Annotated in this window: 49 protein-coding genes and 1 tRNA gene (1 of these 50 only partly in view); 25 read left to right on the top strand and 25 right to left on the bottom strand. The window is 65.1% G+C overall.

Going from position 1 to position 57030, the window contains the following annotated elements:
- The first annotated feature begins 528 nt into the window (after nt 1–528).
- Entirely contained in the window at nt 529–1422 is an 894-nt protein-coding gene (locus M3I54_RS25800) for an EamA family transporter (RefSeq protein WP_375542210.1), read from the top strand.
- Nucleotides 1423–1540: 118 nt separating this feature from the next.
- Here M3I54_RS25800 and M3I54_RS25805 read toward each other — a convergent pair whose 3' ends face one another.
- Nucleotides 1541–1678, bottom strand: coding sequence for an entericidin A/B family lipoprotein (locus tag M3I54_RS25805; RefSeq protein ID WP_042264962.1), 138 nt, complete (start codon nt 1676–1678; stop codon nt 1541–1543).
- 170 nt (nt 1679–1848) lie between these two features.
- Between M3I54_RS25805 and M3I54_RS25810 the strand changes: the two genes are divergently transcribed.
- On the top strand, nt 1849–2010 hold the full coding sequence (locus M3I54_RS25810) for a DUF1328 family protein (RefSeq protein WP_158757523.1): 162 nt from the start codon (nt 1849–1851) through the stop codon (nt 2008–2010).
- Nucleotides 2011–2066: 56 nt separating this feature from the next.
- The gene (locus M3I54_RS25815) at nt 2067–2609 is read left to right on the top strand and encodes a bacterioferritin (protein ID WP_254341158.1); all 543 of its coding nucleotides are present in this window, start codon (nt 2067–2069) and stop codon (nt 2607–2609) included.
- Between the two features lie 16 nt (nt 2610–2625).
- Here M3I54_RS25815 and M3I54_RS25820 read toward each other — a convergent pair whose 3' ends face one another.
- From M3I54_RS25820 to M3I54_RS25875, 12 genes are all read right to left on the bottom strand, one after another.
- Nucleotides 2626–3840 carry an MFS transporter gene (locus tag M3I54_RS25820; protein ID WP_254341160.1) on the bottom strand — a complete coding sequence of 405 codons (1215 nt, stop codon included), beginning with the start codon at nt 3838–3840 and terminating at the stop codon, nt 2626–2628.
- A 113-nt stretch (nt 3841–3953) separates the two neighbouring features.
- Nucleotides 3954–4781: a phosphodiesterase gene (locus M3I54_RS25825; protein WP_254341162.1), complete on the bottom strand. Its 828-nt coding sequence runs from the start codon at nt 4779–4781 to the stop codon at nt 3954–3956.
- A 22-nt stretch (nt 4782–4803) separates the two neighbouring features.
- Nucleotides 4804–5844 (bottom strand): ABC transporter ATP-binding protein, encoded by a 1041-nt coding sequence (locus tag M3I54_RS25830; protein ID WP_254341164.1) that lies wholly within the window; start codon nt 5842–5844, stop codon nt 4804–4806.
- On the bottom strand, nt 5841–6743 hold the full coding sequence (locus tag M3I54_RS25835) for an ABC transporter permease (RefSeq protein ID WP_254341272.1): 903 nt from the start codon (nt 6741–6743) through the stop codon (nt 5841–5843). The genes M3I54_RS25830 and M3I54_RS25835 overlap by 4 nt, the downstream gene beginning before the upstream one ends.
- Nucleotides 6744–6813: 70 nt before the next feature.
- The gene (locus M3I54_RS25840) at nt 6814–7638 is read right to left on the bottom strand and encodes an ABC transporter permease (protein ID WP_133181524.1); all 825 of its coding nucleotides are present in this window, start codon (nt 7636–7638) and stop codon (nt 6814–6816) included.
- A gap of 20 nt (nt 7639–7658) precedes the next feature.
- Nucleotides 7659–8693, bottom strand: coding sequence for an ABC transporter substrate-binding protein (locus M3I54_RS25845; protein WP_254341274.1), 1035 nt, complete (start codon nt 8691–8693; stop codon nt 7659–7661).
- 187 nt (nt 8694–8880) lie between these two features.
- On the bottom strand, nt 8881–9948 hold the full coding sequence (locus tag M3I54_RS25850; protein WP_254341166.1) for a LacI family DNA-binding transcriptional regulator: 1068 nt from the start codon (nt 9946–9948) through the stop codon (nt 8881–8883).
- 1010 nt (nt 9949–10958) lie between these two features.
- On the bottom strand, nt 10959–11231 hold the full coding sequence (locus M3I54_RS25855; protein WP_254341168.1) for a hypothetical protein: 273 nt from the start codon (nt 11229–11231) through the stop codon (nt 10959–10961).
- Nucleotides 11232–11307: 76 nt separating this feature from the next.
- Complete coding sequence (locus tag M3I54_RS25860) at nt 11308–11499, bottom strand: class I SAM-dependent methyltransferase (protein WP_254341170.1); 192 nt, start codon at nt 11497–11499, stop codon at nt 11308–11310.
- A complete protein-coding gene (locus M3I54_RS25865) occupies nt 11474–11632 on the bottom strand; it encodes a hypothetical protein (RefSeq protein ID WP_254341172.1) in 159 nt (52 codons plus the stop codon). The genes M3I54_RS25860 and M3I54_RS25865 overlap by 26 nt, the downstream gene beginning before the upstream one ends.
- 59 nt (nt 11633–11691) lie before the next feature.
- Entirely contained in the window at nt 11692–11940 is a 249-nt protein-coding gene (locus tag M3I54_RS25870; RefSeq protein ID WP_233881256.1) for a hypothetical protein, read from the bottom strand.
- A 254-nt stretch (nt 11941–12194) separates the two neighbouring features.
- A complete protein-coding gene (locus tag M3I54_RS25875) occupies nt 12195–12452 on the bottom strand; it encodes a hypothetical protein (RefSeq protein ID WP_254341175.1) in 258 nt (85 codons plus the stop codon).
- Here M3I54_RS25875 and M3I54_RS25880 point away from each other — a divergent pair.
- From M3I54_RS25880 to M3I54_RS25900, 5 genes are all read left to right on the top strand, one after another.
- The gene (locus M3I54_RS25880; protein ID WP_254341176.1) at nt 12436–13050 is read left to right on the top strand and encodes a glutathione S-transferase family protein; all 615 of its coding nucleotides are present in this window, start codon (nt 12436–12438) and stop codon (nt 13048–13050) included. The two genes, M3I54_RS25875 and M3I54_RS25880, sit on opposite strands and share 17 nt — an antisense overlap.
- 240 nt (nt 13051–13290) lie before the next feature.
- Nucleotides 13291–13500, top strand: a complete 210-nt coding sequence (locus tag M3I54_RS25885) for a hypothetical protein (RefSeq protein WP_201700427.1) — start codon at nt 13291–13293, stop codon at nt 13498–13500.
- Between the two features lie 385 nt (nt 13501–13885).
- Nucleotides 13886–15289, top strand: coding sequence for an FAD-containing oxidoreductase (locus M3I54_RS25890; RefSeq protein ID WP_254341177.1), 1404 nt, complete (start codon nt 13886–13888; stop codon nt 15287–15289).
- 10 nt (nt 15290–15299) lie between these two features.
- Entirely contained in the window at nt 15300–15674 is a 375-nt protein-coding gene (locus M3I54_RS25895) for a cupin domain-containing protein (RefSeq protein ID WP_254341178.1), read from the top strand.
- Between the two features lie 41 nt (nt 15675–15715).
- Nucleotides 15716–16204, top strand: coding sequence for a metallophosphoesterase family protein (locus M3I54_RS25900; RefSeq protein WP_254341183.1), 489 nt, complete (start codon nt 15716–15718; stop codon nt 16202–16204).
- Between the two features lie 65 nt (nt 16205–16269).
- On the opposite strand, the gene proP is transcribed toward M3I54_RS25900, so the two are convergent.
- The 3 genes from proP to argA form a co-directional block, all read right to left on the bottom strand.
- Nucleotides 16270–17727, bottom strand: coding sequence for a glycine betaine/L-proline transporter ProP (proP, locus tag M3I54_RS25905; RefSeq protein WP_375542209.1), 1458 nt, complete (start codon nt 17725–17727; stop codon nt 16270–16272).
- Nucleotides 17728–18367: 640 nt separating this feature from the next.
- A complete protein-coding gene (locus M3I54_RS25910) occupies nt 18368–18643 on the bottom strand; it encodes an oxidative damage protection protein (RefSeq protein ID WP_028204208.1) in 276 nt (91 codons plus the stop codon).
- A gap of 42 nt (nt 18644–18685) precedes the next feature.
- Nucleotides 18686–20077, bottom strand: a complete 1392-nt coding sequence (argA, locus tag M3I54_RS25915; protein WP_254341186.1) for an amino-acid N-acetyltransferase — start codon at nt 20075–20077, stop codon at nt 18686–18688.
- Between the two features lie 23 nt (nt 20078–20100).
- Between argA and hrpA the strand changes: the two genes are divergently transcribed.
- From hrpA to M3I54_RS25940, 5 genes are all read left to right on the top strand, one after another.
- Nucleotides 20101–24726 (top strand): ATP-dependent RNA helicase HrpA, encoded by a 4626-nt coding sequence (gene hrpA / locus M3I54_RS25920; RefSeq protein WP_254341188.1) that lies wholly within the window; start codon nt 20101–20103, stop codon nt 24724–24726.
- 145 nt (nt 24727–24871) lie between these two features.
- Nucleotides 24872–25894 carry a beta-propeller fold lactonase family protein gene (locus M3I54_RS25925; RefSeq protein ID WP_254341190.1) on the top strand — a complete coding sequence of 341 codons (1023 nt, stop codon included), beginning with the start codon at nt 24872–24874 and terminating at the stop codon, nt 25892–25894.
- Nucleotides 25895–25925: 31 nt separating this feature from the next.
- On the top strand, nt 25926–26978 hold the full coding sequence (locus M3I54_RS25930; RefSeq protein ID WP_375542211.1) for a sterol desaturase family protein: 1053 nt from the start codon (nt 25926–25928) through the stop codon (nt 26976–26978).
- 138 nt (nt 26979–27116) lie between these two features.
- Nucleotides 27117–27950: an EI24 domain-containing protein gene (locus M3I54_RS25935; RefSeq protein ID WP_254341192.1), complete on the top strand. Its 834-nt coding sequence runs from the start codon at nt 27117–27119 to the stop codon at nt 27948–27950.
- 35 nt (nt 27951–27985) lie between these two features.
- Entirely contained in the window at nt 27986–28843 is an 858-nt protein-coding gene (locus M3I54_RS25940; RefSeq protein WP_254341194.1) for a molybdopterin-binding protein, read from the top strand.
- A gap of 106 nt (nt 28844–28949) precedes the next feature.
- Here M3I54_RS25940 and M3I54_RS25945 read toward each other — a convergent pair whose 3' ends face one another.
- On the bottom strand, nt 28950–29414 hold the full coding sequence (locus M3I54_RS25945; RefSeq protein WP_254341197.1) for a rhodanese-like domain-containing protein: 465 nt from the start codon (nt 29412–29414) through the stop codon (nt 28950–28952).
- Nucleotides 29415–29879: 465 nt separating this feature from the next.
- Between M3I54_RS25945 and glnA the strand changes: the two genes are divergently transcribed.
- From glnA to M3I54_RS25965, 4 genes are all read left to right on the top strand, one after another.
- The gene (gene glnA / locus M3I54_RS25950) at nt 29880–31295 is read left to right on the top strand and encodes a type I glutamate--ammonia ligase (RefSeq protein WP_254341199.1); all 1416 of its coding nucleotides are present in this window, start codon (nt 29880–29882) and stop codon (nt 31293–31295) included.
- 231 nt (nt 31296–31526) lie between these two features.
- Complete coding sequence (glnL, locus tag M3I54_RS25955) at nt 31527–32669, top strand: nitrogen regulation protein NR(II) (RefSeq protein ID WP_254341201.1); 1143 nt, start codon at nt 31527–31529, stop codon at nt 32667–32669.
- 66 nt (nt 32670–32735) lie between these two features.
- Complete coding sequence (gene ntrC, locus M3I54_RS25960; RefSeq protein ID WP_254341203.1) at nt 32736–34310, top strand: nitrogen regulation protein NR(I); 1575 nt, start codon at nt 32736–32738, stop codon at nt 34308–34310.
- Nucleotides 34311–34427: 117 nt separating this feature from the next.
- Nucleotides 34428–36521, top strand: a complete 2094-nt coding sequence (locus M3I54_RS25965) for a prolyl oligopeptidase family protein (protein WP_254341204.1) — start codon at nt 34428–34430, stop codon at nt 36519–36521.
- Nucleotides 36522–36530: 9 nt separating this feature from the next.
- Here the strand turns inward: M3I54_RS25965 and xth are convergent, their stop codons facing one another.
- Both xth and M3I54_RS25975 read right to left on the bottom strand, forming a co-directional pair.
- Nucleotides 36531–37316 carry an exodeoxyribonuclease III gene (gene xth, locus M3I54_RS25970; RefSeq protein ID WP_254341206.1) on the bottom strand — a complete coding sequence of 262 codons (786 nt, stop codon included), beginning with the start codon at nt 37314–37316 and terminating at the stop codon, nt 36531–36533.
- Between the two features lie 83 nt (nt 37317–37399).
- Nucleotides 37400–38128: an SDR family oxidoreductase gene (locus M3I54_RS25975; protein ID WP_254341209.1), complete on the bottom strand. Its 729-nt coding sequence runs from the start codon at nt 38126–38128 to the stop codon at nt 37400–37402.
- A 100-nt stretch (nt 38129–38228) separates the two neighbouring features.
- Between M3I54_RS25975 and M3I54_RS25980 the strand changes: the two genes are divergently transcribed.
- Complete coding sequence (locus M3I54_RS25980) at nt 38229–38849, top strand: 2-hydroxychromene-2-carboxylate isomerase (RefSeq protein ID WP_254341211.1); 621 nt, start codon at nt 38229–38231, stop codon at nt 38847–38849.
- Between the two features lie 64 nt (nt 38850–38913).
- Here the strand turns inward: M3I54_RS25980 and M3I54_RS25985 are convergent, their stop codons facing one another.
- On the bottom strand, nt 38914–39915 hold the full coding sequence (locus tag M3I54_RS25985) for a nitronate monooxygenase family protein (protein WP_254341213.1): 1002 nt from the start codon (nt 39913–39915) through the stop codon (nt 38914–38916).
- 188 nt (nt 39916–40103) lie between these two features.
- On the opposite strand from M3I54_RS25985, the gene M3I54_RS25990 reads away from it, so the two are divergent.
- Together M3I54_RS25990 and M3I54_RS25995 are read left to right on the top strand one after the other, a co-directional pair.
- The gene (locus M3I54_RS25990; protein ID WP_254341214.1) at nt 40104–40646 is read left to right on the top strand and encodes a PadR family transcriptional regulator; all 543 of its coding nucleotides are present in this window, start codon (nt 40104–40106) and stop codon (nt 40644–40646) included.
- A 138-nt stretch (nt 40647–40784) separates the two neighbouring features.
- A tRNA-Met gene (locus M3I54_RS25995) sits at nt 40785–40861 on the top strand.
- A gap of 117 nt (nt 40862–40978) precedes the next feature.
- Here the strand turns inward: M3I54_RS25995 and M3I54_RS26000 are convergent.
- Nucleotides 40979–41674, bottom strand: a complete 696-nt coding sequence (locus M3I54_RS26000; protein ID WP_254341215.1) for an aspartate/glutamate racemase family protein — start codon at nt 41672–41674, stop codon at nt 40979–40981.
- 164 nt (nt 41675–41838) lie between these two features.
- On the opposite strand from M3I54_RS26000, the gene dinB reads away from it, so the two are divergent.
- Nucleotides 41839–43011, top strand: a complete 1173-nt coding sequence (dinB, locus tag M3I54_RS26005) for a DNA polymerase IV (protein WP_254341220.1) — start codon at nt 41839–41841, stop codon at nt 43009–43011.
- 113 nt (nt 43012–43124) lie between these two features.
- Nucleotides 43125–44411 carry an amidohydrolase family protein gene (locus M3I54_RS26010; RefSeq protein WP_254341222.1) on the top strand — a complete coding sequence of 429 codons (1287 nt, stop codon included), beginning with the start codon at nt 43125–43127 and terminating at the stop codon, nt 44409–44411.
- Nucleotides 44412–44494: 83 nt separating this feature from the next.
- On the opposite strand, the gene M3I54_RS26015 is transcribed toward M3I54_RS26010, so the two are convergent.
- The 4 genes from M3I54_RS26015 to fixL form a co-directional block, all read right to left on the bottom strand.
- Complete coding sequence (locus M3I54_RS26015; protein WP_254341224.1) at nt 44495–46594, bottom strand: M3 family metallopeptidase; 2100 nt, start codon at nt 46592–46594, stop codon at nt 44495–44497.
- A 248-nt stretch (nt 46595–46842) separates the two neighbouring features.
- Nucleotides 46843–47697, bottom strand: coding sequence for a bifunctional methylenetetrahydrofolate dehydrogenase/methenyltetrahydrofolate cyclohydrolase FolD (folD, locus tag M3I54_RS26020; protein WP_254341225.1), 855 nt, complete (start codon nt 47695–47697; stop codon nt 46843–46845).
- Between the two features lie 224 nt (nt 47698–47921).
- Nucleotides 47922–48569, bottom strand: coding sequence for an oxygen response regulator transcription factor FixJ (gene fixJ, locus M3I54_RS26025; RefSeq protein ID WP_254341226.1), 648 nt, complete (start codon nt 48567–48569; stop codon nt 47922–47924).
- Nucleotides 48566–51079 (bottom strand): oxygen sensor histidine kinase FixL, encoded by a 2514-nt coding sequence (gene fixL, locus M3I54_RS26030; RefSeq protein WP_254341230.1) that lies wholly within the window; start codon nt 51077–51079, stop codon nt 48566–48568. The genes fixJ and fixL overlap by 4 nt, the downstream gene beginning before the upstream one ends.
- Nucleotides 51080–51374: 295 nt before the next feature.
- Here fixL and aceE point away from each other — a divergent pair, with 295 nt between their 5' ends.
- The 3 genes from aceE to lpdA form a co-directional block, all read left to right on the top strand.
- Complete coding sequence (aceE, locus tag M3I54_RS26035) at nt 51375–54071, top strand: pyruvate dehydrogenase (acetyl-transferring), homodimeric type (protein WP_254341231.1); 2697 nt, start codon at nt 51375–51377, stop codon at nt 54069–54071.
- Between the two features lie 78 nt (nt 54072–54149).
- Complete coding sequence (gene aceF / locus M3I54_RS26040; RefSeq protein WP_254341233.1) at nt 54150–55820, top strand: dihydrolipoyllysine-residue acetyltransferase; 1671 nt, start codon at nt 54150–54152, stop codon at nt 55818–55820.
- 95 nt (nt 55821–55915) lie between these two features.
- Nucleotides 55916–57030, top strand: partial view of a dihydrolipoyl dehydrogenase gene (gene lpdA / locus M3I54_RS26045; protein WP_254341235.1) — the 5' portion only. Its footprint extends 652 nt past the window's final position; only the first 1115 of its 1767 coding nucleotides appear in the window; it begins with the start codon at nt 55916–55918; its stop codon lies beyond the right edge, outside the window.

A 57030-nucleotide genomic window follows, 5' to 3' on the forward strand; every position in this document is an offset into this window, starting at 1 on the left:
GTATTCGCCTTGCCGCCGCGCAATTTGCGTGGTGCGCCGGCGCGCGCGCGCGCCGGCGCACCACGCAAATTGCGCGGCGGCAAGGCGAATACGGGGGGCGAAACGAGCGAAAGCATGGCGGGCGGCGTGTATGAAATAGAGCTTATGAAAGTTAAACGAAAGGTTGTGTCATGCTAGCACGACCTCAGAGATCTGGCGCGAAGCGGTCGCCGCACGTCGATATGGTACACAATCGGCCGTCCTGGCTTCATAAAGCATCCTGAAAGCCTCCGTAACGTCCGGCGTTGTTGCATAATGCGGTTCGCCCGTTCCGGGCGTCCTTCGTACTCCGTCCTTTTTCGCGTTCTTGCGCATCTGCACCATGCCGTCGAGCTTCACCCGTCCCGCTGCTTTCCCGCCGGGGCGCCCGCGGTCCGGCCTTTCACGTGCCGCGGCGAAATGACGATGCCTCCCCGTTTGCCTTCCCGCGTGAGTACTCAAACTTTTTTCGCAGGGGCCCAGCAGGCCGCGGCCGCGCTATGGCGTTTCGTGCGCGCCGTGCGTCTGCCGCAATCGCGCGCCGGGCGCGTCGCGCTCTCGCTCGCCGTCGTCTACTTCGTCTGGGGCTCGACGTATCTCGGCGTGAAGGTGGCGCTCGATTCGTTCCCGCCGCTCCTGCTCTCCGGCTTGCGCAATCTGCTTGCCGGGATCGGCCTGTTCGTCTTCGCGATGCGCCGGCGGCCCGTCATGCCTACGCTGCTCGAAGTGCGCAACGCCGGCGTGGTGGGCACGCTGCTCGTGGGCCTGTCGAGCGGCATGCTCGCCTACGGCATGCGTACCGTGGGCACCGGCACGGCGGCCGTGATGGTCGCCACAGTGCCGCTCTTCGCGACAGTGATCTCGGCGATCACCGGGCGGCGCGTGGCGAAGGCCGAATGGGCCGCGGTCGCGCTCGGCCTCGTCGGCATCGGCATCCTGAGCCATGGCGGCGCCGCGTCCGGCTCGGCGGGCGGCAGTCTCGCGATTCTGTGCGGCGCGCTCTTCTGGGCAATCGGCGCGCATCTGGCGGGGAAGCTCACGTTACCTACCGATCTCTTCATTGCGACGGCGCTGCAGATCGGCCTCGGCGGCGCCATTTCGACGGCGGTCGCGTGGATCAGCGGCGAACGCATGGGCGAGCTGCATTTCCTGCCGCTCGTGGCGTTCCTCTACCTGCTTTTCATCGGGACGATGGCGGCCTATGTCGCGTATGGCTATCTGATCCGCCATACCAGCCCGCTCGTCGCGAGCAGCTGCATGTACGTGAATCCCGTTGTTGCCGTCGCGCTCGGCGCGCTTCTGCTCGGCGAGCCGGTCACGAGCGGCACCATTGTCGCGACCGTGCTGATTCTCGGCAGCGTGGGTTTGTCGTTCCTGTTCGACGACCGCCACCGTACTTCCTGAGTTCATCCGGACTCAGCGCCGCGCCTCGCGTCATCGCGCGGCGTTGCGCGCGCGGCCGCTGCGCATGTGAGGTGCGCAGCGGCCGCGACTTCATCGTTCCTTTACCGTCGGCCAGATACTACTTTGCCTTTTCCGCGGAGTTCGTGAGGGCGTGGCCGCCTGCGGAAACGTCCTCGCCGGCACCCGCCATCGTGTTGCAGGCCGAGAGCGCTGCCAACGAAGCGGTAACAAGAAAGAGGGCAATCAGGCGTTTCATGAGGAAGTCCTCCACGGTGTCAAAGGAGACCACTCTCCAGCATGTCGCGTGCCCGGTCGTTTATGCCGCAATGTGCCTGCGTGGGTGCACGCTCCGGGTCCGCTGCTTGCGCTAGCACTGATGCAGGCGCGACATAGCGCAGCACATCCGCCCAAAAGGAGGACTACGGCATGCTTCACTACGCCATCGTGTTTTTCATTATCGCGATCATTGCCGCCGTGTTCGGCTTCACGGGAATCGCTGCGGGTGCGGCCGAAATCGCCAAGATACTGTTCTACATCTTCCTCGTGGTCTTCGTGGTCACGCTGCTGCTAGGCGTGATGCACGGATGACGCGCGCGTTGTAAAACCCAACCCACTCATGCATGCCATGTTCGAAGGAGAGTCAGATGTCGAAGACACACGCTTCGTTTGAGTTCGATCTCAAGCGCGTGCGCGATGAGGCGCGCCGAAATCTCGACCAGGGGTCGGTCACGCCGGACTACCCCGCGAATCGCCAGACCGTGCTCAAACTGCTCAACGATTCGCTCGCCACGGAACTCGTTTGCGTGCTGCGTTACAAGCGGCACTATTTCATGGCGAAGGGGATCGAGTCCGAGTCGGTGGCGGCCGAGTTTCTCCAGCACGCGACCGAGGAGCAGCAGCACGCCGACATGCTCGCGGCCCGCATCGTGCAACTCGGCGGCGAGCCCGACTTTTCGCCGGCGACGCTGCTCGAGCGCTCGCACTCGGAATACAAGGAAGGGGCCGACCTGAAGGACATGATCCGCGAGAATCTGATCGCGGAGCGCATCGCAATCGAGAGCTATCGCGCGGTCATCAATTACCTCGGTCACGATGACACCACCACGCGGCGCATCTTCGAGCAAATCCTCGCGACAGAGGAAGAGCATGCCGACGATATGACCGACTTGCTGTATGCGCGTAAATAGCGCTTCCCGCTAGCCCTCAGGAAGGAGTCCGTGCGCCCGCGCCCATGCGCGGGCGCGTTGCATGGTGAATCCAGCCAGCGAGCGCCGTGAATGCGAGGCCCGCCATGCACACGCCGATCCAGCCGAATGCATGCCAGGCGATCACGCCTACGGCAGAACCGGTCGCGCCGCCAAGGAAGTAGCAGACCATGAACACCGTATTCACGCGGCTGCGCGCCTCGGGGCGCAGCGCGTAGATGCGCGACTGGTTCGAGATCTGCGCGGCCTGTACGCCCACGTCGAGCACGATCACGCCGATCACGAGGCCGATCAGGCGCGTGCCGGAAAACGCGAAGATGACGAACGCGAGCGCCATCAATGCGATCGACATCGTGATGACCGCGCGCGGCCCGCGCTTGTCGGCGGAGCGGCCCGCCATCGGCGCAGCCAGCGCGCCCGCCGCGCCGACGATGCCGAACAGGCCCGCCGCCTGCGGCCCGAGATGGAACGGCTCGCCCGCGAGCAGCAGCGTGAGCACGGGCCAGAAGAGGCTGAACGCGGCGAAGAGGCACGCGCCGATCGCCGACGCTTCACGCAGTCCGGGCAGCTCCAGCACGAGATGCCACATCGAGCCCAGCAGCTTGCCGTAGCCTAGCTTCGAGGTCGGCTGACTCTTCGGCAGCTTCTTCACGATCACGAGCGCGAGCACGAGCAGCGCGACGATCGACGCCCCGAACACCGCGCGCCAGCCGAAGTACTGTCCGACGAAACCGGCCGCCGTACGCGCGAGCAGGATACCGAGCAAGAGGCCGCTCATGACTGTACCCACCGCGTGGCCGCGCGCCTCGGGCGGCGCGAGCTCCGCGGAAAACGGCACGGCCTGTTGCGCAATGGTGGCGAGGATGCCGATCGCGAGGCTCGCGCCGACCAGCACGGCAAGCGATGGCGCAGTGGCCGCGACGAGCAGCGCGACGCACAAGCCGGCGGTTTGCAACAGGATGATGCGGCGGCGGTCGTAGCGGTCGCCGAGCGGCGCGAGCAGCAGCATGCCGGCTGCGTAGCCGAGCTGGGTGCCTGCGGGCACGGCGCCGATCCACGCGGCGCCAGCCGGGAAGCTCTTGCGGAAATCGTCGAGCAGCGGCTGGTTGAAATAGATGTTCGCGACCGTGACGCCCGCGATGGTCGCGAGCAGGAGCAACAGGCCGCGCAGCGACTGGTTTTCGCCAGCGGTTGCGGAATCAGGTGTGGACATGTGCGGATGCGGGCGGCGCGCAGTGATACGGAAGGCAGGCTTCGAGCGTGCCGATCATACCGGAGCGCGCGCAATCGCGCTGGCGGCGCGGGAATGCGCCGCCAGTGGCGCATTCAGGCGATGAGCTCGCCCGAGGGCTCGTAGAACGGATACGGGCCGTCGAATGTCTCCACGTAGCCATGATGCGTGACGATCCCGCCGTGCGGATCGTAGCGATGCAGCGCGAAGGCGGGCGGCTCCAGCGTGAAGGTGGAGGGCGCATCGGGCGCGAGGTCGAGCGTCACCTGGTGGGCCGGCGCGGGCACGGCCGAGGCGATCGTGCCGCCGAAGCGCACGAACATGGGCCGGTGCACGTGACCGCACAGCACGCGCTCGACGTTGGGATGCTGCGCTACGAGCGCTTCGAGCGCCTGCGCGGCACTGTCGTCGAGCCGAATCGCATCCATGTGGCCGATGCCGCAGTCGAACGGCGGGTGATGGAGCGCGACGATCACGGGCTTGCCGGGCGCCGCGTCGAGCTGCTGCGCGAGCCACGCGAGGCGCGCTTCGCAGAGCGTGCCCGCGCTGTGCCCCGGCTGCATGGAGTCGAGCGCGATCACGCGCAGCGCGCCGAGGTCCACGGCGTACTGGATGAACTCGCCGCCTTCGCGCAGTTCAGGCCGTTCGGCAAACACCTCGCGCAGCGGCTCGCGCGCGTCGTGGTTGCCGATCAAGAGCCAGTAAGGAATTTCGAGCGTATCGAGCAGCGTTTTCAGGTGCCGGTATTCCTCGATCGAGCCGTGGTCGACAAGGTCGCCGGTCATGAGCACCGCGTCGGGACGCGGCGTGAGCGCGTTCAGCCGCGCGATGGTGCGTGCGAGGCTTGCGGCCGTATCGACGCGGCGATAGGCGAGTGCGCCAGGTGGCTTGATATGTAGGTCGCTGATCTGGGCGAGCAGCATGGTAGTCCTCATTTTGTAAGAATTACGCCAGCGCGATGAGCGCTTCAGGGGCGATCGAAATGCCGACTGGCGTGCCGCGTGCCAGCTCGACGCGGCCCGCCACGTCGACGAGCAGGGCATCGGGCGCCGCGCCGCCGATCGTGAGACGCGTGCGCTCGCCGAGAAAGGTCGCCTGCTCGATCACGCCGCGTAGTTGCGCGCCGACAGGGTCGGCGAGCGTGGCGTCTTCGGGGCGGAAATACAGTTCGGCGGTTCCGGTGGTCTGGGACGCGCCGGCCGGTACGGCGCCGCCGCTCGTGCGCAGCATGCCGCCTTGCCATTCTCCGGCGATCCGGTTGAGCGTGCCGACGAACTGCGCGACCGCTCGGCTCGCCGGCTGGAAGTAGATCTCGCGCGGCGTGCCGATCTGCTCGATGCGGCCCGCGCTCATCACGACGATGCGGTCGCCCAGCTCCATCGCCTCAGCCTGATCGTGCGTGACGTAGACCGTCGTCACGCCCAGCTCGCGCAAGAGCACGTTCATCTCGCTGCGCAAGGTGTCGCGCAGGCGCGCATCGAGCGCGGTAAGCGGTTCGTCCAGCAGCAATACACGCGGGCGCGGCGCGAGCGCGCGTGCGAGCGCCACGCGCTGGCGCTGGCCGCCCGAAAGCTGGTTGATGGGCTTGGCCGCGTGCGCTTCGAGACTCATCATCGCGAGCAGTTCGTCTACGCGTGCGCGCGCGTCGGCGGCGGGAACGCGCTGGATCTTCAGGCCATAGCCGATGTTGCCGCGCACGTCGAGGTTCGGAAAGAGGGCGTAGTTCTGGAACACCATGCCGACCTTGCGCTGCTCGATGGGCAGCGCGGTCACGTCTTCGTCGCCAAAAGCCACGTGGCCGCCGGCGTCGGGCGTTTCCAGACCCGCGATCATGCGCAGCGTGGTGGTCTTGCCGCAGCCCGAAGGGCCGAGCAGCACGAGCGTTTCGCCCGCACCGATCGCGAGATCGAGCGGTTCGAGCACGCGCGTGCCGCGAAACGTCTTTGCGCAGCGCGTGAGCGTAATCGGGATCGGTTCGAGCTTCATTCGGCATCCTTGATGTTCTTTTGCTGGCCTGCGAGGCGCTGCTTGCCAGATGGCTTTCCTGAGGAGCCAGGCACGTCCACGCCGAGCCATTGCATCGCCACGAGCAGCGGCATCGTCATGAGGAAGAAGAGGATCGTGTAGGCGCTGCCCACTTCGATGCGCAGCGACGCGTAGGTGTCCGCGAGGCCGACTGGCAGCGTTTTGGTGTCGGGCGTGTGCAACATCCACGTGAGGTTGAATTCGCCGATCGAAAGCGTGAGCACCGCGAGCGCGCCCGCCACGATGCCGGGCCGCGCATTGGGCACCACGATGGTCCTGAAGCGCTGCCAGAAGCTCGCGCCGAGGCTCGCCGCGCCTTCTTCGAGCGTGCGCAGATCCGCCGACGCGCACACGGCCGCCACGGGCCGCACCATGAACGGCAGCGTGAACACCACGTGGCCGACCACGATGAACGCCGCGCTCATGCGAAACGCGCTGAAGCCGCCGTACACCACGAGCAGGGCGAGCGCCGAAGCGAGGCCGGGCAGGGCCACGGGCAGCACGAGCAATTCCTCGATCAAACGCGAAAGGCGCGTGCGGCTGCGCGCGAGCGCATAGCCTGCGGGCACGCCGGTCACGAGCGTGATGACGAGGGTGGCGGCCGCCACTTCGAGCGAGAGGAAGACGCTCCCGTGATACTGCGTCCAGACCTGGTCGAGCCAGCGCAGCGTGAGGCCGCTGGCCACGCCGCGAAAATAATTGACGGTGAGCCCCGCGAGGATCGACATCGCCACGGGCACGACGAGAAACGCGCAGGTGGCGAGCGTGACGAGCCATTGCGCGCACGCAATCCATGCGCGCGCCGAGGGCAGCGCGAAGCGCCGCCGCGCGGCGGGCGGCTGGTCGGGCGCTTCGTGCATGTCTTGCGCCGCGGAAGCGGCGCAATTGACGGCCGAAATCATTCTGGAGTCCTCGAAAACCATAGCGTGCTCATGCCGTGGCCGCGACGGCCGCGCCCGTCACGCTGCGCGCGAGCGTGAGCACCGCCCACGTAACGAGACCGAGCACGATCGAGAGGCCCGCCGCCGTCACCATGTTCGCGTTGAGCGTGAACTCGGTATAGATCGTCATCGGCAGGACGTCGATGTCGGTGGCGAGCGTGAACGCCGTGCCGAACGCACCCATCGCGGTCGCGAAGCAGATCGCCCCTGCGGCAACGAGGCCGGGCGCGAGCGCGGGCAGGATCACGTCGCAGAGCACGCGCCACGATGACGCGCCAAGCGATCGCGCGGCCTCTTCGAGCGAGCCGTCGAGTTGGCTTGCACAGGCCATCACGGTCACGATCACGCGCGGGATCGAGAAGTACAGATAGCCCGCGAAGAGTCCCGCCATCGAGTACGCGAACACCCAGCGCTCGCCGGTGAGCCGTAGCGAAAGCGCGCCGATGAGGCCCTGGCGGCCGGCGAGCATGATGACCATGAAGCCGACCACCACGCCTGGAAATGCCAGCGGAAACGTGAGCAACGCGACGAGCGCGCGGCGCCCCGCGAACGTGCGCCGTGCGAGCAGAAGGCCGCAGATCGTCGAGATCACGAGTGTTGCCGCCGTCACGGCGGCCGAGAGCGCGATGGTCGCGCCAAGGCTCCTCATGTAACGGCCATTCGTTAGCAGTGCGCGATACGTCTCGACGAAGTGCCCGTCGGCGCTCACCTGCACGAGCGCGATCATCGGCAGCAGCCAGAACGCGAGGAACACCGCGAGGGCGGGCGCGATGAGCGCCACACGCCAGCGCAGCGGAAAAGTGAGGTCATGCATGGAAGTGACCGACTTGGGTATCAGTGCATGATCTGCAGATAGCGCTCGCCAAACGCCTGCTGCTGCGCCGCCATCTTTGCGAAGTCCACGGGTTTTGCGCGTGCGTAATCGCTCGCGGGCAGGAACTTCGAAGCCGCTTCCGGCGAGAGCGCGCTCGCGCGCACCGGGCGCAGGTAGGCGTTGGCCCAGAGCTTCTGGCCTTCGTCGGAGAGTACGAAGTCGAGCACCTTCTTGCCGTTCGCTTCGTGCGGGCCGTTCTTCACGAGGCTCATCACGTAGGGCACCGAAATCGTGCCTTCCTTTGGGATCACGAACTCGACGTTCGCGCGGTCCTTGTACTTGGCGCGGTAGGCGTCGAAGTCGTAGTCGAGCAGGATGGGAATCTCACCCGAAAGCACGCGCGCGTAGGCGGTCTGCTTCGGCACGATCGGCTGGTTGGCCTTGAGCTTGCTGAACCATTCGAAGGCGGGCTGGAAGTTGTCGAGCGTGCCGCCCAACGCGAGATTCACGGCCACCGCGCCCGCATAACCCACGAAGGCGCTCGACGGATCGAGGTAGCCGACCATGCCCTTGTACTCGGGCTTGAGGAGATCGGCCCACGAACGCGGCACCGGCTTGCCTTCGAGCGCATCCTTGTTGACGAAGAAGCCGAGCGTGCCCGAATGGATGGCGAACCAGTAGCCTTGCGGGTCCTTGAGGTCGGCGGGAATGTCGTTCCAGTGCGCGGGCTTGTACGGCGTGATCACGCCCTTGTCCTTCGCCTGGAACGCCGAAGACACACCGAGGTAGACAACGTCGGCGACTGGGCTCTTCTGCTCGGCCATCAGTTGTGCGATGGATTGGCCGGAGTTCTTGTTGTCGAACGGCACGCGAATGCCGGTCTCTTTCCGGATCGCCTGAATCTGGCTCGCCCAGTCGGCCCATTCGGGCGGGCAGTTGTAGCAGATTGCGGTTTGATCGGCCTGCGCCGTAAGCGGCGCGGCAAGACCGGCTACGAGGGCGGCGGCGCCCGCGGCGAGCGGCAGCGCACGGGACAAGCGGGTTAAGCGCCGCACGGGCGCGGCTAGCGCGCGTAGGGCGGCGCGCACGGGTACAAGCGAAAGCGGGCCGGCAAAGGCGAGTCGGCTGGTCACGGCAGGTCTCCAGGTCGGTTGCGAGAGCGTTCTGGTGGATGAGGGCCGTGTGCGTGCACGGCCCGGATTGTTTGGCTTGTTGGGTTTGTTTTTCAGACGCGCCACTGACTCACGAACGCGCGCCGCCAAGTTCGAGGTTGCGATCGATCGCGCTCCCACGCGCGCCGAGCGGCGCGTGCGCGATCGCCGCGATGGTGCCGCCCGCGCGCAAGGTGTGCGGCAGCGTATTGGCGAGCAACCCCGCGTGCTGGCCGCCGATGCGGGCCATCAGGCATTGCCACGCCTCGCGGCCGATGTCGCGGTTCGGCGTGCCGATACTTGCAAGCGGCGGCGCGAGCAGTTCGCTCATCGCGAGGCCATCGAAGCCGAGAATCGACATGTCCTGCGGCACGCGCAGGCGGGCGCGGCGCAGCCCGCGCATCACGACCATGGCCAGCAGGTCGTTACTGCAGAAGAGGGCCGAGGGACGCGCGGGCCCGCTCGTCAGATGCGCGAGCACCGAAGGCGCGAGGTCTTGCGCGTTGAAATCGATTTCGAGGGCCGGCGCGGGCGTGAGGCCAGCCTGCTGCATCGCGAAGGCATAGCCGGCATGGCGCTGGCGCGCGCGGTCGGAGGCGGCCAGCGTGCCGGCCAGCATGAGAATGCGGCGATGGCCATGCGCGATGAGCATGCGCACGCCGTCGCAGGCGGCCTGGTGGTTGTCCACCGACACCGAAGGGCGGCGCTTCGTGTCGTTGTGCATCAGCACGTAGAGCGGACCGTCCGCGTCGAGTTCGTCGAGCAGGGGGTGGGTGTCGGCGTCGGCGACGGTCAGGATCAGGCCCTCGACACGTTGCGCGCGCAACGTCTCGATCGCATGACGCTCGCGATCGGCGTCGTACTGCGTGGTCATCAGCATGAGGCGAAAGCCCTGCGCGGCGGCGAGCTCGTCGATGCCCTGCAGGCACTCCGCGAACACCGGATTGGCGAGCGTCGGCAGCACCACGCCGATGAGACGCGTGCGTTCGCCGCGCAACTGGCGGCCAAGCGGGTTCGGGCGGAACTTCAGCGCGTCGATCGCTTCGCGCACCCGCGCGAGCGTGATGGGGTTGACGGTGTGAGGCGCATTGATCGCGCGCGACACCGTGGCGATCGAGAATCCGGCGTGTGCGGCGACATCCTTGATGGTTGGCGTCATGCGAGCGGCCCCGGCGTCGTTTGTAAACGTTTTCGATGGGGCCGATTATGAAAAACGCGTATGACCGGCAGATGACGGATGCGGTACCCCGTCGCGCCTTTGGGACGCGCGCCGCGCAATGGTAGAATCGCGTCCGCCCTGCCGGGGTGATGAAATTGGTAAACATAGCGGACTTAAGAAACGATTGAGTGCCCGACCGGAAACGGTCGGTGCAGAACCCCTCAAATTCGGCGAACCCCCTGGGCCTTGAAGCGCGTTGCGCGCGAGGCGCCGAGGCAACGCCGAGCCAAGCCGGCTGCCGCGCAAAGCGGCGGTCAGGAAGGTGTAGAGACTAGACGGGGGGCGCCTAAGGCTAAGCGCGGCGTGAGACACGCGGCGCTTGGCGACGGCGAAGGCATAGTCCAGCGCACGAACGCGCGTCCATGCTGGGACGCGCGGCGTCGAAAGACGTGGTGTGACGAAAATCCGCCGCCTAACGGCTTGCCGGTTCGAGTCCGGTCCCCGGCACCAGATGTAGTTCCAGTGAATTCCGCTGGATTCCGAGAACCCGCGATTGCTCAACGCTTCGCGGGTTTTTTATTTGCACGGCTAAATCCGTGCGGGCGCACGAAGGGACCTGGTTACGGCGAAGGGAAAAGCGGGAGAGGGCGGCAAAAAGCTCAGGGCAGCCGCGCAGAATGGCGGCGCGAGGATCAGTCGGGCACTGCGCAGCAACAAGGTGCTTGCGCACTCAACGATTACCGATCTTCCCGGTCAGAGGATTGATCAGCCTTGCGAATCCAAACAAGGCCGCGATGCCAAAGGGGCAGGCGATGAAGAATGCGGTCAACATGACTCGGCCCTAAACGTAACAAAATGTATCGTCAGTTTAGCGCGGTCATGCGGTTTGGGTATCAGGGTGAACGACAACAAACTATTGCGCTATCTTAAGCAATCTGGGCTACAACAGCGCGGTAACGCGCTGCAACGCCCGGTTGGCGCGGATGAGCGAGAAGACTGTGCGGAACGCGTCAGATGCAGTCGAATATTACCTCTACTGTCTGGGACGTCACGCCGCGCAGGCCTTCGCTGTGGATCTCGACCGTGTGCAACTGCTTCTTCTGTTTTTCGCAGTAGTCTTCGGCTTCGCTGAGCCCGGCTGCGCGCACGTGGTTCCACGAAACCAGATCCCAGCGCGCGCGGCTCGTGACGGTGAGATGGCCATCCTGTCTCGAATTGACGGCAGTCACCGATGTGCACGCCGCCAGCATGCTAACTCCAAACAACAGGACGTAACCTTTCATAGATTCTCCGTGGTCCGCGAGCATTCTCGCCGCCAACCCGGGGCATTGGCAACCCAAAGCGATGCGCTTCGGCGGGTTAGGGTTGCTTGATGCAGTGGAACGCCTGCGCGCAGACGATCGCGTCGTCGAGCGGGAGCGACTGAGCCGTCCCAGAGCGGATATCGACTTCGAGTAGCGCGGCGGCAAGCTTCGCCCGCATGGCGGCCACCGGCGAGCCGGTTTCCAGCGCGCCGGGCGTGAATTTACCTGTGCCAGCGCCCGGGGCCAAGGCCGAGTGTGTCGCGCGGCCACGCGTTGACTTCGGGCGGGTAATCGGGGCGGCCGCGGAAATAGTGGTCCGCGACGGCGGGCGTGTAACCCTGCTCAGCCGAATGGTGTACGGCGTTGAACAGGTTGGTCATGAGCGCGCTCCGGCGGTGGGTCCGCGAGCGAGCATGGCACCACGCGGCGCGCAGGGCGCTCAGTCGTGGGCGATCAGGTCGCCGACTTGACCCTGGCCCGAAACGAGACAGGAAGAGAGGAAGTTTTCGCTCTGGCTGCTCGCGCCGCGTTCGCCGAATCCGCGCACGAGTGCTTCCGCTTTGACGAGTGCGGAGCCCTGGGCACAGGTAAGTGAGCCAGCCTCGTGAGCCTGCACACGTGTCATGGCACGATTTGCGAGGAGGAGTGCGAGGACGATGACAACACCAACATTGAATGCTTGTCTCATGATTTCGTCTCCTTGTGCATTGAGACTATCTCAGTCGTTCGGCGTCCGAATCCAGGAGTTTCCCGGCGATGCACTGCAGCACATGTGGCGCGCAATAACCCGCTTTCATGCGGTCTGCGTAATGCTTCGGCATCCTTCGCTTGCGCCTCGCGCGCCGCTGCGCCTTGAGCAGCGCGGGACGGTAAAAAAGCGCTCGTACGCAGGGCGGGGCGCTGCATCGCAACAATGCCGCGACGCGTCAGAGTCGACGTCTGCTAACAAATGTAGTCCTGTTGCGCGGCGGACAGGACGTGGCACATCGACACGGTGTGTTTTTGCACAACGCGCCGCGGCAAAACAGCCATGCGGCACCGTTTTTCCACCCGCTGGAAACGTGGAAATGCAATGCGCCGCGTCGCCGTGACGCCGACCCCGGTGGTCAACGTGTCTTGAAATGCGGCGGGGCTTCCTGCAAGATCGACGCCCGATCCCCTTTTTCCTGTGCGAGGTGAACCCATGCAGTTGATCGGCATGATGGACTCCCCCTTTGTGCGTCGCGTCGCGATTTCGCTCCATGTGCTTGGGCTGGAGTTCGAGCATCGCAGCATTTCGGTATTTCGGCAGTACGACGAGTTTGCTCAGATCAATCCCGTCGTGAAGGCGCCCACCCTCATCGACGAGGACGGCACCCAGTTGATCGATTCGACGCTGATCCTCGACTACCTGGACCGCAAAGTGCCCGCCGCGCGGCGGCTCATGCCGGAGGAGACGCAGGAGCGGACCTTCGCGCTGCGCGTGAACGGTTTCGCGCTGGCGGCCACGGAAAAAACGGTGCAGCAGGTCTATGAGCGCCAATTGCGCCCCGCCGAGCGCCAGCACGAGCCGTGGTTCGAGCGCGTGAATGCCCAGATGCACGCGGCCTGGGCCGTGCTCGACCAGCTCGTTGCGGGTCGCGACGGCTGGCTGTGCGCGGGCCGCATCACGCAAGCCGACATCACCGCAGCCGTTGCATGGCGTTTCAACCAGTACATGCTGCCTGGCTGCGCCGATCCCGCCCGATATCCGGCAATTGCCGCGCTTTCCGCGCGCGCTGAGACGCTGCCGGAATTCGTTGCCACGCCTCTCGACTAAAGCGCGTTCGCACGGTCGGGAATCGCGCAAAGCACCGTGTGGCGCGGCCGCGCGCGATGCCCGGGCGGCATGACAGGCTCGCCGCCGCACCTCCTGTCTCCGCACTCCCTCCGATTGTTTGCGATTTTCGACAAGTGACTTCGCGGACGGCCCATTTATCCACGCACGCTGCATTCCTAGAATGACAACCATTGAATGACCTTGCGTCAGGAGGACCCGGGGCATGCAGCGGGAGCGGTCATGAAATCCTTTATCGAACGACAGTTGTATCAGCCAGCGTTGGTCCTGCCGATGGTGGACTTGATGCAGCTGATGGTGTCGCTCGACTTCAACATGGGGCAAGTCGGGCTGATGGTGGCTACGCGCGGCGCGCGCGCCGCATTCCAGCGCTCGCGCGAACTCTGGAACGCGGGCCATGGCGAATGTGCGCCCACCGATTGTGTGCACTGATTGTGTACTGACTTCGCGCACCGAGTTTGCCTGACCTTAACAATTGACTCTCCAATCACCTGTTCACCGAACGCCTGACGCAAGTGCGCCCTGCGTTCGCCGGTCCCCCTGACGCGCAGCGGCTTCGCCCGTTTGCTGTTGTGACGTCACCCTGTGAGCCGCCTCGACGTGCGAGGCGGCTCTTTTTTTGCTCATTCGTTCCCATTCGCAATTTACGCCGATGCGTACCCGATTCGCGGAATCACGCTGCGGGCGATGGCCAATTGTCGCGCGTAAGATGGCGCGATCGGCCGCCGTTCGACTCGGCGGCGATCCGCGCGGCGAATCGGCTGAACTCGCGGCCCAACTCGCGGCTCAACTCGCGTCAACGGCAAAGGAGAGCGGCATGGCACAACGTTTCGATGCGATCGTGATCGGCACTGGGCAGAGCGGCCCGCCTCTCGCGGTGCGGCTTGGGAAGAGCGGCCGCAAGACTGCGGTGATCGAGCGCGCGTCGTTCGGCGGGACCTGCGTGAACGTGGGCTGCACGCCGACCAAGGCGTATGTCGCCTGCGCGCGTGCCGCGCACGTTGCGCGCCATGCGGCGGATTTCGGCGTGCAAATCGGCAAGGGCGCGCAGCCGGGCGACGTGCGCGTCGATCTCGCGTTCGTGAAGGCGCGCAAGGAGCGCATCATCGGGGCGTCGCGCGATGGCGTCGAGCAGTGGTTGCGCCATGCGCCGAACGTCACCGTGTTCAGGGGGCACGCGCGCTTCACGGGCGAGCACGCGGTGCGCGTGGCTGCCCACGACGGCACGCAGGTCGATCTCGAAGCGCCCGAGGTCTTCATCAACACGGGTACGCGCGCGCTGATTCCTGCCATTCCCGGCGTCGAAACGATCCGCTACGAAACCAACTCGACGCTGCTTGCGCTGGATGAACTGCCCGAACATCTGGCGATTTGCGGCGGCAGCTACGTGGCGCTCGAATTCGCGCAGATGTTCCGCCGCTTCGGCAGCCGCGTGACGGTGCTCGTGCGCGGGCAGCGCGTGCTCGCGCGCGAGGACGAGGATTATTCGCGCGCGGTCCAGGACGTGCTCGCACGCGAAGGCGTCGATTTTCGCTTCGGCGCGGAGCCGCGCAGCGTCGCGCCGCTGGATGGCCGGGCGGGCGTGCGCATCGCGCTCGACAGCGGTCCGCTCGACGTTTCGCATCTGCTTTTCGCGACCGGCCGCCTGCCGAACACGGACGATCTGGGGCTGGACGCCGCGGGCATCGAGCGCGACGCCCACGGGCTCATCGCCGTGGACGGCCAGTTGCGCACGCGCGTGCAGGGCATCTGGGCGCTCGGCGACGTGAATGGCCGCGGCGCGTTCACGCACACTTCGTACGACGACTTTCAGATCGTCGCGGCGAACCTGCTGGACGGCAAAGCGCGCAGCGCCGACACACGCATTCTCGCGTACGCGGTGTTCGTCGACCCGCCGCTGGCGCGCGTCGGCATGAGCGAGCGCGAAGTGCGCGCGCTTGGCAAACCCGCGCTCATCGCAACGATGCCGATGTCGCGCGTGGGCCGCGCGCGCGAACGCGGCGAAACGGACGGCTTCATGAAGGCGCTGGTGGACCCGCAGACGCAACGTATTCTCGGCGCGACGATATTCGGCATCGAGGGCGACGAGGCGATCCACACGTTCATCGACACGATGACAGCCGACGCGCCCTACACGACGCTGCAATACGCAATGCACATCCACCCGACCGTGAGCGAGCTGGTGCCGACCTTGCTCGACGGCCTGAAACCTCTTGAATGAGCGCTTTTGCATGAACGAACCGAACACGGCCGCATTCGGCAATCTCTTCGCAGGCATCCATCACGACGCCAACGACGAGCGCTTCGATACGCTCGTTTCGCGCGCTGGGGTGCGGATCGAGCGTATCGTCTCCACCGGCCAGGCGAGCCCGCCGGGTTTCTGGTACGACGACGCGCGCGAGGAATGGGTGGCGCTTCTTGCCGGTGCGGCGACCCTGGAATTCGAGGACACGGCACAGCCGCCGCGACGCCTGCTGCCCGGCGACTACGTGCATTTCCCGGCGCACTGCCGTCATCGCGTGTCGTGGACCGATCCGACTGTGCCGAGCGTGTGGCTCGTGGTGTATGTCGGCGCAGCACCAGGGGAGGGCGACGGCGAGGCATGAGCGCGGAGATAATCGGCGGTATTCAATCGAAACGCAACGACATGTCCGCGAAACGTCCGCTGCATCCGCTACGTATTGCACTGGTTTCCGACACGCACAATCTGCTGCGTCCGGAGCTGCTCGCCTTCGTCGAGGGCGCGGACGCCATCGTGCATGCGGGCGATATCTGCGATCAGCGCGTGCTCGACACGCTCGCGGCCATCGCGCCGCTCACCGCCGTGCGCGGCAACAACGATCATGGCGCGTGGGCCGAGACGTTGCCGGTGCAGACTACCGTCACGCTGGCTGGGGTCCAGCTTGCGGTGGTCCACGAACTGCCCGACCTGCAGGGCGATCCCGCTGGCGAAGGCATTGCTGTGGTCGTGAGCGGGCATTCGCACAAGCCCGTGCTCGAAACGCGCCAGGGCGTGCTGTACGTGAACCCTGGCAGCGCGGGGCCGCGCCGCTTCAAGTTACCGATCTCGGTGGCGATGCTCACGATCGGAAGCAACGCCGCATTGGACGTCGAGCACGTCAACCTCGTCGAATAGCCCTCAGCGCGCGCAAGAAAAAGGCCAGCGCGAAGCTGGCCTTTTTGCGTGTCAGTGGTGCCGTATCAGGCGCGCACTGCGTTGGCGACGGCGTATTCCTCGTCGAGTTCGCGCGCGAGACGCACACCGCGCAGTACCGCGTGCGCTTCCGCCTTGGTGCTCACGCTCGGCGCCGAGCCCGGCAGCGGGCGGCGTGCCGTTTCATGCAGCGCCAGCACCGAGACGATGCCGATCACCGCCGCGCCCATCAGGTAGTACGCGGGCATCATGAGGTTCTGCGTGTGCTCGACGAGCCATGCCGCCACGAGCGGCGTGGTACCGCCGAACAGCGACACCGACACGTTGAAGCCGATGGCGAGCGCGCCATAGCGGATCGCGGTCGGGAACAGCGCCGGCAGCGCCGAGGGCATCACGCCCGTGAAGCACGAGAGCAGCGCGCCGAGAATCAGGAGGCCGAAAAACACCGGCACGAGCGCGCCCGTCTGGATCAGCGTAAGCGACGGGATCGACAGCAGGATCAGGCCCACGCAGCCCGCGAGCATCACCGGCTTGCGGCCCACGGCGTCGGAGAGGCGGCCGAACGCGAGCGTCATCGGCATCATGAGCACCATCACGATCAGCACGAGGAAGAGGCCGTGTGTCTCGTTGAAGTGCAGCGTCGCAGAGAGGTAGCTCGGCAGGTACGACAGCGCCATGTAGTCGGTCACGTTGAAGATCAGCACGAGACCCACGCACAGCAGGAAAGGGCGCAGATGCTGCGTGAGGAGCGAGTTCAGGGTGAGCTTCGGGCGCGTGTGCTCTTCGGCTTCGCGCAGTTCCGCTTCGCGCTTGAACGCGGGCGTTTCTTCGAGCTTCGTGCGGATATAGAGCCCCACGAGGCCGAGCGGACCCGCGATCATGAACGGCACGCGCCAACCCCAGTCGAGCAGTTGCTGGTGCGAGAGCATGGCGGTCAGCACGGCAACCGTGCCCGCGCCGAACACATAGCCGATCAGCGTGCCGAATTCGAGGAAGCTGCCCATGAAGCCGCGGCGCTTGTCGGTGGCGAATTCGGCGATGAAGGTGGCCGCGCCGCCGTATTCGCCGCCGGTCGAGAAGCCCTGAACCAGGCGCGCGACGAGCAGCAGTGCGGGTGCGGCAATGCCGATCGACTTGTACGAGGGAATCAGGCCGATGGCGAAGGTGCCGCAGGCCATCATGATCATCGTCATCGCGAGCACGCGCTGGCGGCCGATGCGGTCGCCGAGCGGCCCAAACACCATGCCGCCGATCGGGCGCACGACGAACGCGGCTGCGAACGTGCCGAACGTGGCGATGAGCTGCGCCGAAGGGCTGCTCGACGGGAAGAACACCTGGCCGAGCGTGACGGCGATGTAGCTGTACACGCCGAAGTCGAACCATTCCATGGCGTTGCCGAGCGCCATGGCACCGACGGCGCGTTTGAGGAGGCTTTTATCGACGATCGTGATGTCGTCGAGGGTAAGGTCGGTCTGGGCCGACGAGCCGGAGGTGGAAGCGGTCAAGGTCTGCATCTCCAATGACTGCGACGAACCCTCGAGGGTCCGCCACGGTTGCCGGAGAGTACCGTTTCGCGATAGCGGCGACATTTCGCGCGCGGCACGTCACGTCAGAGACGAGAGCGGGCCGATGGTGCATCGCACAAGGCGAGCGGCGCACGAAAGCAATGCTGAAGTGTCGCGAAACGACACTCGGACGAATTGTGTTTAACGTTGCGCCTGCGTGGCCGTGGAAGGGGGGCAGGACGCATGAGGACGCTGGACCGGCACGAGGTGCCTGAGTGAAGCGCCGCTGAAACGAAAAAGAAGCCCGCGTGGCGGAACGTTCCTTTTGTCATATGCGCATTCGGGATAATGGCGTTTTGGGGCGCCGTGCCAAATGCAATTGATGGCTAATGCCTGTTGAACGAGGCCACATGGTAGCACGATAACGGAAGATCGCGCAAACCTCGGCATCTGCGGGGATTCGGGGCGCGGGCTGGAAGGCCCATGTGGCGGGGGATTGCGCCGTTTTGATGGAACCGTTTCCGCGGCCTGGAAAGCGCATGAAGCGCATAAAAAAACCGCGCCGGGGGCGCGGTTTTTGCGGAGCATTATGCTGCGTTTGTGGGGCTCGGGGACAAATCCCGGCGCGCAACGGAAGGCCTTAGCCTTCGGTCGGCGGCACGTAGCCCGAAGCCTGGTCGGCGCCTTCGCCGAAGAAGAACTTCTCGGTCTGCTTCATCAGGTACTGGCGCGCGCGCGGATCGGCCATGTTCAGCCGGTTTTCGTTGATCAGCATGGTCTGCTGCTTGAGCCACTGCTGCCATGCCTCTTTCGAGACGTTTTCGTAGATGCGCTTGCCGAGCTCGCCCGGCAGCGGAGGAAAGTCGAGGCCTTCGGCTTCCTTGCCGAGCTTCGCGCATTGGATCATACGGGCCATGCTGTGCTTCTCCTGTAGTCGTATGTGTGGGTGGCAGCGCGCTCAGAGCTGTTTCATCAGCACGAGCGATTTGCGCTGCCAGTTATAGAGGCGGCGGCGGTCTTCGGGCAGGTCGTCCACTGTAACCTTGACGAAGCCGCGCTTCAGGAACCAGTGTTCGGTGCGCGTGGTGAGCACGAAAATGCGCGTGAGGCCGCGCGCCCGCGCGCGCTGCTCGATGCGGCGCAAGAGGCGTTCGCCGTCGCCGGAGCCCTGTGCTTCGGGCGAGACCGTGAGGCACGCCATTTCGCCGATACGCTCCTGCGAATACGCGTAAAGCGCCGCGCAGCCGAACAGCACGCCATCGTGCTCGATCACCGAGAAGTGGTCGATGTCGCGCTCGATCTGGTGACGCCCGCGCCGCACGAGCGTGCCGTCGGTTTCGAGCGGCTCGATCAGCGTGAGAATGCCGCCGACGTCGTCAGGCGTGGCTTCGCGCAGGCTTTCCAGATTCTCATACGAGATCATGGTGCCCACGCCGTCATGCAGGAACAGTTCGAGCAGCAAGCCGCCGTCGAGCGCGTAGGGAATGATGTGCGCGCGGCCCACGCCGCCGCGGCAGGCGCGAATGGAGTGCTTCAGATAGAAGCCCGCATCGCCGAGGACGGTGCCGCCTTCTTGCAGCTTGTAGGCGTCGTCGAGTGACATTTCGCGGATCAGCTCGCCTTCCTCGTCGATCAGGCCTTGCGTTTCCGTGAGGAAAACGATCTTGTCGGCGCGCAGCGCGATGGCCGCCGCCGAGGCGACGTCCTCCATCGACAGATTGAACGCCTCGCCCGTGGGCGAAAAACCGAGCGGCGAGAGCAGCACGAGCTTGCGGCTCGCGAGCGAGTGGCGGATCGAATCGGCGTCGATCTTGCGCACGACGCCCGTATGCTGGAAGTCCACGCCGTCGAGAATGCCGACCGGCCGCGCTGTCACGAAGTTGCCCGACACGACGCTGATGTGCGCATGCGCCATCGGCGTGTTCGGCAGACCCTGGCTGATCGCGGCCTCGATATCGAGACGCACTTCGCCGGCGGCTTCCTTCGCGGATTCGAGCGCGCGGGCATTGGTGATGCGCATGCCATGCGAGAACTCGGATTCGACGCCGTGCAGGCTCATCTGCTCCTCGACCTGAGGGCGCGAACCGTGCACGAGCACGATCTGGATGCCCATGGCCTGCAAGAGCGCGATGTCGGCGACGAGCGCGTTGAGCAGGTTCTGGTGCACGACCTCGCCGCCGAATCCGACGACGAAAGTCTTGCCCTGGAACGCGTGGATGTAGGGCGCGACCGATCGCATCCAGTCGACGAACTGCGCGTGCTGCGCAATGAGCTGCGAGGCGGAATCCGCAGCGGCCGTGGATGCCGGCGTGCTGCCGGTGGCGGGGACGAGGTCGGTTTGGGAATTCATGCCCGGGATTATAATGCGCCCCCATGTCGAATGTACCCAAAAGACCTGCCTCCGCGCAGGGCAGCAACACCCCGGCCGGGAAGGAATCGGCGCCGGACGGCGCGAAAGCGAAAAGCGCGTCGCAGAAGTACGGCGACGGGCAAAAGCTCGCGTCGACGGACAAGCTTGGCGCGCTGGTGGGCGGCGGCGCGCTGGGCGGCGCGCGCGTACAGGACAAGCGTGCGGCTGAGCCCGCGCCGGCGCAGTCCGTCGAACCGAAAGACGCGCAAGGCGGGCATGGCGAGACACGCGAGCCTGAGCAAGCGCGCGAACCGCGAAGGGCTTCTGAGCCAGCGGCGGCCCAACCGGCGCGCGGCGAGACAAGTCGCTCGGCGCAACGTGGACAACGTGCGCAGCAGGGTGAAGCGCACGGGTCGCGCGATCAGACGCGCAAGCCAGACCCGCAGCGTGACGCGCGCGCGCAGACGCAACGCGCAACGCGCGATGCTTCGGCTAACGCGTCGCAGAAGCCGCCGCGCAACGCCCCGCGCCATCCGTCGCCACAGCAAAAACCGGCGCAACATCAACCGCGACGTACGCCGCGGCCGGATGCTGCGCGCGAACGGGATGAATCCGCGGAGCCCCGCGCCGCGCGCGCTGGCAGCGAAACGGCCGAAACGAACGAACGCAACCCGCGCAGCGAACGTCCGCCGCGTGCGCCGCGAACGAACGTCGAGCCGAACAAGGTTCCGCCCATCGCGTTCCCCGAAGCACTGCCGGTCTCCGGCCGCCGCGAAGAAATCGCGCGTGCGATTGCCCAGAATCAGGTCGTGATCGTGAGCGGCGAAACGGGATCGGGCAAGACCACGCAGTTGCCGAAGATCGCGCTCGCACTGGGCCGCGGCCTCGGCGCGGGCGGCACGGGTTTGATCGGCCATACGCAGCCGCGCCGGATCGCGGCTTCGGCCACGGCGCGGCGCATCGCCGATGAACTCAATACGCCGTTCGGCGAAGTGGTCGGCTACAAGGTGCGCTTCACCGACAATCTCTCGCCGGGCGCCTCGGTCAAGCTCATGACCGACGGCATTTTGCTCGCGGAGACGCAAACCGATCCGCTGCTCAAGGCCTACGACACGATCATCATCGACGAGGCGCACGAGCGCAGCCTCAACATCGACTTCCTGCTCGGTTATCTGAAGGAGATTCTGCCGCGCCGGCCCGACCTCAAGCTGATCGTGACTTCGGCGACCATCGACGCCGATCGCTTCGCGCGCCACTTCGGCAGCGAGGAAAAGCCCGCACCGGTGATCGAGGTGAGCGGGCGGTTGTATCCCGTCGAGGTGCGCTATCGGCCGGTGCAGGAGGACAGCCCGGCGGTCAAGAATGCGCAGGGCACGACGGGCCGCGAAAAAGGCGCAAAGTCGCAACGCGACACGGATCGCGACTTGATGGAGGCCATCGTCGATGCCGTCGACGAACTCTGCCGCGAAGGCTCGGGCGACGTGCTCGTGTTCCTGCCCGGCGAGCGCGAGATTCGCGACGCCGCGGAAGCGCTGCGCAAGCATCATCCGCCGCACACGGAAATCCTGCCGCTTTTCGCGCGGCTTTCCGCGCAGGAGCAGGAACGCGTATTCAAGCCGTCGAACGCGCGCCGCATCGTGCTCGCGACCAATGTGGCCGAAACGTCGCTCACGGTGCCCGGCATCCGCTACGTGGTCGATACGGGCCTCGCGCGCGTAAAGCGTTATTCGTACCGCAACAAGGTCGAGCAGTTGCAGATCGAGTCGATTTCGCAGGCGGCGGCGAACCAGCGCGCGGGCCGTTGCGGGCGTGTCGCGGACGGCATCTGCATCCGGCTTTACGAGGAATCAGATTTCATCGCGCGGCCGCGCTTCTCCGATCCGGAAATCCTGCGCTCGTCGCTCGCCGCCGTGATCCTGCGCATGAAGTCGCTGCATCTGACGGCGATCGAGACGTTCCCGTTTATCGAGCCGCCGCCGGGCCGCGCGATCGCCGACGGCTATCAGTTGCTCAACGAACTCGGCGCCGTGGACGACGACAACGCGCTCACGCCGCTCGGCCGCGAACTCGCGCGCCTGCCGCTCGATCCGCGCGTGGGTCGGATGATTCTCGGCGCACGCGACGAGCAGGCGCTGCGCGAAGTGCTCATCATCGCGAGCGCGCTATCGGTGCAGGATCCGCGCGATCGGCCAATCGAGGCGCAGGAGCAGGCGGACCAGGCGCATCGCCGTTTTGCCGACGAGCGCTCCGAATTCCTGCAGTGGCTCAAGATCTGGGCCTGGTTCGAAGAGGCCGTCGCGCACAAGAAGTCCAACCGGCAGTTGCTGGATTCGTGCCGCGCGAATTTCCTGTCGCACTTGCGTTTGCGCGAATGGCGCGACGTGCATTCACAATTGCTGACGGTGGTCCGCGAGCATGGCTGGCGCATCAACGAAGCCGACGCGACCTACGAGCAGATCCATCACGCGCTACTCACGGGCCTGCTCGGCAATATCGGCCTGAAGGCCGACGACGAGCCGCATTACCTCGGTGCGCGCGGCATCAAGTTCCATCTGTGGCCGGGCTCGGCGCTCGTGAAGAAAGCGGGGCGCTGGGTCGTGGCCGCGGAGCTTGTCGAAACGAGCCGTCTCTACGCGCGCTGCATCGCCAAGATCGAGCCCGAGTGGCTGGAGAAGGTCGGCGCGCATTTGCTGAAGACGTCGCTCTCCGAACCGCATTGGGAAAAACGCGCGGCGCAGGTGAGCGCGTTCGAGCGTGGGGTGCTGTATGGCCTGCCGGTGTATCAACGCCGGCGCGTGGCATTCGGCAAGCAGGACCCGGCGCGTGCGCGCGAGCTCTTTATTCGCGGCGCGCTCGTGGAAGGCGAGTTCGACACGAAGCTCGCGTTCTTCGCGCATAACCGCAAGCTGCTGGCCGATATCGAGCAGCTGGAACACAAATCGCGCCGCCAGGACGTGCTTGTCGACGATGAGCTGATCTACGGCTTCTACGATCAGGCGATTCCTGAAGGCATTTACTCGGGCGCGTCGTTCGAGCGCTGGTATCGCGACGAGGTGAGAAAGGGCGGGCAGCCCGAGGACAAGCTGCGTCTGCTGTACCTCTCTCGCGACGGCCTGATGCGCCACGAAGCAGCGGGCGTGACGACCGACCTGTTCCCGAAGCGCATGACGATGTCGGGCGTGGCGATGGCGCTCGCATATCACTTCGAACCGGGCTCGCCGCGCGACGGTGTGACGCTCGCGGTGCCGCTCTACGCGCTCAACCAGGTCGATGCGCGCCGCTGCGAATGGCTCGTGCCGGGCATGGTCAAGGAGAAGGCGCAACTGCTCTTGAAGTCGCTGCCGCAGAAGCTGCGCCGCCACTGCGTGCCGCTGCCCGAGTACGCGGCCGGCTTTGCGGAGCGCACGGGCGGCGAGCGTTTCGGCGCGGGCGGGCTGCTGGAAGCGTTGATCGCCGACGTGCGCGAGCAAAAGCAGATCGCCCTGAAGTCCGCCGACTTCAAGCTGGAGACGCTGCCCGCACACCTCTTTATGAACTTCAAGGTGATCGACGAGCACGGTCGCCAGCTCGCGATGGGCCGCAACCTTGCGCAACTGCGCGCCGAACTCGGTGCGCAGGCGCAGCAGCAATTCCAGAAGCTTGCGAGCGCGACGGCGCTCGCCGCGCTGGAAACGCATGCGCAGGGCGGTGAGGTACCTCAGAACGCTCAGGTTGAGCGCGTCGCAGACATCAACGCGCCGCAAAAGAGCAGTGCGCCGCGCACGCCCGCGCCGGGCGACGCAACGCCTGCCACGGCGCTCTACGAAAACCTCTCGACGTGGAATTTCGGCAAGCTGCCCGAGCTGCTGGAAATCCGTCGCGGCGGACAGACGCTGTTCGGCTATCCGGCGCTCGTCGATCGCGGCACGCATTGCGACGTCGAAGTGTTCGATTCGCCGGAGGAGGCTGCGCGCATCCATCGCGCGGGGCTGCGCCGGCTCTTCGCGCTGCAGCTGCGCGAGCCGATCCGCTACCTGGAGAAGAACCTGCCGGGTCTGCGCGAGATGGCGATGCAGTTCATGGCGCGCGCCACGCAGGAGGAACTGCGCGACCAGCTGGTCGAACTCGCGCTCGACCGCGCCTGCCTGCAAGACCCGCTGCCCGACGACGACGCGAGCTTCCACGCGCGCAAGGACCAAGGCCGCGGACGTCTCTCGCTGCTCGCGCAGGAAATCGCGCGTCTGGTGGGGCAGATTCTCGCGGAATACGCGTCTCTGGCGAAGAAGCTCGTGCAGGCCAAGGCCTTCGGCGCGCCGGCAGCGGACATGCAGGCGCAGGTCGACTCGCTCATCAGCAAGCGCTTCATTCTGGAGACGCCCTATGCGCAGCTCGTGCATTTCCCGCGCTATCTGAAGGGCGTCGCGCTGCGCATCGACAAGCTGCGCGCCGACCCCGCGCGCGACGCGCGCCAGGCCGCCGAATTCCAGCCGCTCGCGCAGCAGTATCAGCGCGCACTCTCGCAGCGCGGCGGCGTGTTCGACCCGCGTCTCCTGGAGTTCCGCTGGCTGCTCGAAGAGCTGCGCATCTCGCTCTTCGCGCAGGAATTGCGCACGCCGATGCCGGTCTCGGTCAAGCGCCTCTACAAGGTGTGGGAGTCGATGCAGCGATAAGTCGCAGCTTCCGCATTACGGGCCATAACACCTGTTCGAAAAAGGGGCGCTTAATTGCGCCCCTCTCATATTTCAAGGGCCCTACGTCAACCTTGCGTGCCGGTAGACGTTCTACAATCACGAATCTGCCCGGGAACGATTCTTCATGTACAACAACACACTTAGCCGCGTCGCCGTCAAGGCCGCAACGTTTGCGCTCGCTTGCGCAGCGACAGTTGCCACATTCGGCTCCACGGCCGCTTACGCGGACAACATCATCGTCCTGAATTCGGGCGAAGCCACGCTGAGCCTCATCGACGACAAGACGCACGAAGTCGTCGGCACCGTGCCCACGGGCAAGGAACCGCATCACCTCTTTCCCACGCCGGACAACACCTCGCTGATCGTCGCGAACTCGGTATCGAACAACCTCCTGTTCGTCGATCCGAAAACCGGCAAGCCGCAGCGCTGGGTCGAAAACGTCGAAGACCCGTACCAGCTCGGCTTCTCGCCCGACCGCAAGTGGTTCGTCACCACGGGCCTGCGCCTCGACCGCCTCGACATCTACAACTACGCGGGCGGCAGCAACATCACGCTCGCCAAACGCCTGCCGCTCTCGGCCATGCCGAGCCATCTGGCGTTCACCAACGACAGCCGCACCGTGTTCGTTTCGCTGCAGGTTTCTGGCGAAATCGCTGCGGTCGATCTGCCGACGCAGAAGGTGCTCTGGAAGATGAAGGTCGGTGCCGCGCCGGCAGGCCTGTGGCTCACGCCTGGCGACAAGTACCTGCTCGTCGGCATGACGGGCGCCGACTACGTTGCGGTGGTGGACTGGCGCAACCAGAAGATCGTCAAGACGATCCAGGTCGGCAAGGCCGCGCACAACTTCCGCTCGCTCGTGGACGGCCGCCACGTGCTGGTGTCGAGCCGCGTGGCGAACGTCATCAGCATCATCGACGAGGACACGCTCGAAAAGACCGGCGAGATCAGCGGCCTGATGCCCGGTCCCGACGACATGGAACTGACCGCCGACAAGCGCTACCTGTGGGTGACGTTCCGTTTCGCGAAGCACATCGGCCTCATCGACATGCAGACCAGGAAGCTCATCAAGACCATCGCCGTGGGCCGCTCGCCGCATGGCATCTACTTCTACGATCGCGCGCCCGTCACGGCGCCGAACGGAGCCTAAAGAACCATAAGATCGGAGAGGGCGCGTGGACATGGTGGCGTCTGTGCTGGCGGTGATTGCGCATGCGGGGCAGGCCATGGTCTCGGGTGCGGACGACCTCGTGTCGTGGCTCCAGACGCTCCTCTACGTCAACGCGATACAGCCGATGCTCTTCCACGTCGGCATGATGGACGTGGACGAAGACGCCTATGACGCGCTGTACTGGGTGATCGTGGGCCTGCTCGAAGTGGGCCTGATGTACGCGCTGCTGCGCCCGCTCGAAGCGCTCGTGCCCGCGGAGAAGTGGCGCGACCGCAAGGGTGTGGGCGTCGATGCGCTCTACACGTGGGTCACGCGCCTCGGCATTCTGAACCTGCTGTTCTTCTTCACGATGCAGCCTTTCTTCGACCGTGCGCAGAGCGCGCTGCGGCTCATGGGCGTGAAGACGGTGGACCTCGACAATCTCTGGCCGGGCGTAACCACGCAGCCGCTCGTGGCGTTCGCACTTTACCTCGTGGTGCTCGACTTCTTCAGTTACTGGTATCACCGGCTTTCGCATCGCTACGGCATCTGGTGGGAGCTGCACGCCGTGCATCACAGCCAGCGCAAGATGTCGCTCTGGTGCGATGACCGCAACCACCTCCTCGACGTGATCGGACAATCGTGCATGTTCGCCGCCGTGGCGCTCTTCATCGGCGTGCCGCCCATGCAATTCGTGGTGCTCGTCGCGCTCACGAATTTCGCGCAGAGCGTGCAGCACGCCAATATTCGCGTACATTTCGGCTGGCTCGGCGAGCGGCTCCTGGTGAGCCCGCGCTTTCACCGCCGTCATCACGCCATCGGCTATGGCCACGAGGGCACCCATTATGGATGCAACTTCGGCGTGCTGTTCCCCTGGTGGGACATGATGTTCGGCAGCGCGTCGTTCAATCGCGAGATCGAGCCCACGGGCATTCGCGACCAGCTCGAAGGCGCGCGCTATGGCGAGGGATTCTGGGCGCAGCAGGGTTATGCGTTCACCCGCATCGCGCGGCGCCTGCGTTCGCGCGCCCGCGCCGCCACTGCCGTGCAGTCCGAGGCGCGCGACGACGCCACCGTGACCTGAGCGCCGGCGCGGCGTCCTTGCCCTTCCTCTCACCCGTCTTACCCGCCGTGCGCGCGGTGGTTTATGCTGTTGGCTTGGTCGCACCGATTTCGCCGACACTGTGTTCTCTACCTGTCCTTTTCGCCGTATTCCGCTCGCATGAATGACCTGTTGCGCTCGTTCGGACGCGCGCTCGCGAGCGTGTTCCATCCCGCCATGCTGCTTCTCACCTTCGTGCCATTTCTCGTGGCGGCGGCGGTATGGGGCGCCGTGCTCTTTGTGTTCTGGCAGCCGCTGCTCGACCTCATGCGGGGCGCGCTCGCGAACTGGTCGTCGACGACCTACCTCTATCATCTATTCGACGCGCTCGGCTTCGGCTGGCTGCGAGCGACAATCGCGCCGTTTCTGGTCATCATCCTGACGATTCCGCTCATCGTGATCACGGTGCTGCTGCTGATCGTCGCGATCGCGATGCCGCGCGTGATCCGCCATCTTTCGAAGCGCCAGTACGGCATGATCGAGATGCGGCGCGGCGGCAGTTGGTACGGCAGCCTGCTCTATTCGCTCGTCACGACCATCGTCTGCCTGATCGTGATGATCGTGACGCTGCCGCTGTGGCTCATTCCGCCGTTCTTCGCGCTCATTCCGCCGCTGTTGTGGGGCTGGCTCACGTATCGTGTGATGACCTACGATGCGCTCGCGCTGCACGCAAGCGTCGAGGAGCGCCGCGCGCTGGTGCGTAGTCACCGCCTGCCGCTGCTCGTGATCGGCGTGGTGAGCGGACTGCTCGGCTCGCTGCCCACGGCGATCTGGGCCGTGTCCGCGTGGCTGCTGCTGTTCTTCCCGGTGCTGGCGGCGGTGACCATCTGGATCTATGCGTTCATTCTGGTGTTCACGGCGCTCTGGTTCGGGCACTACTGCCTGCGCGCGCTTCAGCGCATGCGCGCGCACGAAGTGCAGCAGGCGTCCGGCGACGTGACGATCGTGCACTGACGCTCCATCCTCAAGACAATCCAACGAGGCGACACATGGCATTTGGCGTCATCATCATCGGCGACGAGATTCTCTCGGGGCGCCGCTCCGACAAGCATCTGCCGAAGGTCATCGAACTGCTCGGCGCGCGCGGCCTATCGCTCGAGTGGGCCCAGTACGTGGGCGACGACCCCGAGCGCATCACCGAGACGCTGCGGCGCTCGTTCGCTTCGGGCGACATCGTGTTCTCGACGGGCGGCATCGGCGCGACGCCGGACGACCACACGCGCCAGTGCGCAGCTGCGGCGCTGGGCGTGCCGCTCGCGTTGCACCCTGACGCCGAGGCGGCTATCCGTGAGCGTATCCGCGACATGCACACGGGTGCCGATCCCGTGAACTACCAGTCGCCCGAGAATCTGCACCGCTTCCAGATGGGCACGTTCCCCCAGGGCTGCGAGATCATCCCGAACGGCTACAACAAGATTCCGGGTTTTTCGATTCGCGATCATTACTTCGTGCCCGGTTTCCCCGTGATGGCCTGGCCGATGATCGAGTGGGTGCTCGACACGAAGTACGCACACCTGCATCACCAGACGCCGCACGCCGAGAAGTCGCTGCTCGTGTTCGAGCTGCCGGAGTCGACGCTCACGCCGCTCATGGAGCGCATTGAGCGCGATTTTTCGGGCGTGCGGGTGTTCAGCCTGCCGAGCGTGGGCGATACGGAGCGCGGCGGTATTTATGCGCGCCGACACATCGATCTGGGCGTGAAGGGCGAGCCCGAGGCCGTGGCGGCCGCCTTCGTGAAGCTGCGCGAAGGCGTGCACGAGCTGGGCGGCGATGTGGTCGAGCCGGCGGCGCCGGGCGAGGGCTCGCCCGATCGCGAGCGCCGCAGCGGGCCGCGCGCCGGCTTTTGAATCAGCGTGTGAAGGTGCGCCGCGTACGGCGGCAGGGCAGGCGGCGCATCATCGGCGTGTCACACGGGGCGCTCAGAGTGGCCCGTTGGGTTGGAGTGGAGCGGTCTTAGGCGCCGATCCACGGCAGGCCTCGGAAGCACCAGCCGGTGACGGTCTTGCGGTGCCCCTGGCCGTCCTTGTCGCCTTCGAAACCTTCGAGCAGGTCATAGGCCTTCGTGAAACCGGCCTTTGTGGCCTCGATGGCGGCGAGCTTGGAGCGCGCTGCGCTGCGGCACAGGAACAGCACGGGCGCGTCGGCTTCCACGGCGCTCTTGAGCTGGGTGAGGAACTCGGCGTTGGGCACGCCGCCCGGATAGCGGGTCCATTCGACGTGCGAGTATTGGCCGTCGCCCACGACGGGACGGCCGACCCAGTCGAGTTCAGCGCGCGTGCGCACGTCGACGAGGCGCGCACGCGGATCGAGCTGCAGAAGCTCGAATGCCTCTGCGGGCGATACCGCGCCCGCGTAGGGCAGCTGGTTCTCGACGCGGCGCTGCTCGGCCTGGGCGTACAACTGTTCGAGCGTACTCATGACAACGGATCTCCTGTTTCGCGTTGGACCAAAAAACCATTCTAGCGCGTGGGGACCGAGCGGGTAGGACCGTCCCGACAAGGTGAAACCGCACGGACGCGATGCGCTGGGCGCAACAAAGGGCGCGATGCATTGAAATGGTGCGCGAGAGAGGTTTTGCACCATAATGAAGAGAGACTCGCGCGCCAAATTCGGGATTGCACGAATTTGGTGCCGATGAGCCGCCACGTTGGTGGCTCCACAAAAGCGCGGCGCACGATTTTTGACTCCAAGTGCGTGTCGCGAAAGGGTTTTGCGCCACGTTGGCGCATGCATGGCATGGAAGCTGCTTTATATGTCTCGATCGATTCGCAGCCGGCCAGCCGAGGTCAGCAGGACAGACCTGGGAAGGAGGCGGCCGGCGGGGATCAACAAGATTGGGACGGCGGCAGCGTTCGCCGAAATCGTTAATCAGGAGAATAGGTTATGAGTAAATCCGTGGCCGACGTCATGCAACTCGTCAAGGACGAAGACGTCAAGTTTGTCGACTTCCGCTTCACGGACACGCGCGGCAAGGAGCAGCACGTTTCGGTTCCGCTGTCGGCATTCGACGAAGACAAGTTCGAGTCGGGTCATGCGTTTGACGGTTCGTCGATCGCCGGCTGGAAGGGCATCGAAGCCTCGGACATGCTGCTCGTGCCGGACCCGAACACGGCCTTCGTCGACCCGTTCTACGAAGAATCGACGCTCGTGCTGACCTGCGACGTGGTCGAGCCGGCCGACGGCAAGGGCTACGAGCGCGACCCGCGTTCGCTCGCCAAGCGCGCTGAAGCGTACCTGAAGAGCACGGGCCTGGGCGACACCGCCTTCTTCGGTCCGGAGCCGGAATTCTTCATTTTCGACTCGGTCCAGTGGAGCGCTGACCAGTCGGGCTGCTTCGTCAAGATCGGCTCGGAAGAAGCACCGTGGTCATCGGGCAAGGAATTCGAAGGCGGCAACACCGGTCACCGTCCGGGCACGAAGGGCGGCTACTTCCCGGTCGCGCCGGTCGACTCGTTCCAGGACATCCGCTCGGAAATGTGTCTGCTGCTCGAGCAGATCGGCATTCCGGTCGAAGTGCACCACCACGAAGTGGCGGGCCAGGGCCAGAACGAAATCGGCACGAAGTTCTCGACCCTGGTTCAGCGCGCGGACTGGACGCAGCAACTGAAGTACATCGTCCACAACGTGGCGCACACGTATGGCAAGACGGCAACGTTTATGCCGAAGCCGGTCGTTGGCGACAACGGTTCGGGCATGCACGTTCACCAGTCGATCTGGAAGGACGGCCAGAACCTGTTCGCGGGTAACGGCTACGCAGGTCTGTCGGAATTCGCGCTGTTCTACATCGGCGGCATCATCAAGCACGCTCGCGCGCTGAACGCCATCACGAACCCGGGTACGAACTCGTACAAGCGTCTCGTGCCGCACTTCGAAGCGCCGGTCAAGCTCGCTTACTCGGCACGCAACCGTTCGGCATCGATCCGTATTCCGCACGTGTCGAACCCGAAGGGCCGCCGTATCGAAACGCGCTTCCCGGATCCGCTCGCTAACCCGTACCTGTGCTTCTCGGCACTGATGATGGCGGGTCTGGACGGCGTGCAGAACAAGATCCACCCGGGCGAAGCCGCCGACAAGAACCTGTACGACCTGCCGCCGGAAGAGGATGCAAAGATCCCGACCGTTTGCGCCGGCCTCGACCAGGCTCTCGACGCGCTCGACAAGGATCGCGAGTTCCTGACGCGCGGTGGTGTGTTCACCGACGGCATGATCGACGCGTACCTCGCGCTGAAGGAAAGCGAACTGCAACGCGTGCGTATGACCACGCACCCGGTCGAGTTCGAACTGTACTACTCGCTGTAATTGGCGATGGCGCTTCGCTGCACGCTACACAGCGAAGCGCCGGTTCAGTTTCTTCGACTCGCAGGACGCGTGGGCGTTGGGTCTCCCAGGGACGGCGGTGCCGTCCCTTTTTCGTTGGGCCGCTTTGTCGCTTGTCGACGAGGCGTATTGACCCGCTTGTTGACCAGCGTAGTGACCAGAATTAACGACCAGGACCGTTGCTGGTGCGCCGTGTGGCGGCCGGCCTGAAACATGGTGCTCAAGAATCTGATCAAGGCAAGAAAGGGCCACGCCGAACCGCTCTCCGACGACGCGCCGCTCGTCGAGTCGGGCCTGTTGCCCGGCTTCGAGGCGTTGCCCACTGTCGTGCTCGTGCTCGACAAGCGCACACTGCGTGTCGCCTTCGCGAATCCTTCTGCGGAGGCGATGCTCGATCTCTCGCGCCGTCAGCTCGCGCAGATGGCGTGGTCCGATCTCTTCTCGAATGCGGACGAGCTGCTTTCGACGATTGCGTCGATCGCCGAGCATCGCTTTCACGCGACGCGGCTCGACGCTTCGCTGGAACGCCCCGGACGCGAACCGCTGAACGTACATGTGGTCGTGGGTTTTCTCGAAAGCGCGCCCGATTACGTGCTGCTCGAACTCTTCGAGAACGAGCGGCACCTGCGCAGCGACCGAGAGGAGCGCATTCACGACCTCACGGCGGTGAACAAGCATCTGATCCGCAATCTCGCGCACGAGATCAAGAACCCGCTCGGCGGTATTCGCGGCGCGGCGCAGTTGCTCGAATTCGAACTCGGCGCGCTGGAGCGCGACGAACTGCGCGAGTACACGCAGGTGATCATCAAGGAGTCGGACCGCCTGCAGACGCTCGTCGACCGGCTGCTGGAGCCGCACCGGCATCCGCATATCGTCGGCGACGTGAATATTCACGAAGTGTGCGAGCGCGTGCGCGCCGTGATCCTCGCGGAATTCCCGCGCGGCCTCACCATCGAGCGCGACTACGACGTGAGCGTGCCCGACCTGCGCGGCGACAAGGAGCAATTGATCCAGGCACTGCTGAACATCGTGCGCAACGCGGCGCAGGCGCTGCGCGAACGCATTTCGCAGGGCGACGCGCGCATTGAATTGCGCACGCGCATTGCGCGCAAGGTCACGATTTCCAAACGATTATGCAAGCTGGCATTGGACTTGCATATCACTGACAACGGACCCGGCATTCCCGAGGATATTCGCGACCGCATCTTCTATCCGCTCGTCTCCGGGCGCGAGGATGGCAGCGGTCTCGGCCTCACGCTCGCGCAGACGTTCGTCCAGCAGCACGACGGACTGATCGAAGTGGATAGCCGGCCGGGCCACACCGAGTTTCAGATATTGCTGCCGCTTGATAGTTGAATCGATAGCTAAACCTGAATTTAGATTTACCGATACCGCACGCCACCAGGACTTCTGACCGATCTTATGAAGCCGATCTGGATAGTAGACGACGACCAATCGATACGCTGGGTGCTCGAAAAGGCCCTTGCCCGCGAGAACTTCGCCACCCGCAGCTTTTCGAACGTGCGCGAAGCCGCGAGCGCGCTCGATCACGACAGCCCGCAGGTGCTCGTCTCCGACATCCGCATGCCGGGCGGCTCGGGCCTCGAGCTGCTGCAAACCGTGCGTGAGCGCGTGCCGGGGTTGCCCGTCATCATCATGACGGCGTTCTCCGACCTTGACAGCGCGGTCGCCGCGTTTCAGGGCGGCGCGTTCGAGTATCTCGCCAAGCCGTTCGATGTCGACAAGGCCGTCGAGCTGATTCGCCGCGCCGTGGACGAAAGCATGCGTGGCGAGCAGCAGTGGGACGAGCGTCCCGCCGAAGCGCCCGAGATGCTCGGTCAGGCGTCGGCCATGCAGGACATGTTCCGCGCCATCGGGCGGCTTTCGCATTCGGCGGCGACCGTGCTCATCACCGGCGAGTCTGGCACCGGAAAGGAGCTTGTCGCGCGCGCTTTGCACCGACATAGCCCACGCGCGAACGGGCCGTTCATCGCGCTGAACACTGCGGCGATCCCGAAGGATCTTCTGGAATCCGAACTGTTCGGCCACGAACGCGGCGCGTTTACCGGCGCGCAGGCCATGCGCCAGGGCCGCTTCGAGCAGGCCGAGAACGGCACGCTGTTCCTCGACGAAATCGGCGACATGCCGTTCGACCTGCAAACGCGTCTCTTGCGTGTGCTCTCTGATGGGCAGTTCTACCGCGTGGGCGGGCACAACCCGCTGCGTGCGAACGTGCGCGTGATCGCCGCGACGCACCAGAACCTCGAAACGCGCGTGCGCCAGGGGCTGTTCCGCGAGGACTTGTATCACCGGCTCAACGTGATTCGCCTGCGTTTGCCTGCGCTGCGCGAGCGCAGCGAGGACATTCCGCTGCTCGCGCGCCACTTCCTCCAGAAAAGCGCGCGCGAGCTGGGCGTGGAGCCCAAGCGCGTGTCGGACGAGGCGCTTGCGTGGATGTCGTCGCTGCCGTTTCCGGGCAATGTGCGCCAGCTCGAGAATCTCGCGAACTGGCTCACCGTGATGGCGCCCGCGCAGACGATCGAGATCAAGGATCTGCCACCTGACCTCGTGCCTGCGCACGGCTCGGCGGGAGCGGCGGTGCATCTCGCTGAGGCTTCGGCCGCTTCCGAAGCGGGCGCGGGGACCAATGGCGCAGGCGGCATATCGCCGGTTGCGGGTGCCGTGGCGGGCGCGGGCTTGCTCGGCGGCGTCTCGGGCGGCGTGGTGTTCGGGACGCCGGCGTTCGGCGCGTCCAACGGCACCGCTGCCGCTGTCTCGCCGCTGAGCGTGTGGGAGAGCGGTCTGCGCACGGAAGTCGCGCGTCTCTTGCGCGAAAACAGCGCCGACGTCATGGACGAACTCTCGCGCCGCTTCGAAGCCGCCGTGATCCGCGAGGCGCTCGACTTCACGCGCGGGCGCAAGGTCGAGGCGGCCGAGCGTCTTGGCATCGGCCGCAACACCATCACGCGCAAGATCCAGGAACTCAATCTGGAATGAGTGTGTATTAGCATGTGGCATCGGGCCGGCCTCGCGCAACGCGAGCCGGCCCGGCGCGCAGTGCACCGGCGCGCACACAGGGCATAATCGACGCTGTTTTCCTGTCGACGACCGATCATGCCTGTGACTTCTCCCTGGCCCACCGAGGCCGATCCGTTCCTTTCGCTCGAATCGCTCGACGACCCCGCCGTCATGGCCTGGGTCGAATCGCAGAACACGCGCACGCGCGCCGCGTGGCAGGGGGGTGCGCGTTTCGAGGCGCTCGAAAAGCGCCTCGCACAGGCCTATTTGCCGCGCGAGCGGCCCGTGATTCCGAGCCGCTGGCAGGAGTGGGCCTACGACCTCTGGGAGGACGAGGACAATCCCAAGGGCCTGTGGCGCCGCGCGCTCTGGGCCGACTGGCGCGCCCACAAGCCGCAGTGGCAAACGCTCATCGACTTCGACGCGCTCGGCGCGAAAGAGGGCATGCCATGGGTGTGCGCGGGCATCGACATCCTCTATCCGGACGGCGACCGCGCGCTGATCCAGCTTTCCGATGGCGGCTCCGACGCGGTCATCGTGCGCGAATTCGACATTGTGAAGCGCGCGTTCGTCGACGATGGTTTCGCCATTGTGAAGGAAGGCAAGCACATCATTTCGTGGATCGATCGCGATACCGTGTACCTGGGATGGGACGCGGGCGGCAAGAGTGGCAAGAAGATGCTCACGCGCTCCGGCTATCCGCGCGAGGTGCGCCGCTGGACGCGCGGCACCGCGCTCGCCGACGCGCCCGTGGTGTTCAGCGGCGAATTCGACGACATCAGCGTGGAGGGCGACTACGATCCGGTCGAGAAGCGCCACGGCCTGGTGCGCAGCGTCGACTTCTTCGATTCATACACCTATCGTCTCGATGAGCGCGGCGACTGGCAGGTGTATGACCTGCCTACGCATGTCTCGGTGGGCGCGTGGCATGGCTGGCTGCTGCTCGAGCCGCGGCTCGACTGGGCCGTTTCGGGCGTAACGTACAAGGGCGGTGCGTTGCTCGTGATCCGCGAAGATGCTTTCCTCACGGGTGATCGCGCGTTCACGACGCTCTTCACGCCCACGCCCGTTACGTCGGCGTGCGACTGGACCAATACGCAAAACGTCTTGATCGTCTCCTGGCTCGACGATGTGGAGAGCCGCACGATGCTCTGGCTGCCGCAGCAGGAAGATGGCGCGTGGCGCTGGGAGTCGCGGGTGTTTCCCACGCGTGCGAGTTCACAGGTGGATGTCTCGCCCATCGAAGACACGCTCAACGACGAGGTATTCGTCGACGTCGACGATTACCTTCTGCCGCCCGAATACTGGCTCGCCGATCTCGCGCAAACCGATCTCCAGCAGTGGGAATTGCTCGACCGCTGGCCCACGCAGTTCGATTCCGGCCCGCTCACGGTCATCCGCTCGCACGCGCGCTCGGCGGATGGTACGAGCGTACCGTTCACCGTGATCGGCCCGAAGGCCGTACTCGAAGGCGAGTCACGCAAGGCGTCGCCGTGCCTGCTCACGGGCTATGGCGGCTTCGCAATCGCGCTCACGCCGCAATATCTCGTGGGCTCGGGCATCGGCTGGCTGGAGCAGGGCGGCGTGGTGGCGATCGCGCACATTCGCGGCGGCGGCGAGTACGGCACCGCCTGGCACGTCGAGGCGCAGCGCGAGCATCGTCAGCGCTCGTTCGATGACTTCATCGCGGTGGCCGAACAGTTGATCGCCGATGGCTATACGAGCGCCGTGCAGCTGGGCATCAAGGGTGGCAGCAACGGCGGGCTGCTCGTGGGCGCGTGCATGGTGCAGCGTCCCGAGCTGTTTGGCGCCGTGGTGTGCGAGGTGCCGTTGCTCGACATGCAGCGCTACCCGGTGCTGCATGCGGGTGCGTCATGGATAGACGAATATGGCGATCCTGAGGATGCCGAAGAATCGCGCGCGCTTGCCGCCTATTCGCCTTACCACCATGTGAAGCCAGGTGTTGTGTATCCGCCGTCGCTGTTCACGACTTCGACGAGCGACGACCGCGTGCATCCCTCGCACGCGCGCAAGATGGTCGCGCGCATGGAGCAGCAGGGGCACGCGAATGTCTGGTATCTGGAGAACACGGAAGGCGGTCACGGCCCCGGCAGCGATTCGCTCGAGCGCGCGGAGTATGACGCGCTCGTTTATCGCTTTCTGTGGACCACGCTCGCGGGGAACTGGTAAGGCGCGCGTTCAGCCCGCAATATCGAGCGTGGCGATCACCGGCGTGTGATCGGACGGCTGTTCCCACTTGCGTGGGACCTTGTCCACTTCGCACGCGGTGAGGTGCCCGGCAAGCGCGGGCGCGAGCAGGATATGGTCGATGCGCAAGCCCGCGTTGCGGCGAAACGCGAACATGCGATAGTCCCACCACGTGAAGAGTTTTTCGGGCTGCTCGAACTGGCGGAACGCATCGACGAAACCGAGTTCAATCAGGCGGCGAAACTGCGCGCGCTCCTCGGGCGAGACGAGGTTCTGGCCTTCCCAGGCCTTCGGATCGTGCACGTCGCGGTCTTCGGGCGCGATGTTGTAGTCGCCGAGCAGCGCGAGCTTCGGGTAGCGCTGCATCTCCTGCGCGAGCCAGTCATGCATGGCGTCGAGCCATTGCAGCTTGTACGCGAACTTCTCGGTGCCGGGCGCCTGGCCGTTCGGGAAATACGCGCTCACCACACGCACGTCACCGATGGTCGTGGCGATCACGCGCTGCTGCGGATCTTCGAAGCCCGGAATGTTGCGCACGACCGTGGCTTCGTCGACGAAGAGGCCTTCGCGCACGAGGATGCCCACGCCGTTATAGGTCTTCTGGCCGGCGAACCAGCTGCGATAGCCGTGTGCCTCGAGATCGGCGCGCGGGAACTTGTCGTCGGTGAGCTTGAGCTCCTGGAGGCAGAGCACGTCGGTCTTGCTCTCGTTGAGCCAGTCGATGACGTGCTGCAGACGGACCTTGAGGGAGTTGACGTTCCACGTTGCGATTTTCATGTGAGGCTCGATAGGGTGACGGTGTGCTTTTGGTGCACTTCGGCGCCATTATCGCCTGCTTCGCAACGCGGGCAACAGTTGCCTCACCATTGCTCCAGCCACGGCCGCAGATCGAGTTCGTGCGTCCAGGCATCGCGCGGCTGCTGGTGCAGTGTCCAGTAGGCGTCGGCAATGTGCTCGGGGTTCAGAATGCCGTCGCGTTCCTTGAGCTTGTAGCGCTCGGGAAAATTCTCGCGGATGAACTCGGTGTCGATCGCGCCATCGACGATGATCTGCCCGACGTGAATGCCCTGCGGCCCGAGTTCGCGCGCCATCGACTGGGCGAGTGCGCGCAGCGCCTGCTTCGCGCCCGCGAACGCCGCGAAGCCCTCGCGCCCGCGCAGGCTCGCGGTCGCACCCGTGAAAAAGATCGAACCGCGCTCGCGCGGCAGCATGACCTTTGCGGCTTCGCGGCCCATCAGAAACCCGGCGAAGCAGGCCATTTCCCAGACCTTGTGATAGACCCGCGCCGTGGTTTCGGTAATGCCGAAGCGCACGTTCGCGCCGATATTGAAGATCGCCACCTCGATGGGCGCGATGCGCTTTTCGATGTCGGAGAAGAGCGCGATCATGTCCTCTTCCTTGCGCGCGTCCGAGCCGAAGGCGTGTGCTTCGCCGCCCTCGGCTTCGATCTGCGCGACGAGCGGCGCGAGCTTGTCGGCATTGCGGCGTGTCACGCATGCAATGTAGCCCTCGCGTGCGAAGCGGCGCGCGATGGCGCCTCCGGTGGCGTCGCCTGCGCCGATTACCAGTACGGCCTTCTTTTGCGTCATGGTGCTTGTCTCGCTGTCGATAATTGCGGCCCGGTTTCAGGTATCTTAGGATGTCGGCGCGCCCGGGCAAAGGTGCGCGAATTCACATAGGGGAGACACGATGGGTGACATCAAGGTGCAGTTTCTGTTCGACTTCGGCAGTCCTAACGCTTACCTGTGCCACAAGGTGATCGGCGGCATCGAAGCGCGCCGGCAGGTGCGTTTCGAGTATGTGCCGATCCTGCTTGGCGGCCTGTTCAAGCTGAGCGGCAATCGCTCGCCGGGCGAGGCGTTCGCGAGCATCGAGAACAAGCGCAAATTCATGATGCTGGAGATGCGGCGCTTCATCGAGCGGCATGGGCTGACGGCTTATCGGCCCAATCCGCACTTCCCGGTGAACACGTTGCAGATCATGCGCGGCGCGATTGCGGCGCAGCGCAACGGCACGTTCGCGCGCTACGTGGACCGCATGTTCGCGCACATGTGGGAAGAGGGCCTCAAGATGGACGACGCTGCGGTGATCCGCGCTGCGCTGGAGGCGGACGGCCTCGACGCCACGGCGTTCGAAACGGCGATTCAGGACGCCGATGTGAAAGCCGCGCTGCTTGCGAACACGCAGTCGGCGTTCGAGCGCGGCGCGTTCGGTTCGCCGACGTTCTTCGTCGGCGAGGAAATGTACTTCGGCAAGGATCAGTTGCGCGATGTCGAAGAGGAAATCGCGCGCGTGAAGTCGCGCGCATAAGTCGCGGCGGTTCATGACGAGGCGAGGCGGACGCGGCATGATCGCTCCCGCCTCGCGCCGCGCATCAAAGCGCGGCTTGTTCCACCGTTTGTTCCTCGGCTTGCGGCGCAGCGACCACGCCCAGACGCACGCGCGCCGCCACGTATTCGCGCTTCAAACGCGCGATGAGTTCAGCTGCCGGCACGACGCTCTTCACCGCGCCAATGCCCTGGCCCGAGCCCCAGATGTCCTTCCACGGCTTCACGCGCGTCGAGCCGAAATTCATTGCCGACGGATCCGACAGCGGCAGCGCCTCTGGATCGAGGCCGCTCGCCACGATGCTCTGGCGCAGATAGTTGCCGTGCACGCCCGTGAAGAGATTCGAGTACACGATATCGCCGGCGCCGCCTTCGACGATCATTTGCTTGTACGCGTCGACGGCGTTCGCTTCATGCGTGGCGATGAACGCCGAGCCGATATAGGCGAGATCGGCGCCCGCCGCCTGCGCCGCGAGAATCGCGTTGCCATTGCCGATCGCGCCCGAAAGCAGCAGGGGGCCGTCGAACCATTCGCGAATCTCGTGGATGAGGGCGAACGGCGAGAGCGTACCCGCATGGCCGCCGGCACCGGCGGCAACGGCGATCAGGCCGTCCGCGCCTTTCTCGATGGCCTTCTTCGCGAAGGTGTTGTTGATGACGTCGTGCAGCACGATGCCGCCCCATGCGTGGATCGCGTGGTTGACTTCTTCGCGTGCGCCGAGCGACGTGATGACGATCGGTACCTTGTACTGGGCGCACACGCCAAGGTCGTGCTCGAGGCGGTCGTTCGACTTGTGCACGATCTGGTTGACAGCGAAGGGCGCCGCCGGGGCGTCCGGATGCTTCGCGTTGTACTCGGCGAGTTCGGTGGTAATGCGGTCGAGCCATTCACCCAGCACGTGCTCTGGCCGCGCATTGAGCGCGGGGAACGAGCCGACGACGCCCGCCTTGCACTGGGCGATCACGAGATCGGGATTCGAAATGATGAAGAGGGGCGAGCCGACGACCGGAATCGACAGGCCGCGGCGCAGCACGGCGGGCAGGGACATCCATATCTCCTTGACTGGGGCGGCGGCCGGGTGCGGCTGCCGTCGCGTGATTCGATGCGCCGGCGTGCAAGCCGGCTGGCAAGCTCAAACATAGCAAAGTCGTCGAAACTATGCAACCAGTTGCATAGTGGGAAAATTCGGTCCGCAACAGATCCGGCATTGGGTGGGGCGTAGTTTAGAATCGCCGCATGTCGACGCCGCATGCCATCCTCATCGCCTTGCTGGAAAAGCCTTCGTCGGGCTACGACCTCGCGCGCCGCTTCGATCGCGCGATCGGCTACTTCTGGCACGCCACGCATCAGCAGATCTATCGCGAGTTGGGCCGCATGGTCGAGGCGGGGTGGGTGTCGGTCATCGAGGACGAGACGGCCGCCGCGTCGCGCAAGAAGGTGTATTGCGTGTTGCCGGTAGGGCGAGATGAGGTGGCGCGCTGGGTGCGCGAGACAGCGCTCGACCTCGACTCGCGCAACGTGTTTCTGCTCAAGCTGCGGGCCGATGCCGTGATCGGGCCGCTTGGCCTCGCTGAGGAACTCGCGCGGCTCATCGAAGAAAATCGCGCGCGGCTCGCGACATATCGGGAGATCGAGGAGCGCGATTTTGGCGCGGCTTTGCTCACGCGCGGGCAGCAGTTGCAGTACGCGATCCTCAAGGCGGGCATTCATACGCAAGAGATGTGGCTGGTCTGGGCGGAAGAGGTGCGGCCGCTGGTGGAACCCGCGCGGGCGCGGTGAAATTTTCCAGGTTATCCGAAGTAATTTTCGTGTCGCGATTGCCTGCGCGACGGTGTTCGAACGCGTGATGTTTCAATCGTTTGAAAAAGACACTTGACGGAGCGGCCTCCGCACCTTATACTTCTTTTCTCTGACGGACGCGGGGTGGAGCAGTCTGGCAGCTCGTCGGGCTCATAACCCGAAGGTCGTAGGTTCAAATCCTACCCCCGCAACCAAACGTCTTAAGTAGTAGGCCTTGTGCCAAACAATTAACCCGCTTTTAGCGGGTTTTTTGTTTTCTGCCTCTCGAAGTTACAGCGGAAGCTACAGCGAACGCATCGCTAAGCGCCTGCCTAGCTTCCAATCGCCCAATCCACCGCGGCCTGCGCGTGCAGCGCGGTGGTGTCGAACACCGGCAGTGCCGAATCGTTCTGTCCGATTAGCAGCGTGATTTCCGTGCAGCCGAGAATGACCGCCTGCGCGCCGCGTGCCGCGAGGTCTTCGATCACGCGCTGATACACGCGCCGCGACTCTACATCCACGTTGCCGTGACACAGTTCGTCGTAGATGATCCGGTGCACGTCCGCGCGATCGTATTCGTTCGGCACGATCGCTTCGATGCCGTGTGCCTCGCGCAATCGCCCGACATAGAAGTCCTGTTCCATTGTGTAGCGCGTGCCGAGCAGGGCCGCTCGCGTGAAGCCCGCGGCGCGCAAGGCCTGGCCGGTCGGGTCCGCGATATGCAGGAAGGGGATCGAGATCGTCGCCTCGATCGCCGCGCGCACCCGGTGCATCGTGTTCGTCGCGAGCAGCACGATATCGGCGCCCCCGCGTTCGAGTTGTTGCGCGGCCTCGGCCATCTGCACGCCTAGCGCGTCCCAGTCGCCCGCGCGCTGGAGCGCTTCGACCTGCGCGAAGTCCACGGTCACCATCAGGCTGCGCGCGTTGTGATGGCCGCCCAGACGCGCCTTCGCGTGGCGGTTCAGCAGCCGGTAATACTCGGCCGACGATTCCCAGCTCATCCCCCCAATTACGCCGATCGTTTTCATCGATTCGTTCCTCACTCTCGTGGACTGTTCAGTCCGCACGAGTATAGGCCCGCGCAGCCAGCCGTCCAGAGACGGTCTGGCCGATCCGAAGCGGACGGGAGCAGATAAAGGGCGCGGACACTTTTCTTGAAAATAGCACTGTGTTTTTGTACAGTATCGAGACCGTGAACGCGCCTTCTCCTGACCCCGCGCCGCCGGCTGCGCCCGACCCGGGGCGCTCCGCCGCGGCACTTGCCGCCGCCGCTCGCAAGATCATCCATTGCGATTGCGACTGCTTCTATGCGTCGGTCGAAATGCGTGACGACCCCTCATTGCGCGGCCGTCCGCTCGCGGTGGGCGGACGGCCCGACCAGCGCGGCGTGATTGCCACCTGCAACTACGAGGCGCGGCGCTTCGGCATTCATTCGGCGATGTCGTCGGCGCTCGCCATGCGCAAGTGTCCTGATCTGCTGATCCTGCCCACGGCGATGGAGAAGTACCGCACCGCTTCGCGCGAGATCATGGCGATCTACCGCGACTACACGCCCGACGTCGAACCGCTCTCGCTCGACGAAGCCTATCTCGATGTCACGCGCGCCCCGCGCTGCAAGGGCAGCGCCACGCTGATCGCCGAGGAAATTCGCGCTCGCGTGCGCGAAACCGTGGGCGTGACGGTTTCGGCCGGCGTGGCGCCGAACAAGTTCATCGCCAAGATCGCCTCGGACTGGAACAAGCCTGATGGCCTCTTCGTCGTGCGTCCGCTTGAAGTCGATGCCTTCGTTGCTGCGCTGCCCGTGCGCAAGATTCACGGCGTAGGCAAGGTCACGGCCGCGAAGCTCGAAAATCTCGGGCTCACCACCTGCGCGCAACTGCGCAGGTGGTCGCTGTTCGATCTGCATCGGCATTTCGGCGTGTTCGGCAAGCGGCTCTACGAACTCGCGCGCGGCATGGACGACCGGCCAGTGCGCGCCGATCAGGAGCGCAAGTCGGTGAGCGTCGAGACGACCTACATGAACGATCTGCTCACGCTCGAAGCGTGCAGCGAGGAGCTGAAGCGTCTTGCGGTGCAGCTCGACGCGCGCATCGAACGCGTGGGTTGCGCGCACGCGGTGCGCAAGCTCTTCGTGAAGATCCGCTTCGCCAACTTCCAGCGTACGACGGTCGAGTGCGTGGCCGACGCCACCGATGTGCGCACCCTCCTCCTGATGCTCGAAAAAGGGCTCACGCGGCGCAAGCTGGCGGTGCGTCTGCTCGGCGTGGGCGTGCGGCTCGAAGAGGAGAATCCGGCGTTGCGCGGGCAGTTCGCGCTCTTCGACGACGATCCAGCGGAAGACGATGGTCCGCTCGCGCTCGCGTGACGCCTTCGCGTGGATGCGGGCCACGCTGCTGGCGGCGCGATTCTGGCGCCGATAGAATCGACGCGAGTCGAAACGAAAGTGCCACGCCGCCACGCCAGAACAAGGAGCCGCAGATGGACCTGATCATTCGCCGCGCGATGCTCGCGCATGCGCATCCCGCTGGGTACCCCACGGTGGATATCGGTATCGAGGCGGGGCGCATTACCGCGGTGGAGCCGCATCTCACAACGGCGGCGCGCGAGGAGATCGATGCCGCGGGTGCGCTCGTGAGCGCGCCGTTCGTCGATGCGCATTTCCACATGGACGCCACGCTCTCGTATGGCCTGCCGCGCGTGAACGCGTCGGGCACGCTGCTGGAGGGCATCGCGCTGTGGGGCGAGCTCAAGCCGCATCTCACGCAGGAGGCGCTCGTCGAACGCGCGCTTCAGTACTGCGACTGGGCCGTCGCGCGCGGGCTCCTCGCGATCCGCTCTCATGTCGATGTGTGCGACGCACGGCTGCTCGCGGTCGAAGCGCTGCTCGAAGTGAAGCGCCGTGTCGCGCCATATCTCGATCTCCAGCTCGTGGCGTTTCCGCAGGATGGCGTATTGCGTAGCCCCGGTGCATTCGACAATCTCAAGCGCGCGATCGCGATGGGCGTGGAGGTGGTGGGCGGCATTCCCCACTTCGAGCGCACGATGGCGGAGGGCGCCGAATCGGTGCGGCTGCTTTGCGAGTTCGCCGCCGAAAAGGGCCTGCGCGTGGACATGCATTGCGACGAATCCGACGACCCGCTCTCGCGCCACATCGAAACGCTCGCGGCGCAAACGCATCGGCTGGGCATGCATGGGCGCGTGGCCGGGTCGCATCTCACGTCGATGCATTCGATGGACAACTACTACGTGAGCAAGCTGATACCGCTCATGCGCGAGTCGGGTGTCGCGGCGATTGCGAATCCGCTCATCAATATCACGCTGCAAGGGCGCTCCGATACCTACCCGAAGCGCCGCGGCATGACGCGCGTGCCCGAGTTGATGGCGGCAGGCGTGACGGTGGCGTTCGGCCACGACTGCGTGATGGACCCGTGGTACAGCTTCGGCTCGGGCGACATGCTCGAAGTCGCGCACATGGGTCTGCATGTCGCGCAAATGACGGGCACCGACGCCTCGCGCGCCTGCTTCGACGCGGTGACCGTGAACGCCGCGACGATACTCGGCCTCGAAGGCTACGGCGTGGCGCCCGGTTGCGCGGCGAACCTCGTGGTGCTCGACGCGCGCGATCCCATCGAGGCGATCCGCCTGCGCGCGGCGCGGCTCGCGGTAGTGAGCCGGGGCAGGGTGGTGAGCCGGCAACCCGCGCAGCGCGCGGCGCTTGCGCTCGAAGGGCGGCCGGAAAGCGTCGATTTCAGGCTGCATCGATAACACGCGAGGCAATAAAAAACCGCGCATGGGTTGCACACCCATGCGCGGTTTTCGTTCGGATCGCTTACGAACGAGTCACGTGGTCACTGCTGTGCCGGCGGCTGTTCCATGCCGTTGTGGCGCAGCAGCGCGTCGATGTTCGGCTCGCGGCCGCGGAAGGCCTTGAACGACTCCATCGCCGGGCGGCTGCCGCCCACTTCCAGAATCTCCTTGCGGTAGCGCGTGCCGGTCGCTTCGTCGAGCACGCTCGACTTCGCGGCTTGCGCGGCTTCCTCGAAGGCTGCATAGGCATCGGCGGAAAGCACTTCGGCCCACTTGTAGCTGTAGTAGCCGGCCGCGTAGCCGCCCGCGAAGATGTGGCTGAACGTGTTCGGCCAACGCGAGAACGGCGCCTGCGGAATGACGTGGTAGCGCTCGTTGATTTCGCGCGCCAGGTCGTTCGCACTCTTGCCCTTCGAAGCCTCGAAGTCCACGTGCAGCGCCATGTCGAACATCGAAAATACGATCTGGCGCAGCGTGCCGAGACCGCTCTGGAAGTTCTTCGCGGCGAGCATCTTGTCGAAGAGTTCGCGCGGCAGCGGCCTGGCGGTCTCGACATGCGAGCTCATTTCGCGCACCACGTCCCATTCCCAGCAGAAGTTTTCCATGAACTGCGAGGGCAGTTCGACGGCATCCCACTCCACGCCGTTGATGCCCGACACGCCCAGTTCGTCCACACGCGTGAGCATGTGGTGCAGGCCGTGGCCGAACTCGTGGAAGAGCGTAATGACTTCGTCGTGCGTGAAGCACGCGGGGCGGCCGCCCACCGGCGCCGAGAAGTTGCACGTGAGATACGCGACGGGCGTTTGCACGTCATTGCCTTCGAGCTTGCGGCGCGAGCGGGCGTCGTCCATCCATGCGCCGCCGCGTTTGCCTTCACGTGCATAGAGGTCGAGATAGAACTGCGCGACGAGCGTGCCGTCCGCGTTTTCCACGCGGAAGAAACGCACATCGGGATTCCACACCGGCGCGCTGTCCGGGCGGATGCGCACGCCAAACAGCGTTTCCGTGACCTTGAACAGGCCCTGCAGCACGAAGTCTTCCGGGAAGTACTGCTTCACTTCGTTTTCCGAGAACGAATAGCGCTTCTGGCGCAGACGCTCGGCGGCGTACGCCATGTCCCACGGCTCGATCTGCGTGAGGCCCAGTTCGCTCGCGGCGAATTCGCGCAGCTCTTCCCAGTCCTTTTCGGCGTGCGGGCGCGCGCGTGTGGCGAGGTCTTCGAGGAAGCTCATTACCTGAGCCGGCGTTTCCGCCATCTTCGGCGTGAGCGAGACTTCGGCGAAGTTGTTGTAGCCGAGCATCTTCGCTTCTTCGGCGCGCAGCTTCAGTTGCTCCTCGATGATCGCTGTGTTGTCCCATTCGGCCTTGCCGCTGCCGTAGACGGGGCCAAGCTCGGATGCGCGCGTGACGTAGGCGCGGTACATCGTCTCGCGCAGCGCGCGGTTTTCCGAATACTGCAGCACCGGGAAGTACGAGGGGAAGTGCAGCGTGAACTTCCAGCCTTCCTTGTTCTCGCGCTCGGCAGCTTCGCGGGCGGCGGCGATCACGTCCTCGGGCAGGCCCGCGAGATCGGCTTCACTCGTGGCGTAGAACGCATAGCCATTGGTCGCGTCGAGCACATGGTCGGAGAAGGCTTTGGCAAGCGCGGCCTGGCGTTCCTGCAGTTCGGCGAAGCGCGGCTTCTGGTCTTCGGGCAATTCCGCCCCGGAGAGGCGGAAGTCGCGCAGCGAGTTGTCGAGGATCTTCTTGCGCTCGCCCGAGAGCAGCTCGAACGAGTTGTGATTCGTGATGGCCTTGTACTTCTTGAAGAGCTCGAGATTCTGGCCGACGCTCGACCAGAATTCGGTCACGCGCGGCAGGTTCTCGCCGTGGGCGGCGCGCAATTCCGGCGTGTCGGCGACGGCGTTCAGGTGGCCGACCACGCCCCAGGCGCGCGAAAGCGGCTCGCTGGCGCGCTCGACCGGCTCGACCACGTCGCTCCATTGCGCGGGCGTCATGGGTTGCGCGGCGCGCTCGACTGCGGCCTTCGCGTTCGCGAGCAGGACGTCGAGCGCGGGCGTCACATGCTCGGGGCGGATTTCGCCAAAGCGCGGCAGTCCGGTGAAGTCGAGGAGCGGATTGTCGGAGGGGGTAGTAGCCATGATGCTTCCTGTTCCTGTCTGTCGCGGGTTAGGGGACCGGGGCGCGGCATGCGCGCGAACCCGATAGCCAGAGTATTGGGGCGCCAAGCGCGCTTTCCAACCGGGTTATCCGAGCAAATTAACAGATGTCGGGGGGCGGTGGCGCAATCGCGGCTGCCGTCGTTCAAGCGGGCGGCGCCGCAAAAAGAAAGCGGCCCGTGATGGGCCGCTTCGGGAACGTCATGGCGTGACGCGTCGTCGCCTGTTGCTTACTCGCCTGCCGCGCGCTCCGCCGCTTCGATCGTGTTCACGAGGAGCATCGTGATGGTCATCGGGCCGACGCCGCCCGGCACCGGCGTGATGAAGCCGGCCACGTCCTTCAGGCCCGCGAAATCGACGTCACCGCAGAGCTTGCCGTGATCGTCGCGGTTCATGCCGACGTCGATCACGGTAGCGCCGGGCTTCACCATGTCGGCGGTCAGCACGTTGCGCTTGCCCACTGCGGCGACGACGATATCGGCGTCGCGCGTGTGCTTCGCGAGGTCGCGCGTTTTGCTGTGGCAGACCGTGACCGTCACACCCTTTTCGAGCAGCAGGAGCGCCATCGGCTTGCCGACGATGTTCGAGCGGCCGATCACCACGGCGTTCGCGCCTTCGAGCGGGATCTTGTATTCCTCGAACATCTTCATCACGCCATAGGGCGTGCAGGGGCGAAAGAGCGGCTGGCCCGTCATGAGCGCGCCCGCGTTGGCGACGTGAAAGCCGTCCACGTCCTTCTCGGGCGCGATGGCCTCGATCACCTTGTGGCTGTCGATGTGCTTCGGCAGCGGCAACTGCACGAGAATGCCGTTGATCTTCGGATCGCGGTTCAACTCGTCGATGCGCTTGAGCAGGTCGGCTTCGGAAAGCGATGCGGCATAGCGGTCGTACGACGAGTAGAGGCCGTTGTCTTCGCAGGCCTTGATCTTGTTGCGCACGTAGACTTCGCTCGCCGGATTGTCGCCGACCAGCACGACGGCGAGGCCCGGCTGATGACCGCGGGCGGTGAGGGCGGCGGCGCGCGTGGCGACTTGCGCGCGCAGTTTCTTGGAGAGGGCGTTGCCGTCGATGATAGTGGCAGTCATGGTCGGTCGGGGTCGAGAGTGGGCAATGCGGGCTCGAGTGCGCTCGTGCGGGCGCGAGCGCTGGCGCGCGTGGGGCGGGCGCCATTCGAAGGGCGACATTATACCCGCGCGGCGGGCATGCTCCGGCCTGAACGGACGATGGGCGAGGGAAGAGAGTCGCGGCGAGACGCCGCCGGCAGCATTCGCGCGCCGTGGCGCGCGAATGCTGCCGGAGAAAGACGCGCTTACTGCTGCGCCTGTTGCGGCTTGTTGGAGAGCGCGAGACGCAGCAGGTCGGCGACCGTGTTGACGTTGAGCTTCTCCATGATGTTGGCGCGGTGCGCCTCCACCGTCTTGATGCTGATCCCGAGGTCGTCGGCGATCTGCTTGTTCAGGCGGCCCGCGATGATGCGCTCGAGCACCTGGTGCTCGCGCGCCGTGAGCTTGCCCAGACGTTCGGCGGCGGCGCGCTGTTGCTGCACGCTGCTGCTTTCGTTGCGCGCCTTGTCGAGCATGCGTTCCACCAGCTTGCGCAGCTCGGCTTCGTCGAAGGGCTTCTCGATGAAGTCCATCGCTCCCTTCTTCATGGTCGAGACGGCCATCGGCACGTCGCCGTGGCCCGTCACGAAGATGATCGGCAGCGAGGCGTTTTCCGCGATCAGGCGTTCCTGCAGTTCGAGGCCGCTCATGCCCTGCATGCGCACGTCGAGAATCATGCAGGCGATCTGGCCAGCCTGTTGGGCCGGCTGGTATGCCTCGAGGAACTCCTCCGCGCTATTGAAACACTGGACGCGGTAGCCGTTCGCTTCGAGGAGCCAACGCAGGGAGTCTCGTACGGCCTCGTCGTCATCGACAACAAAGACGGTTTCCTGGGTGGTGACTGGGCTGTTCATGACTCTCCCGTAACGGTTTGTGGAGTCGGTTCGTCGGTGTTCCGCGAGGGGGTATCCGATTCGCCGATGGGCAGACTGCAATGGAACGTTGCGCCGCTGATGTGGCCGTCGGATTCGACGTTGTTGACCACCCAGAGACGCCCGCGGTGCGATTCGATAATGGAGCGGCAGATGTTCAGGCCCATGCCCATGCCGTCCGACTTGGTGCTGTAGAACGGCTCGAAGAGGCGCTCGGCCGTGGCTTCGTCGACGCCGGGGCCCTGATCGACCACGCTGATGCATACGTTGCCGCCTTCACGCTTCACGGTCACACGGATGACCGGGTCGATCGCATTCGGGCGCGCTTCGGCCATGGCTTCCGCCGCGTTCTTCAGCAGATTGACGAGCACCTGTTCGATCAGCACCGGATCGACGTAGATGACGGGCATGCGCGAGCGCATGTCGGTCACGATGCGGATGCGGCGCTTGCGCGCCTCGATCTCGGCGAGGCCCACCGCGTCGGCGACGATGTCGGCCACGCGTGTGGCCTGGCGCTTGGGCTCGGAGCGCTTCACGAACTCGCGGATGCGCTTGATGATCATGCCCGCGCGCACGGCTTGCTGCGCCGTTTTCTCGAGCACGGGCAGCAGGTTGTCGGGCGCGGCGCGGCCCGACTTCACGAGCGCGACGGTGCCAGAGGCGTAGTTGTTGATCGCCGCGAGCGGCTGGTTCAGCTCGTGCGCGAGCGACGAGGCCATTTCGCCCATCGTCATCAGGCGGCTCGTGAACTGGAGCTTCTCGTCCTGCTGGCGGGCCAGTTCCTGCGCCTGCTTGCGCGTGGTGATGTCGGTCGCGATCTGCATCTGCGCGAGGTGGCCGTCCACCCACTGGATGTACTGGCGGCGCACTTCGAACCACTTCTGAATGCTCTCGACGTAGACCTCCTGCGCGTCCGCCGTGCTCTCGGTGAGCGCGGTGGCGGGCAGGCCGGCGAAGGCGTCGACCATGTCGATCGAATCGGAAGACGCGCTCGCCGAATCGAAGCCGCCGCCGCCCGCGAGTTCCAGATGGCCGTCCGGGCGGATGCCGAACAGGTGGCGGTAGTAGCGGTTCGCAAACAACAGTTCGGCTTCGTCGGCGGCGAGCACCGAGACGGCGGCATCGAGGCTTTCGAGCACGGTGGTGAAGCGCTCGTGCGCGGCGGCGAGTTCTTCGCGTGCGCGCTTGGGCTCCGTGATGTCGGTCATCGACGACATCCAGCCAGTCTGCCGGCCCGAGCTGTCGATCAGCGGTGAGACATAGAGCCGCGCGTGGAACTGCGAGCCGTCCTTGCGGCGCACGCGCAGTTCGAACCCCGAGGAGGGCGCCTTGCCGCGCAGCGTCATGTCGAGCTGGCGCTGCATTTCGGGGTAGGCGTCGCGCGGCCAGTAGGGGAACGGTGCGTTCTTGCCCACGAGGTCGCTTTCGTCCCAGCCGGTCATGCGGCAGAACGCCGGGTTCACGTGCGTGATGCGACCGTGCATGTCGAGCACGCGCATGCCGATCAGCACCGAGTTTTCCATCGCGCGGCGGAAGAACGCCTCGGCGTAGAGCGCCTGCTGCGCCTCGAAGCGCTGGCGCGTGTGCTTCCAGAGGCTCCAGAGGCTCCACAGCACGAAGCACGACAGCCCCGCGACCAGCCACACGAGCGTGTTGTTCGTGAAGTTGGTCATCTGCGGATACGAGTACACGCGTACCGAAACGCCCTGGCCAGGCGGGTCGAGCGGCAGGTCGTAATAGACGTCGCGCGGCAGGCGCGGACGCGTCGAGGTGGTGGCGAGCTCGCGGTTGTTCGCGTCGAGAATCGAAATCTTGTACTTGGCCGACAGTTCGGGCGGGATGTCGTGCTTCAGGATGCCTTCGACCGAGAACACGGCCGCGATCGAACCAAGAAATTCCCGATCGCGGTATACCGGCGTTTGCAGCGTGATGTAGCCGTTACCGACGTCGTCGTAAATAAGCGGCGAATACACCTGGCGGCGCGTGGCGCGCGCCTCGGCGAAAGCGGCCTTCACGGCCTCGTCCATTTGCGCGTCGTTGGGCTTCGCAAGGCGCTGGCCGAAAACCGGCATCGCCGTGTTGGGCCAGCGTGGCTCCTCCAGGCTCGTGTACCAGTTGAGATAGAGGATCTCCGGATGGCCCTGCATGATGTCCGTGGTGGACGTCTGGAAATACTGCGGATCGCTGTGGCCCGCGGCGAGGTCGCGGGCAAGCGCCTGTAGCTGCTCCTGCGCGCCTGTCATCGAAAGCCGGATTTGCTGCTGGGCCCACGCCACGTTGCGGTAGAGCGTGTCTTCCTGCTGCTGTTGCTCGCGCCGGTTCAGGCTCCACAAGATCAGGCTCATGACGATCAGAAACACGACGATCGACAGGAGCGGCGTCAGCAAATAGGAATTCGACCACCAGGGTCCGTGGTGCCAGCGAGATGGCGACGACTCGCCGGGCGTTCCGGGCGGCCGCGCCGAGCGTGCGAAAAGCCGTTCGGTCAACATGGCAAGGATTGTAGCGCAGCGTAAGACACGGAAATGCCGCGAAAAAAGCCGTAAATCGCCGATAAACGGGTGCAAACTGGCCGTTATCGGCTCAAGGGCGCGAACGATTATGCGTGCGCTGCAACAATTTTTCGCATTATAAAATCGCATCTCGCAATTCGAAAATTTTGTTGCGCGATGGTCGGGGGGGTCTTTACAATCGCCCCGAAGCTGCTGCGGTTGGCCCGGTCACGTCTTAAGCGTCGCCGCCCGCATGATCCGATCAACAGCGTTCCCCTACATCCAGGAGACGAGCATGTCCGCTGTACCCGACGAAGTCCTCAAGTACGTTGCCGCCGACAAGGACGAGGATCCCCAGGAAACCGCCGAATGGCTCGAAGCGCTGGACGGCGTCATTTCGACTGTCGGTCCTGATCGCGCCCACTACCTGATCGAAAAGCAGATCGAATTCGCCCGCGTGCACGGCGAGCATCTGCCGTTCTCGGCGAACACGCCGTACATCAACACGATCCCTGTCGCCAACCAGGCCAGGAACCCGGGCGACCAGGACATCGAACACCGCATCCGCTCGTACACGCGCTGGAACGCCATGGCCATGGTGCTGCGCGCGGGCAAGCATACGAACGTCGGCGGCCACATTGCTTCGTTCGCGTCGGCGGCCACGCTCTACGACGTCGGCTACAACCACTTCTGGCATGCGCCCTCCGCCGAGCATGGCGGCGACCTCGTGTTCGTGCAGGGCCACTCGTCGCCGGGCGTCTACTCGCGCGCGTTCCTGCTCGGCCGCCTGACCGAAAAGCAGCTCGACAACTTCCGCCAGGAAGTGGGCGGCGAGGGCATCTCGTCGTACCCGCACCCGTGGCTCATGCCGGACTTCTGGCAGTTCCCGACCGTCTCGATGGGTCTCGGCCCGATCATGGCGATCTACCAGGCGCGCTTCATGAAGTACCTGCAGGCGCGCGGCATCGCCAAGACCGACGGCCGCAAGGTCTGGGCCTTCCTCGGCGACGGCGAAACGGACGAGCCGGAATCGCTCGGCGCGATCGGCATGGCCGGGCGCGAGCGTCTGGACAACCTCGTGTTCGTCATCAACTGCAACCTGCAGCGCCTCGACGGCCCGGTGCGCGGTAACGGCAAGATCATCCAGGAACTCGAGAGCGAGTTCCGCGGCGCCGGCTGGAACGTCGTCAAGGTCATCTGGGGCAGCCGCTGGGACGCGCTCTTCGCACGCGACAAGTCGGGCGCGCTGATGCGCCGCATGATGGAAGTGGTCGACGGCGAGTACCAGACGTACAAGTCGGAGTCGGGCGCGTTCGTGCGCGAGCACTTCTTCAATACGCCTGAACTGAAGGCGCTGGTCGCCGACTGGTCCGACGACGACATCTGGAACCTGAACCGCGGCGGCCATGACCCGCACAAGATCTACGCGGCATTCCACGAAGCTTCCAACTCGAAGGGCCAGCCGACCGTCATCCTCGCGAAGACGATCAAGGGCTATGGCATGGGCGAAGCCGGCCAGGCCATGAACATCACCCACCAGCAGAAGAAGATGCAGGTGGATCAACTCAAGAAGTTCCGCGACCAGTTCCGCCTGCCGATCACGGACGAGCAGATCGTCGACGTGCCGTATCTCACGTTCGAGGAAGGCTCAAAGGAACTCGAGTACATGCGCCAGAAGCGCATGGACCTCGGCGGTTACCTCCCGGCTCGCCGCCAGAAGGCCGAGTCGCTGCCGGTGCCGGCGCTCGAGGCATTCGAGCCGCTGCTCAAGGGCACGGGCGAAGGCCGCGAGATCTCCACGACGATGGCGTTCGTGCGGATCCTGAACATCCTGTTGAAGGACAAGGCGCTCGGCAAGCGCGTCGTGCCGATCGTGCCGGACGAGTCGCGTACCTTCGGTATGGAAGGCCTGTTCCGCCAGATCGGTATCTGGAATCAGCAAGGCCAGAAATACGTGCCGGAAGATTCCGACCAGCTGATGTTCTACAAGGAATCGGAAACCGGTCAGATCCTGCAGGAAGGCATCAACGAAGCCGGCGGCATGTCGGACTGGATCGCAGCTGCGACGTCGTACTCGACGCACGGCGAGATCATGATCCCGTTCTACATCTTCTACTCGATGTTCGGTTTCCAGCGTATCGGCGACCTGGCCTGGGCCGCAGGCGACATGCGTTCGCGCGGCTTCCTGCTGGGCGGCACGGCGGGCCGCACGACGCTCAACGGCGAAGGTCTGCAGCACGAAGACGGCCACTCGCTCCTGTGGGCGGCTTCGGTGCCGAACTGCGTGAGCTACGACCCGACGTTCGGCTATGAACTCGCGGTCATCATGCAGGACGGTCTGCGCCGCATGGTGCAGGACCAGGAAGACGTGTTCTATTACGTCACGGTGATGAACGAGAACTACGAGCACCCGGCGATTCCGCAGGGCGAGAGCGTGGCGGCCGACATCATCAAGGGCATGTACGCGTTCCGCAAGGGCGACGCGAACGCCAAGGCGCCGCGCGTTCAGCTCATGGGCGCGGGCACGATCTTCAACGAAGTGATCGCCGCCGCCGACCTGCTGAAGAACGACTGGGGCGTCGAAGCCGACCTCTGGAGCGTGCCGAGCTTCACCGAACTCGCGCGCGAAGGTCACGAAGTCGAGCGCTGGAACCTGATGCACCCAAGCGAGCCGCGCCGCGAATCGCACGTCGAGAAGCTGCTCAAGGACACGCAAGGTCCGGTCATCGCTTCGACCGACTACGTGCGTGCGCTCGTCGACCAGATCCGCGGTCTGGTGCCGCGCAAGTTCGTGGTGCTCGGCACCGACGGCTTCGGTCGTTCGGACACGCGTGAGAAGCTGCGTCACTTCTTCGAAGTCGATCGTTACTGGACCACGGTTGCGGCGCTCAATGCGCTCGCGGACGAAGGCAAGATCGAGCGCAAGGTGGTTGGCGAGGCGATCGCCAAGTACAACCTCGATCCGTCCAAACCCAACCCGATGACCGTCTAACCCATCACCCCTGTGCATGGCATGTGCGCCTCCCCGAAGCGGGGAGGCGTGTCGTATGCGGCCCCGGAGACACTAACAATGAGTCAAGCGATCGAAGTCAAGGTGCCGGACATCGGCGATTACAAGGACATTCCTGTGATCGAGGTGCTGGTGAAGGCGGGCGATACCGTCGAAAAAGAGCAGTCCCTCGTCACGCTCGAGTCGGACAAGGCGACCATGGATGTGCCGAGCCCGGCGTCGGGCACGGTCAAGGAAGTGAAGGTCAAGGTCGGCGACAACGTCTCGGAAGGCTCGCTCGTGCTGGTGCTGGACGGCGCCGGCGCAGCCGCTGCGCCCGCCGCTCCCGCGCCCGCCGCGAAGGCAGAGAAGGCCGCTCCTGCCGCTGCGCCCGCGCAACCGGCTGCGCCGGCCCCCGCTGCCGCGCCCGCCGCGAGCGGCGGCGTGCAGTCGGTCAAGGTCCCCGACATCGGCGACTACAAGGACGTACCGGTCATCGAGATCGGCGTGAAGGTCGGCGACCGCGTCGAGAAGGAGCAGTCGCTCGTCACGCTCGAGTCGGACAAGGCAACCATGGACGTGCCGAGCCCCGTGGCCGGCGTCGTCAAGGCAATCCTGGTCAAGGTCGGCGATAACGTGTCGGAAGGCACCGAGATCGTCGTCGTCGAAGCGGAAGGCGCCGCGGCTCCCGCCGCCGCACCGGCTGCGAAGCACGTCGAAGAGCCGTCGGACGCACCCCAGCATGAGCCGGCCAGGCCCGCGGCCGCCGCGCCGTCGGCACTCGCGCAGGCGCCGATCATTCCGGCAGGCGAAGGCGGCACGCGCCGTCCGAGCCACGCCTCGCCGTCCGTGCGCAAGTTCGCGCGCGAACTCGGCGTGGACGTTGGGCGCGTTGCAGGTACGGGTCCGAAGGGCCGCATCACCCAGGACGACGTCACCGCGTTCGTGAAGGGCGTGATGACGGGCGCGCTCGCAGCGCCGGCCGGCGCCGCAGCCGCACCGGCTGCGGGCGGCGCGGGCCTGAATCTGCTGCCCTGGCCGAAGGTCGATTTCACGAAGTTCGGCCCGATCGATACGCAGCCGCTTTCGCGCATCAAGAAGATTTCCGGCGCGAACCTGCACCGCAACTGGGTCATGATCCCGCACGTCACGAATAACGACGAAGCGGATATCACCGACCTCGAAGCGCTGCGCGTGCAGCTGAACAAGGAAAACGAGAAGGCGGGCGTGAAGTTCACGATGCTCGCGTTCGTCATCAAGGCCTGCGTCGCGGCGCTCAAGAAGTTCCCGGCGTTCAATGCGAGCCTCGACGGGGACAATCTCGTCTTCAAGCAGTACTACCACATCGGTTTTGCCGCCGACACGCCGAACGGCCTCGTCGTCCCGGTGATCCGCGACGCGGACAAGAAGGGTCTCGTCGACATCGCCAGGGAAATGGCCGAGCTCTCGAAGCTCGCGCGCGACGGCAAGCTCAAGCCGGACCAGATGCAAGGCGGCTGCTTCTCGATCTCGTCGCTCGGCGGCATCGGCGGCACGCATTTCACGCCGATCATCAACGCACCGGAAGTGGCGATCCTCGGCCTGTCGAAGAGCGCGATGAAGCCGGTGTGGGATGGCAAGCAGTTCGTGCCGCGCCTCACGCTGCCGCTGTCGCTCTCGTACGATCACCGCGTGATCGACGGTGCGGCTGCCGCGCGCTTCAACGCGTACCTCACTTCGATCCTCGGCGATTTCCGCCGCGTGATTCTGTAAAACCGATTTGACCGGCTTGCGCCGCCGCGCCGCACGTCCATGACGTGTGCGCAGCGGCAGACGCGGCCGGTCATCCTTTAGGGGTAGGGGACACCATGAGTCTCGTCGAAGTGAAAGTGCCGGATATCGGCGACTTCAAGGACATCGACGTCATCGAAGTCAACATCAAGGCGGGCGACGTCATCGAGAAGGAGCAGACGCTGCTCGCGCTCGAGTCGGACAAGGCCACGATGGAAGTGCCCAGCGACGTCGCGGGCACCGTCAAGGAAGTGAAGATCAAGGCTGGCGACAAGGCTTCGCAGGGCACGGTGATCGCACTGGTCGAAGCGTCGGAAGCTGTGGCCGCGCCGGCTCCGAAGGCTGAAGCACCCAAGGCGGAAGCGCCCAGGACAGCCGAAGCACCGAAGGCCGCAGCGCCTGCACCGCAAGCCGGCAGCTTCAGCGGCAGCGCCGATGTCGAATGCGACATGCTCGTGCTCGGCGCAGGCCCCGGCGGCTACTCGGCGGCGTTCCGCTCCGCCGACCTCGGCATGAAGACCGTGCTGGTCGAGCGTTATGCGACGCTTGGCGGCGTGTGCCTGAATGTGGGCTGCATTCCGTCGAAGGCCCTGCTGCACACGGCGCTCGTGATCGACGAAGCCGAAGCGCTCGGCTCGCACGGCATCACGTTCGGCAAGCCGCAGATCGATCTCGACCGCCTGCGCGACTTCAAGTCGGGTGTCGTCAAGAAGCTCACGGGCGGTCTCGCCGGCATGGCGAAGGCGCGCAAGGTCGAAGTCGTGACGGGCGTGGGCACGTTCCTCGATCCGAACCATATGGAAGTGGCCGGCGAGAACGGCAAGAAGATCGTCAAGTTCAAGCAGGCGATCATCGCTTCGGGTTCGCAGGCCGTGAAGCTGCCGTTCATGCCGGAAGATCCGCGCGTGGTCGATTCGACCGGCGCACTGGAACTGCGCCAGATTCCGCAGAAGATGCTCGTGATCGGCGGCGGCATCATCGGTCTGGAAATGGCCACCGTCTACGCGACGCTCGGCGCGCAGATCGACGTCGTGGAAATGCTCGACGGCCTGATGGCCGGCGCGGACCGCGATCTCGTGAAGGTCTGGGAGAAGTACAACGCGAAGCGCTTCGCGAACGTCATGCTCAAGACCAAAACCACGAAGGCCGAGGCGAAGGACGACGGCATCTACGTGTCGTTCGAGGGCGAGAA

It is taken from the genome of Paraburkholderia sp. CNPSo 3274 (assembly GCF_024206475.1).
Taxonomy (GTDB): Bacteria; Pseudomonadota; Gammaproteobacteria; order Burkholderiales; family Burkholderiaceae; genus Paraburkholderia.

Excerpts from the sequence above, each read along its gene's own strand:
- M3I54_RS25805 (WP_042264962.1), bottom strand. The coding sequence starts at position 1,678 with ATGAAACGCCTGATTGCCCTCTTTCTTGTTACCGCTTCGTTGGCAGCG.
- M3I54_RS25810 (WP_158757523.1), top strand. The coding sequence starts at position 1,849 with ATGCTTCACTACGCCATCGTGTTTTTCATTATCGCGATCATTGCCGCC.
- M3I54_RS25815 (WP_254341158.1), top strand. The coding sequence starts at position 2,067 with ATGTCGAAGACACACGCTTCGTTTGAGTTCGATCTCAAGCGCGTGCGC.
- M3I54_RS25820 (WP_254341160.1), bottom strand. The coding sequence starts at position 3,840 with ATGTCCACACCTGATTCCGCAACCGCTGGCGAAAACCAGTCGCTGCGC.
- M3I54_RS25825 (WP_254341162.1), bottom strand. The coding sequence starts at position 4,781 with ATGCTGCTCGCCCAGATCAGCGACCTACATATCAAGCCACCTGGCGCA.
- M3I54_RS25830 (WP_254341164.1), bottom strand. The coding sequence starts at position 5,844 with ATGAAGCTCGAACCGATCCCGATTACGCTCACGCGCTGCGCAAAGACG.
- M3I54_RS25835 (WP_254341272.1), bottom strand. The coding sequence starts at position 6,743 with ATGCACGAAGCGCCCGACCAGCCGCCCGCCGCGCGGCGGCGCTTCGCG.
- M3I54_RS25840 (WP_133181524.1), bottom strand. The coding sequence starts at position 7,638 with ATGCATGACCTCACTTTTCCGCTGCGCTGGCGTGTGGCGCTCATCGCG.
- M3I54_RS25850 (WP_254341166.1), bottom strand. The coding sequence starts at position 9,948 with ATGACGCCAACCATCAAGGATGTCGCCGCACACGCCGGATTCTCGATC.
- M3I54_RS25855 (WP_254341168.1), bottom strand. The coding sequence starts at position 11,231 with ATGAAAGGTTACGTCCTGTTGTTTGGAGTTAGCATGCTGGCGGCGTGC.
- M3I54_RS25865 (WP_254341172.1), bottom strand. The coding sequence starts at position 11,632 with ATGACCAACCTGTTCAACGCCGTACACCATTCGGCTGAGCAGGGTTAC.
- M3I54_RS25870 (WP_233881256.1), bottom strand. The coding sequence starts at position 11,940 with ATGAGACAAGCATTCAATGTTGGTGTTGTCATCGTCCTCGCACTCCTC.
- M3I54_RS25880 (WP_254341176.1), top strand. The coding sequence starts at position 12,436 with ATGCAGTTGATCGGCATGATGGACTCCCCCTTTGTGCGTCGCGTCGCG.
- M3I54_RS25875 (WP_254341175.1), bottom strand. The coding sequence starts at position 12,452 with ATGCCGATCAACTGCATGGGTTCACCTCGCACAGGAAAAAGGGGATCG.
- M3I54_RS25885 (WP_201700427.1), top strand. The coding sequence starts at position 13,291 with ATGAAATCCTTTATCGAACGACAGTTGTATCAGCCAGCGTTGGTCCTG.
- M3I54_RS25890 (WP_254341177.1), top strand. The coding sequence starts at position 13,886 with ATGGCACAACGTTTCGATGCGATCGTGATCGGCACTGGGCAGAGCGGC.
- M3I54_RS25895 (WP_254341178.1), top strand. The coding sequence starts at position 15,300 with ATGAACGAACCGAACACGGCCGCATTCGGCAATCTCTTCGCAGGCATC.
- M3I54_RS25900 (WP_254341183.1), top strand. The coding sequence starts at position 15,716 with ATGTCCGCGAAACGTCCGCTGCATCCGCTACGTATTGCACTGGTTTCC.
- M3I54_RS25910 (WP_028204208.1), bottom strand. The coding sequence starts at position 18,643 with ATGGCCCGTATGATCCAATGCGCGAAGCTCGGCAAGGAAGCCGAAGGC.
- argA (WP_254341186.1), bottom strand. The coding sequence starts at position 20,077 with ATGAATTCCCAAACCGACCTCGTCCCCGCCACCGGCAGCACGCCGGCA.
- hrpA (WP_254341188.1), top strand. The coding sequence starts at position 20,101 with ATGTCGAATGTACCCAAAAGACCTGCCTCCGCGCAGGGCAGCAACACC.
- M3I54_RS25925 (WP_254341190.1), top strand. The coding sequence starts at position 24,872 with ATGTACAACAACACACTTAGCCGCGTCGCCGTCAAGGCCGCAACGTTT.
- M3I54_RS25930 (WP_375542211.1), top strand. The coding sequence starts at position 25,926 with ATGGTGGCGTCTGTGCTGGCGGTGATTGCGCATGCGGGGCAGGCCATG.
- M3I54_RS25935 (WP_254341192.1), top strand. The coding sequence starts at position 27,117 with ATGAATGACCTGTTGCGCTCGTTCGGACGCGCGCTCGCGAGCGTGTTC.
- M3I54_RS25940 (WP_254341194.1), top strand. The coding sequence starts at position 27,986 with ATGGCATTTGGCGTCATCATCATCGGCGACGAGATTCTCTCGGGGCGC.
- M3I54_RS25945 (WP_254341197.1), bottom strand. The coding sequence starts at position 29,414 with ATGAGTACGCTCGAACAGTTGTACGCCCAGGCCGAGCAGCGCCGCGTC.
- glnA (WP_254341199.1), top strand. The coding sequence starts at position 29,880 with ATGAGTAAATCCGTGGCCGACGTCATGCAACTCGTCAAGGACGAAGAC.
- glnL (WP_254341201.1), top strand. The coding sequence starts at position 31,527 with ATGGTGCTCAAGAATCTGATCAAGGCAAGAAAGGGCCACGCCGAACCG.
- ntrC (WP_254341203.1), top strand. The coding sequence starts at position 32,736 with ATGAAGCCGATCTGGATAGTAGACGACGACCAATCGATACGCTGGGTG.
- M3I54_RS25965 (WP_254341204.1), top strand. The coding sequence starts at position 34,428 with ATGCCTGTGACTTCTCCCTGGCCCACCGAGGCCGATCCGTTCCTTTCG.
- xth (WP_254341206.1), bottom strand. The coding sequence starts at position 37,316 with ATGAAAATCGCAACGTGGAACGTCAACTCCCTCAAGGTCCGTCTGCAG.
- M3I54_RS25975 (WP_254341209.1), bottom strand. The coding sequence starts at position 38,128 with ATGACGCAAAAGAAGGCCGTACTGGTAATCGGCGCAGGCGACGCCACC.
- M3I54_RS25980 (WP_254341211.1), top strand. The coding sequence starts at position 38,229 with ATGGGTGACATCAAGGTGCAGTTTCTGTTCGACTTCGGCAGTCCTAAC.
- M3I54_RS25985 (WP_254341213.1), bottom strand. The coding sequence starts at position 39,915 with ATGTCCCTGCCCGCCGTGCTGCGCCGCGGCCTGTCGATTCCGGTCGTC.
- M3I54_RS25990 (WP_254341214.1), top strand. The coding sequence starts at position 40,104 with ATGTCGACGCCGCATGCCATCCTCATCGCCTTGCTGGAAAAGCCTTCG.
- M3I54_RS26000 (WP_254341215.1), bottom strand. The coding sequence starts at position 41,674 with ATGAAAACGATCGGCGTAATTGGGGGGATGAGCTGGGAATCGTCGGCC.
- M3I54_RS26010 (WP_254341222.1), top strand. The coding sequence starts at position 43,125 with ATGGACCTGATCATTCGCCGCGCGATGCTCGCGCATGCGCATCCCGCT.
- M3I54_RS26015 (WP_254341224.1), bottom strand. The coding sequence starts at position 46,594 with ATGGCTACTACCCCCTCCGACAATCCGCTCCTCGACTTCACCGGACTG.
- folD (WP_254341225.1), bottom strand. The coding sequence starts at position 47,697 with ATGACTGCCACTATCATCGACGGCAACGCCCTCTCCAAGAAACTGCGC.
- fixJ (WP_254341226.1), bottom strand. The coding sequence starts at position 48,569 with ATGAACAGCCCAGTCACCACCCAGGAAACCGTCTTTGTTGTCGATGAC.
- fixL (WP_254341230.1), bottom strand. The coding sequence starts at position 51,079 with ATGTTGACCGAACGGCTTTTCGCACGCTCGGCGCGGCCGCCCGGAACG.
- aceE (WP_254341231.1), top strand. The coding sequence starts at position 51,375 with ATGTCCGCTGTACCCGACGAAGTCCTCAAGTACGTTGCCGCCGACAAG.
- aceF (WP_254341233.1), top strand. The coding sequence starts at position 54,150 with ATGAGTCAAGCGATCGAAGTCAAGGTGCCGGACATCGGCGATTACAAG.